At 71.4% G+C, this 56,939-nt stretch carries 47 protein-coding genes and 6 pseudogenes (1 of these 53 running past the window's edge); 29 read left to right on the top strand and 24 right to left on the bottom strand.

Features of this window, described 5'->3' with window-relative positions; all coding sequences use genetic code 11:
• Positions 1–395, bottom strand: the beginning of a protein-coding gene (locus tag ACFYZ4_RS09490; RefSeq protein ID WP_390783472.1) for a hypothetical protein. The gene continues 1,354 nt to the left of window position 1, outside the view; 395 of the gene's 1,749 nt are visible here — the first part of the coding sequence; it begins with the start codon at positions 393–395; the stop codon falls past the left edge of the window.
• A gap of 251 nt (positions 396–646) precedes the next feature.
• On the opposite strand from ACFYZ4_RS09490, the gene ACFYZ4_RS09485 reads away from it, so the two are divergent.
• Together ACFYZ4_RS09485 and ACFYZ4_RS09480 are read left to right on the top strand one after the other, a co-directional pair.
• On the top strand, positions 647–1,231 hold the full coding sequence (locus ACFYZ4_RS09485) for a DinB family protein (protein ID WP_351293173.1): 585 nt from the start codon (positions 647–649) through the stop codon (positions 1,229–1,231).
• Between the two features lie 63 nt (positions 1,232–1,294).
• A complete protein-coding gene (locus ACFYZ4_RS09480) occupies positions 1,295–1,906 on the top strand; it encodes a CbrC family protein (RefSeq protein ID WP_390783471.1) in 612 nt (203 codons plus the stop codon).
• A gap of 254 nt (positions 1,907–2,160) precedes the next feature.
• Here ACFYZ4_RS09480 and ACFYZ4_RS09475 read toward each other — a convergent pair whose 3' ends face one another.
• Positions 2,161–2,970 carry a class I SAM-dependent methyltransferase gene (locus ACFYZ4_RS09475; protein ID WP_384343766.1) on the bottom strand — a complete coding sequence of 270 codons (810 nt, stop codon included), beginning with the start codon at positions 2,968–2,970 and terminating at the stop codon, positions 2,161–2,163.
• Positions 2,971–3,107: 137 nt separating this feature from the next.
• Here ACFYZ4_RS09475 and ACFYZ4_RS09470 point away from each other — a divergent pair.
• From ACFYZ4_RS09470 to ACFYZ4_RS09450, 5 genes and pseudogenes are all read left to right on the top strand, one after another.
• Positions 3,108–3,438, top strand: a pseudogene (locus ACFYZ4_RS09470) (transposase); the annotation flags it as partial.
• A 695-nt stretch (positions 3,439–4,133) separates the two neighbouring features.
• The gene (locus ACFYZ4_RS09465) at positions 4,134–5,813 is read left to right on the top strand and encodes a DUF885 domain-containing protein (protein ID WP_390783470.1); all 1,680 of its coding nucleotides are present in this window, start codon (positions 4,134–4,136) and stop codon (positions 5,811–5,813) included.
• 33 nt (positions 5,814–5,846) lie between these two features.
• Positions 5,847–6,290 carry a hypothetical protein gene (locus tag ACFYZ4_RS09460; protein WP_390783469.1) on the top strand — a complete coding sequence of 148 codons (444 nt, stop codon included), beginning with the start codon at positions 5,847–5,849 and terminating at the stop codon, positions 6,288–6,290.
• Between the two features lie 151 nt (positions 6,291–6,441).
• Positions 6,442–9,009: a molybdopterin cofactor-binding domain-containing protein gene (locus ACFYZ4_RS09455; protein WP_351293139.1), complete on the top strand. Its 2,568-nt coding sequence runs from the start codon at positions 6,442–6,444 to the stop codon at positions 9,007–9,009.
• On the top strand, positions 9,006–9,968 hold the full coding sequence (locus ACFYZ4_RS09450) for an FAD binding domain-containing protein (protein WP_351293137.1): 963 nt from the start codon (positions 9,006–9,008) through the stop codon (positions 9,966–9,968). Before ACFYZ4_RS09455 ends, ACFYZ4_RS09450 begins: the two co-directional genes overlap by 4 nt.
• A 43-nt stretch (positions 9,969–10,011) precedes the next feature.
• On the opposite strand, the gene ACFYZ4_RS09445 is transcribed toward ACFYZ4_RS09450, so the two are convergent.
• The 3 genes from ACFYZ4_RS09445 to ACFYZ4_RS09435 all read right to left on the bottom strand — a co-directional run bounded on the left by ACFYZ4_RS09445 (position 10,012) and on the right by ACFYZ4_RS09435 (position 13,332).
• Complete coding sequence (locus tag ACFYZ4_RS09445) at positions 10,012–11,214, bottom strand: FAD-dependent oxidoreductase (RefSeq protein WP_351293135.1); 1,203 nt, start codon at positions 11,212–11,214, stop codon at positions 10,012–10,014.
• 58 nt (positions 11,215–11,272) lie between these two features.
• On the bottom strand, positions 11,273–12,706 hold the full coding sequence (locus ACFYZ4_RS09440) for a hypothetical protein (RefSeq protein ID WP_351293133.1): 1,434 nt from the start codon (positions 12,704–12,706) through the stop codon (positions 11,273–11,275).
• A 95-nt stretch (positions 12,707–12,801) separates the two neighbouring features.
• Entirely contained in the window at positions 12,802–13,332 is a 531-nt protein-coding gene (locus ACFYZ4_RS09435) for a GNAT family N-acetyltransferase (RefSeq protein ID WP_351293131.1), read from the bottom strand.
• A 342-nt stretch (positions 13,333–13,674) separates the two neighbouring features.
• Here ACFYZ4_RS09435 and ACFYZ4_RS09430 point away from each other — a divergent pair, with 342 nt between their 5' ends.
• The 5 genes from ACFYZ4_RS09430 (at position 13,675) to ACFYZ4_RS09410 (ending at position 18,242) form a co-directional block, all read left to right on the top strand.
• Positions 13,675–14,151 (top strand): DUF1772 domain-containing protein, encoded by a 477-nt coding sequence (locus tag ACFYZ4_RS09430; protein WP_351293129.1) that lies wholly within the window; start codon positions 13,675–13,677, stop codon positions 14,149–14,151.
• A gap of 122 nt (positions 14,152–14,273) precedes the next feature.
• Positions 14,274–15,647, top strand: coding sequence for an acyl-CoA synthetase (locus ACFYZ4_RS09425; protein ID WP_351293127.1), 1,374 nt, complete (start codon positions 14,274–14,276; stop codon positions 15,645–15,647).
• 157 nt (positions 15,648–15,804) lie between these two features.
• Positions 15,805–16,740: a class I SAM-dependent methyltransferase gene (locus tag ACFYZ4_RS09420; protein ID WP_390783468.1), complete on the top strand. Its 936-nt coding sequence runs from the start codon at positions 15,805–15,807 to the stop codon at positions 16,738–16,740.
• Positions 16,737–17,258 carry a hypothetical protein gene (locus tag ACFYZ4_RS09415; RefSeq protein WP_390783467.1) on the top strand — a complete coding sequence of 174 codons (522 nt, stop codon included), beginning with the start codon at positions 16,737–16,739 and terminating at the stop codon, positions 17,256–17,258. Before ACFYZ4_RS09420 ends, ACFYZ4_RS09415 begins: the two co-directional genes overlap by 4 nt.
• A gap of 93 nt (positions 17,259–17,351) precedes the next feature.
• On the top strand, positions 17,352–18,242 hold the full coding sequence (locus ACFYZ4_RS09410) for an isocitrate lyase/phosphoenolpyruvate mutase family protein (protein WP_351293121.1): 891 nt from the start codon (positions 17,352–17,354) through the stop codon (positions 18,240–18,242).
• Here ACFYZ4_RS09410 and ACFYZ4_RS09405 read toward each other — a convergent pair.
• Positions 18,224–18,793, bottom strand: a complete 570-nt coding sequence (locus ACFYZ4_RS09405) for an SMI1/KNR4 family protein (RefSeq protein WP_390783466.1) — start codon at positions 18,791–18,793, stop codon at positions 18,224–18,226. The genes ACFYZ4_RS09410 and ACFYZ4_RS09405 overlap by 19 nt on opposite strands.
• 233 nt (positions 18,794–19,026) lie before the next feature.
• Positions 19,027–19,953, bottom strand: a pseudogene (locus ACFYZ4_RS09400) (AraC family transcriptional regulator); the annotation flags it as partial.
• A 102-nt stretch (positions 19,954–20,055) separates the two neighbouring features.
• Here ACFYZ4_RS09400 and ACFYZ4_RS09395 point away from each other — a divergent pair.
• From ACFYZ4_RS09395 to ACFYZ4_RS09380, 4 genes are all read left to right on the top strand, one after another.
• Entirely contained in the window at positions 20,056–20,994 is a 939-nt protein-coding gene (locus ACFYZ4_RS09395) for an MBL fold metallo-hydrolase (RefSeq protein WP_390783465.1), read from the top strand.
• A 79-nt stretch (positions 20,995–21,073) separates the two neighbouring features.
• Positions 21,074–21,883, top strand: a complete 810-nt coding sequence (locus ACFYZ4_RS09390; protein ID WP_390783464.1) for an ATP-binding protein — start codon at positions 21,074–21,076, stop codon at positions 21,881–21,883.
• Positions 21,817–22,041, top strand: coding sequence for a hypothetical protein (locus ACFYZ4_RS09385; protein WP_390783463.1), 225 nt, complete (start codon positions 21,817–21,819; stop codon positions 22,039–22,041). The genes ACFYZ4_RS09390 and ACFYZ4_RS09385 overlap by 67 nt, the downstream gene beginning before the upstream one ends.
• Positions 22,042–22,160: 119 nt before the next feature.
• Positions 22,161–22,955: a YqjF family protein gene (locus ACFYZ4_RS09380; protein WP_390783462.1), complete on the top strand. Its 795-nt coding sequence runs from the start codon at positions 22,161–22,163 to the stop codon at positions 22,953–22,955.
• 70 nt (positions 22,956–23,025) lie between these two features.
• On the opposite strand, the gene ACFYZ4_RS09375 is transcribed toward ACFYZ4_RS09380, so the two are convergent.
• The 5 genes from ACFYZ4_RS09375 to ACFYZ4_RS09355 form a co-directional block, all read right to left on the bottom strand.
• The gene (locus ACFYZ4_RS09375; RefSeq protein ID WP_351293109.1) at positions 23,026–23,808 is read right to left on the bottom strand and encodes a lysophospholipid acyltransferase family protein; all 783 of its coding nucleotides are present in this window, start codon (positions 23,806–23,808) and stop codon (positions 23,026–23,028) included.
• A 194-nt stretch (positions 23,809–24,002) separates the two neighbouring features.
• A complete protein-coding gene (locus tag ACFYZ4_RS09370; protein ID WP_390783461.1) occupies positions 24,003–25,553 on the bottom strand; it encodes a hypothetical protein in 1,551 nt (516 codons plus the stop codon).
• A 61-nt stretch (positions 25,554–25,614) separates the two neighbouring features.
• The gene (locus ACFYZ4_RS09365; protein WP_390783460.1) at positions 25,615–27,072 is read right to left on the bottom strand and encodes a hypothetical protein; all 1,458 of its coding nucleotides are present in this window, start codon (positions 27,070–27,072) and stop codon (positions 25,615–25,617) included.
• 322 nt (positions 27,073–27,394) lie between these two features.
• Positions 27,395–28,171: a peptidoglycan recognition family protein gene (locus tag ACFYZ4_RS09360; RefSeq protein ID WP_390783459.1), complete on the bottom strand. Its 777-nt coding sequence runs from the start codon at positions 28,169–28,171 to the stop codon at positions 27,395–27,397.
• A 744-nt stretch (positions 28,172–28,915) separates the two neighbouring features.
• A complete protein-coding gene (locus ACFYZ4_RS09355; RefSeq protein ID WP_390783458.1) occupies positions 28,916–29,344 on the bottom strand; it encodes a hypothetical protein in 429 nt (142 codons plus the stop codon).
• A 332-nt stretch (positions 29,345–29,676) separates the two neighbouring features.
• Between ACFYZ4_RS09355 and ACFYZ4_RS09350 the strand changes: the two are divergent.
• Positions 29,677–30,757: pseudogene (locus tag ACFYZ4_RS09350) on the top strand (IS630 family transposase); the annotation flags it as partial.
• Between the two features lie 85 nt (positions 30,758–30,842).
• Here ACFYZ4_RS09350 and ACFYZ4_RS09345 read toward each other — a convergent pair.
• From ACFYZ4_RS09345 to ACFYZ4_RS09330, 4 genes and pseudogenes are all read right to left on the bottom strand, one after another.
• Positions 30,843–31,187 (bottom strand): annotated as a pseudogene (locus ACFYZ4_RS09345) (anti-sigma factor); the annotation flags it as partial.
• A 309-nt stretch (positions 31,188–31,496) separates the two neighbouring features.
• A pseudogene (gene sigK, locus ACFYZ4_RS09340) lies at positions 31,497–32,021 on the bottom strand (ECF RNA polymerase sigma factor SigK).
• 628 nt (positions 32,022–32,649) lie between these two features.
• Entirely contained in the window at positions 32,650–33,006 is a 357-nt protein-coding gene (locus ACFYZ4_RS09335) for a hypothetical protein (protein ID WP_390783457.1), read from the bottom strand.
• 1,157 nt (positions 33,007–34,163) lie between these two features.
• Entirely contained in the window at positions 34,164–35,114 is a 951-nt protein-coding gene (locus ACFYZ4_RS09330) for a hypothetical protein (protein WP_390783456.1), read from the bottom strand.
• Positions 35,115–36,159: 1,045 nt separating this feature from the next.
• Between ACFYZ4_RS09330 and ACFYZ4_RS09325 the strand changes: the two genes are divergently transcribed.
• Positions 36,160–36,603 (top strand): transglycosylase SLT domain-containing protein, encoded by a 444-nt coding sequence (locus ACFYZ4_RS09325; protein ID WP_390783455.1) that lies wholly within the window; start codon positions 36,160–36,162, stop codon positions 36,601–36,603.
• A 103-nt stretch (positions 36,604–36,706) separates the two neighbouring features.
• Here ACFYZ4_RS09325 and ACFYZ4_RS09320 read toward each other — a convergent pair whose 3' ends face one another.
• The 4 genes from ACFYZ4_RS09320 to ACFYZ4_RS09305 all read right to left on the bottom strand — a co-directional run bounded on the left by ACFYZ4_RS09320 (position 36,707) and on the right by ACFYZ4_RS09305 (position 41,220).
• Complete coding sequence (locus tag ACFYZ4_RS09320; protein WP_390783811.1) at positions 36,707–37,648, bottom strand: DUF4344 domain-containing metallopeptidase; 942 nt, start codon at positions 37,646–37,648, stop codon at positions 36,707–36,709.
• Positions 37,649–38,231: 583 nt separating this feature from the next.
• Positions 38,232–38,870, bottom strand: coding sequence for a hypothetical protein (locus tag ACFYZ4_RS09315; RefSeq protein ID WP_390783454.1), 639 nt, complete (start codon positions 38,868–38,870; stop codon positions 38,232–38,234).
• Between the two features lie 329 nt (positions 38,871–39,199).
• The gene (locus ACFYZ4_RS09310) at positions 39,200–40,096 is read right to left on the bottom strand and encodes an NAD-dependent protein deacetylase (protein WP_390783810.1); all 897 of its coding nucleotides are present in this window, start codon (positions 40,094–40,096) and stop codon (positions 39,200–39,202) included.
• A 254-nt stretch (positions 40,097–40,350) separates the two neighbouring features.
• On the bottom strand, positions 40,351–41,220 hold the full coding sequence (locus tag ACFYZ4_RS09305) for a helix-turn-helix transcriptional regulator (RefSeq protein WP_390783453.1): 870 nt from the start codon (positions 41,218–41,220) through the stop codon (positions 40,351–40,353).
• Between the two features lie 117 nt (positions 41,221–41,337).
• Between ACFYZ4_RS09305 and ACFYZ4_RS09300 the strand changes: the two are divergent.
• The 11 genes and pseudogenes from ACFYZ4_RS09300 to ACFYZ4_RS09250 all read left to right on the top strand — a co-directional run.
• Positions 41,338–42,786, top strand: a pseudogene (locus ACFYZ4_RS09300) (MFS transporter); the annotation flags it as partial.
• Positions 42,787–42,943: 157 nt separating this feature from the next.
• Positions 42,944–43,669 carry a hypothetical protein gene (locus ACFYZ4_RS09295; protein WP_390783452.1) on the top strand — a complete coding sequence of 242 codons (726 nt, stop codon included), beginning with the start codon at positions 42,944–42,946 and terminating at the stop codon, positions 43,667–43,669.
• 130 nt (positions 43,670–43,799) lie between these two features.
• Positions 43,800–45,173 (top strand): TerD family protein, encoded by a 1,374-nt coding sequence (locus ACFYZ4_RS09290; RefSeq protein WP_390783451.1) that lies wholly within the window; start codon positions 43,800–43,802, stop codon positions 45,171–45,173.
• Positions 45,174–45,220: 47 nt separating this feature from the next.
• Positions 45,221–45,727: an NUDIX hydrolase gene (locus tag ACFYZ4_RS09285; RefSeq protein WP_390783450.1), complete on the top strand. Its 507-nt coding sequence runs from the start codon at positions 45,221–45,223 to the stop codon at positions 45,725–45,727.
• Positions 45,728–45,933: 206 nt separating this feature from the next.
• Positions 45,934–47,541, top strand: a complete 1,608-nt coding sequence (locus tag ACFYZ4_RS09280; RefSeq protein ID WP_390783449.1) for a phospholipase — start codon at positions 45,934–45,936, stop codon at positions 47,539–47,541.
• A 190-nt stretch (positions 47,542–47,731) separates the two neighbouring features.
• Positions 47,732–48,166, top strand: a complete 435-nt coding sequence (locus ACFYZ4_RS09275; protein ID WP_390783448.1) for a hypothetical protein — start codon at positions 47,732–47,734, stop codon at positions 48,164–48,166.
• Positions 48,167–48,268: 102 nt separating this feature from the next.
• Positions 48,269–49,369: an LLM class flavin-dependent oxidoreductase gene (locus tag ACFYZ4_RS09270; RefSeq protein WP_351300076.1), complete on the top strand. Its 1,101-nt coding sequence runs from the start codon at positions 48,269–48,271 to the stop codon at positions 49,367–49,369.
• Positions 49,366–50,037, top strand: coding sequence for a CE1759 family FMN reductase (locus tag ACFYZ4_RS09265; RefSeq protein ID WP_390783447.1), 672 nt, complete (start codon positions 49,366–49,368; stop codon positions 50,035–50,037). Before ACFYZ4_RS09270 ends, ACFYZ4_RS09265 begins: the two co-directional genes overlap by 4 nt.
• Positions 50,038–50,229: 192 nt before the next feature.
• Complete coding sequence (locus ACFYZ4_RS09260; protein WP_351300082.1) at positions 50,230–50,484, top strand: hypothetical protein; 255 nt, start codon at positions 50,230–50,232, stop codon at positions 50,482–50,484.
• A 255-nt stretch (positions 50,485–50,739) separates the two neighbouring features.
• The gene (locus ACFYZ4_RS09255; protein WP_351300085.1) at positions 50,740–51,267 is read left to right on the top strand and encodes a nuclear transport factor 2 family protein; all 528 of its coding nucleotides are present in this window, start codon (positions 50,740–50,742) and stop codon (positions 51,265–51,267) included.
• 143 nt (positions 51,268–51,410) lie between these two features.
• On the top strand, positions 51,411–51,908 hold the full coding sequence (locus ACFYZ4_RS09250; protein WP_351300088.1) for a DUF1772 domain-containing protein: 498 nt from the start codon (positions 51,411–51,413) through the stop codon (positions 51,906–51,908).
• A 184-nt stretch (positions 51,909–52,092) separates the two neighbouring features.
• On the opposite strand, the gene ACFYZ4_RS09245 is transcribed toward ACFYZ4_RS09250, so the two are convergent.
• The 4 genes from ACFYZ4_RS09245 to ACFYZ4_RS09230 form a co-directional block, all read right to left on the bottom strand.
• Positions 52,093–52,710, bottom strand: a complete 618-nt coding sequence (locus ACFYZ4_RS09245; protein ID WP_351300091.1) for an anthrone oxygenase family protein — start codon at positions 52,708–52,710, stop codon at positions 52,093–52,095.
• Positions 52,711–52,864: 154 nt separating this feature from the next.
• A complete protein-coding gene (ahcY, locus tag ACFYZ4_RS09240; RefSeq protein WP_390783446.1) occupies positions 52,865–54,256 on the bottom strand; it encodes an adenosylhomocysteinase in 1,392 nt (463 codons plus the stop codon).
• A gap of 25 nt (positions 54,257–54,281) precedes the next feature.
• Entirely contained in the window at positions 54,282–55,214 is a 933-nt protein-coding gene (gene metF, locus ACFYZ4_RS09235; RefSeq protein WP_351300097.1) for a methylenetetrahydrofolate reductase [NAD(P)H], read from the bottom strand.
• Between the two features lie 28 nt (positions 55,215–55,242).
• The coding region (locus ACFYZ4_RS09230) for a vitamin B12 dependent-methionine synthase activation domain-containing protein (RefSeq protein ID WP_390783445.1) at positions 55,243–56,939 on the bottom strand (1,697 nt) is incomplete at its 5' end.

The following is a 56,939-nucleotide window of genomic DNA, read 5'->3' as shown; positions in this document are numbered from 1 at the left end:
TGGGCCCGAGCCACGACGCAGCGGGCACAGATCCGCCCCACCAGCCAAGTGGACACGAGGCCGCTCGCCAGCGTCACGGGGACCACCCCGAAGACAGCCATCACATAGGGCGAGATCAGGCTGTAGGAACCGGTGTGCAGCCCGCCGTACCAGGAGAGGTTGTAGACGGCACCCGGGTGGCGTGCGACGAACCCCGCCCATGCTTCCTGCGCCGCGAGATCCCCACCGCCGGTCGCGAGGGCCGTGGCCCACCAGGCGTAGAGCGGGAGCACGGATCCCGTGGCGATCAGCGGCACACGATGACGCCGGTGCCACGGCTCGCGGGCGGGCGTCGCGGCCTCCGGACCGTCCGCTGTGACCGGAAGTGGGAGCGGTGAGAGTTCGACTGAGGCCACGGGCCGGGCTCCGTTCGGCTGCTCTGGAGGCTGCCGGGTCACATGATCGTCGATGCCCCACCCGCTCGTCCGACGGCGCGCCCACCCGGCCCTGACGCGCTGCCTCGGAGGGTGTCTCACGTGGCAAGTCTTCGAGAGCCTCTTGTGGCAGGCCAGGGCGTCGACCATGACCAGGCCTCGGCTCTGCCCGTCGCTACGGACCGCGTACGGGATCTTGAGACCACGAGCAGCCCATGGCAGGCTCATGCCGCATGATCGATGAATTCGCGAAGGACAACCTGCACGGGAGACTGCGGCGGGACCGCGAGGCGCTGCTCTGGAAACTCGACGGCTTGTCCGAATACGACGCCCGCCGGCCTTTGACAGCGACCGGGACCAACCTCCTCGGCCTGGTCAAACACGTGGCCACCGTCGAGGCCAGGTACTTCGGCGAGGTCTTCGACCGCCCTTCCCCGGAACCGCTGCCCCGGTGGCAGGACTCCAACGGCAGCGATCTGTGGGCGACCGAGGACGAGACCCGCGATCAGATCATCGGGTTCTGTCGGCGCACGTGGGAACACTCGGACGCGACGATCAACGAGCTTCCCCTCGACGCCCCCGGCCACGTGCCATGGTGGCCGGAGCCTCATGCCCACACGAACCTGTTCGCCATCATGGTTCATGTCCTCGGCGAGTCCATCCGGCATGCCGGGCACGCCGATATCCTGCGCGAGGGCCTCGACGGCCGGACCGGGTTGCGCGCCGAACACGAGAAGCAGATCGACGAGGAAGCCCGTGCAGCCTACTGCGCGAAGATCGAGCAGGCCGCCAGGTCGGCCGCACCAATCAAGGCTTAGCCTGCCGTTGCACCCCTGATCTTCGCGTGAGGTGATGCTGCGCTACATCGCCGCCTGTGACAGATGATTACCTGCTTCGCGGTGTCCGTTTCTGGTTGGCATGACGGTCCCGTGGCAGAGCCGATCTTTCGATACCACCCTGACCCGCTGGCTACCGGGTCCGCGGTGCGCGCCGACCATGTCTGCAGTGTCTGTGGCAGGCATCGACAGATCCGCTATCAAGGGCCTGTCTACGGTCAACAGCCTGATTCCCTCTGCCTCCACTGCATCCACTCCGGGGCAGCGTCAAGTGCCCTGAGCGTCTCAACCGGAGACGATGAGGACTTCGACATGTCTGCGGTGTTCAGCAATGCCGTTGACGTACCAGACGACGTGCCTCTGTCGATCGTCGAAGAGATCACCCGACGCACTCCCGGCTTCGCCGGTTGGCAGCAGGAGTCCTGGCTGTACCACTGCGGCGACGGCGCGGCCTTTCTCGGCCCTGCCGGACATCACGAGCTTGAGGCCCACCCAGAGGCACTGGCCATGCTCCGTAAAGATCACCGGCATTACGGCTGGGCGCCGCCGGAAACCGAACAGTTCCTGCGGGGACTGGACCGGGCTGGAGAGCCGACTGCCTACTTGTTCCGCTGCTTGCACTGCGACACGAGCCTGGCATCCTGGGACATCGGCTGACGTTGCCGCGGAGCTCTACACTCCGTATTCGGCGCGCGGCAGGGGGCGTTTGCCCGTCGTGATCGTCACGGCTCCGGTGGATGGGCGGGCCGCAAAGGACGTTCAGGTCCAGTTGCCCCAGCCGATCGTGGCGATGTAGGCCCGCCGGATAGCGTTGGCTCGTACTTCCTCGCCTTCCTCGGCATGGCCGCCGACTTGAATTGCTGCAAGAAGCTCGCGAACTTTCCACGTGAGACACCCTCTTAGCTTGTTCTTTAAGGTCTGGCCTCGTATGTCCCGTTCCATGCAGTCAGTTGGAAGAGCCGCGCGGTGTGCATGTAGGGCGCAAGCGCAGTGGTGGCGAGCTCCAATTGCTCAAGGTCAGCGTAGAACGCCGGGTCGTACTTTTGCGCGTCGTCGGTGATGTAGTCACAGAAGCTGCGGATGCCGTAGTGCTGTACGTCGAGACAGCCAAGGCTTTGAAGGAGAGGGGTGATCTCCTCGGCCGTATGAAGCGTCAACGTTGAGTCGAACATCTGGGTCCGGAGCTGATCGGTGCCGAGCGCAGCCAGCGCGGCGGCGGGGTCCATATCGCGAACGGCCAGGTTCAGGGCCGCCGAGTGCCGGTTGATCGCCATCACAGAGAACAGCCCGCCGCGCTTCAGCGGGGTGAGAACCGTGGCGAGGGTTCCCGGTACATCGTCCACGTACTGAAGGAGGTTGTGGCACAGGACCACGTCGAACTCCCCGTCGACGAGATCGGCGGGCAGAGCAGTCGCGTCGGCCTGCACACAGGTGATCAGCTCCGTCAGGCCGGCCGCCGAGGCCCGCTCGGTCGCAGCAGCGAGCATGGCGGGCGCATAGTCGACGATGGTGACGTGGTGCCCGCGGCTGGCGAGGCGCATGGCGTCGCCGCCGTCGCCGCCGGCAACGTCGAGTATGCGCAATGGCCCGCCACCCAGGCCGTCGAGATGACGGGCCAGGTTCGCCTCGGCGATCGTGTAGCGCAGGCGGCCCCAGGGGGCGTCCTGCCATTCCTGCCAGGTGGTCATCGCGGTGTTGAACTTCTCGGGAGCTTCAGGCATCTGGTGACGATAGCTCGAACAATGCCCCGAACGGGTTCACTCACCAGGGAGTTCGGCAGGCGCAGACGGCGGTCTTGGCGCGATCCTGCGTGCTGTCCGGAGCGCGTTTCACCTTGTCGAGACCAGGACCGCCAGGGGTGAGTCTGCTGCAGCACAATGTCCAGCGGGAAGCGTTCGCTTTGGCATCACATTTCCGAGATGACTTCTACGGGTGCCTGTACGCGCGTCGCGACGAGCTGTTCGAGCTGGGGACGCACTGCTCTGCGCGGACGGGCCGGTGACGACCCCGGCGGATCTGACGCTGCTGGCCGAGCATCGCCGCGGGCACCGCGCGCGCTGTACGACGCGCTCAACCGTGGCCGCGTCGACGCCGGGCGGCTGCGGCGGGTCCTGGCGGCACTGCCGCAGCCCTGGGCTGCCGACGGCCGGCTCGTCCTGGCCGTGGATGTGAGTAACTGGCTGCGACCCGCCACCCGCTACGACGTGGGCAAAACCGTCCGACGCCCCGAGAACATCATCGAACGCGACCGGAACAGACCACAAAGAACAAGCTTAGGGGGTAGAAGAAGCGAATCCACCGATTGGGCTCGCCCACCCACATCCAGTCGGTGTGGATGCCGTCGTATGCGCGCTTCAAGGGGCGATGAGGGACGAGTACGTATTCCAGGTCTGCCAGCGCAGATTCCAGCCGGAGGCGATCCGCCGTGGAAACGGTGCCATGGGGGACGGTGTCGGAAATGCGGTCAGGGAATCCGGACGGCGGCGAAATCGACGCGAGATCGCCGTAGTTGCTCAGCCAGACCCTGATGGGTCAACCGTTTTCCGTCCCGTCCTGGGGGACACAGACGATGAAGTAGGCGGCGGCGTCCTGCAGGGTGTCGAGGGGACAAGGGCACCCGAAATCGCGTCCAAGACGCTCGGCCAGGGCTTCTGCCCGCGCCTTGGCCCGTTCGTAGTCGAATCCCTCGGGAAACTCCATGTGCGTGGGGCCCGGCAGCCGGTCGATTTGGTGCAGGAGATCCAGTGCGCACTGATGCGGGGGAGAAGTGGTCCGGGGCGCGTTCTGCCGACCCCGCCGGGCTCCCGGCCCAGGGACGGTGCGATATCGGTCATCCTGCCGGGTGGCGGGACTGGGCGCCGGGCCCAGCGGGCAGGGACTCCGGGTGCTGAAGCAACCGGACGCCCTGCCCCGTCGGATATCCGACGCCTACGTCGACGCCCTGGTCGAGCTCGATCCGATCCTCGGCACCGCCCTGGGGGTGCCCGGCGCCTCGGGCGCGCTCCCCGACTTCTCGCCGGACGGCCGGCAGGCCGTGGCCGACCTGGCGCGCTCGACCCTTGCGCGGCTCGCGGCGGTCGCGCAGGCACCGGGTGCGGACAGCGAGGCGGAGCGGCGGTGCGCGACCCTGCTGACGGAGCGGCTCGAGGCGGAGTCGGCGCAGTTCGATGCCGGTGAGCACCTGCGTGCGGTCGACAACCTCTCCTCCCCGCTGCACCAGGTGCGCAAGGTGTTCTCGCTGATGCCGGTGGCGACGGAAGAGGACTGGCGGCTCATCGCGCGGCGCCTGAACGCGGTGCCCGCCGCCCTGGCCGGCTACCGGGCGTCGCTCGGAGTGGGGGCGGGGCAAGGCCTGCGGGCAGCTCCCCGCCAAGTGGTAGAGAACATCACGCAGTTGGACGAGTGGCTGGGCACCGGTGGCTTCGGTCGGCTGGCCGCAGGTGCCCCCGAGGGCGGCCCGCGCACGGAGGTCGAGGCGGCGGCACGGGTGGCGACGGGAGCGGTCGCCGAGCTGCGCGACTGGTTCGCCCAGGTGTACGCCGGGCTGGTCGACGGCCAGCCGGACGTGGTGGGCGGCGCACGCTACGCCCGGTTCTCCCGCGTGTACACCGGCGCCGAGGTGGATCCGGACGAGGCGTACGCGTACGGCTGGTCGGAGTTCCACCGGCTGCTCGCCGAGATGCGCGTCGAGGCCGGACGGATCCGGCCCGGGGCGGAGGATCCGTGGGAGGTGCTGGCCTGGCTCGACCGCCACGGGCGCGCCGTCACGGGTGTGGAGGAGACGCGGCTGTGGCTGCAGAGGTTCATGGACGAGGCGGTCGAGGCGCTGGACGGGACGTACTTCGACCTGGCCGAGCCCGTCCGGAGGGTGGAGTCCCGGATCGCGCCGCCGGGCGGCGCGGCGGCCCCGTACTACACCCAGCCCTCGGTGGACTTCTCCCGTCCGGGCCGCACCTGGCTGCCGACGCTCGGCCGGACCCGCTTCCCGACGCACCACCTGGTGTCCACCTGGTACCACGAGGGGGTGCCGGGCCACCACCTCCAGCTGGCGCACTGGACGGCCGTCGCCGGATCCCTCTCCCACTACCAGACCAAGGTCGGCAAGATCAGCGCCACCACCGAGGGCTGGGCGCTGTACGCGGAACGCCTCATGGACGAACTCGGCTTCTACACCGAGCCACAGGACCGGCTCGGCCATCTCGACGCCCAGATGATGCGGGCGCTGCGGGTCGTGGTCGACCTCGGCATGCACCTGCGGCTCGACATCCCGGCGCACTCGCCGTTCGCCGCCGGCCGGCGCTGGACCCCGGCCCTGGCCCGGGAGTTCCTCGGCCGCTACTCCGGCCGGCCGCCCGCGTACCTGGACAGCGAGATCGTCCGCTACCTGGGCCGGCCGGCGCAGGCGATCACGTACAAGCTGGGTGAACGGGCCTGGCTACAGGGCCGGGAGACGGCCCGGGCCCGCCAGGGCGCGGCGTTCGAACTCAAGGCGTGGCACATGGCCGCACTGTCGCTCGGCTCCCTGGGGCTGGACGACCTGAGGGAGGAGCTGGGCCGACTCTGAGCATCCGGGCGATCCCAGGCGGATGATCGGACCATGAGCCGTGCACGGGATCTGCGGGCGGAGTTCCGCACCGAGGCCGCGACGGAGTTCTCGTTCCTGGTCGAGGAGTGGGGCTTCACCCATCCTGAGATGACGGAAGACCCGCTCTTCAGCGGTCCGGAGCTGCTCTTCCGAGCCCCCGCGCTGGACGTCGGCGTGAAGCTGTACGACGGGCGGGAGCCCCAGGTCGTGACGAGTCTGGCCGTCGTCGGAACAGACGGCGTCCGGGGCCGATGGGCTGAACTGGACGAGCTCTACGTCGTCGCCGGATGCGGGCCGGCCCAGGACGTTCCCGGCCAGGCCCCGAACCGACGGTCGACCCTCAAACGGCTCGATCAGCACGCGACGGCCTTGCGCCGCCTCATGTCGCTCCGGCCTGCCCCCGAACTCGGCAGGTTGATCATCCGCTCCACCACGCTGCGACGAGAGCAGCGGTGAGGTCCGGCCGTCGCGGGTTGCGGCCCCAGCCGGGCGGCCCCAGCCGGGCGGCCGCCGACCTGCGGCGATCACGGGAGCGGTATATCAAGGAGCGTGAAGGTGAGCGCGAGGCCCGACGGGCGCCCACCCCCACGGCTGAGGAGTACGTCTCGTGGAGTTCGAGGTCAATGGCGCCCGGCGCGCAGTGGACGTGGACGACGACCCGACGGCCGTGGAGGTGGTGCGGGACCGGCTGGGACTGACCGGCACCAAGCTGGTCTGCGCGGGCGGGGTGTGCGGGGCCTGCACGATCCAGGTCGACGGTGAGCCCCGGGTGTCCTGCCTGACGCCGGCGGTCGTGCTCGCCGGCCGACGGGTGACGACGGCGGAGGGTCTGGCGGACCATCCGATGGCGCGTGCCTTCGCCGGCGAGGACGCCCTCCAGTGCGGCTACTGCACCCCGGGGTTCGTCGTCGAGGCGGCGGCGTTCCTCGAGCGGTGGCGGGCCACGCACGGCCGCACCCGTCCGGGGCGCGAGCAGATCGCGGACGCGCTGGCCGGCCACCTGTGCCGCTGCGGCGCGTACGAGGGGATCTTCAGGGCGGTCGCCGCGGCCTGCGCGGGCGACTACGACACGGCGCCGACCGATGGGGAAGCCACGCCGGCGGTTCCGCGCGCCGAGGCGCCGGAGAAGACCGCCGGATCGGCCCGGTACACCACGGACCTGCGCCCCGACGGGCTGCTGGAGGGGGTGATCATCCGCTCGCCGCACGCGCACGCCCACGTACGTTCCCTGGCGGCCGGGGACCTGCCGCTGGTACCGCTGCTGCCTCCCGACGGCGTGGTGCGGTACGTCGGACAGCCGGTGGCGGCGGTCGCGGCGCCGGACCGGGCCTCCGCACGGGCGGCCGCGGCACGGGTCACGGTGGACTACGAGGTGCTGCCGGCGGCCCTGGACGCACGCCAGGCCCGCGCCGGCGAAGGCCCGCTGGTCTACGAGGACAAGGCGGCGCGCAAACGGGCTCCCGGGTCCGGCGAGTCCCCCCAGCTGGTGCCCGCCCGCTGGCGCGGCAACCTGCGGGGCCCGTCCGCCATGAGCAAGCGCCCCGCCACCGCCGTGCGCCGCATCACCGAGGCCCGGAGCCGGAATCCCGAGCGGGTGGTGGAAGGCGTGTTCACCACCGCCGCACAGACCCATACCCCGCTCGAACCGCACGCCTGCCTGGCCCAGTGGGTCGACGGCACCCTCCATCTGGAGGTGTCCACACAATCGATCAAGCGCACCGCCGAACTCGCCGCCGAACGCTTCGGCCTGCCCGTCGAACAGGTGGTCGCGCGGGCCGTCCACGTCGGCGGCGGATTCGGCTGCAAGATGGGCCTGACCTCCGACGTCGTCGCCGCCGTGGAGCTGGCCCGGCTGCACGGCGCCCCGGTACGCGTGGTGCTCGACCGGGACGAGGAGCTCACCGACGGCGGATACCGGCCCGGCACCCGGATCCGCCTGGCGATGGTCGCGGACGCGTCCGGCGACCTGAGTGCGCTGGCCATGGACGCGGACACCGACGGCGGGGTCTCGGTCGGCGGCTCCGTGGCAGCACTGGCCCGGTTCATGTACGGCAAGGCCCCGCGCCGGCTCCGCGACTTCGACACCCTCACCCACCGGCCCCCGGGCGCCCCGTTCCGCGGCCCGGGCGGACCCACCATGTGCTGGGCCCTGGAGCAGGCCGTCGACGAGATGGCCCACCGCCTCGGCCAGGACCCGATCGCCCTGCGCCGCCGCTGGGACGGCAACCCCAAACGGCACGCCCTGTACGACTGGGCCGCCGCGCTTCCTGTGTGGTCGGGCCCCCGCGGCGGCACCGGGCGGTTCCGCCGCGGCGTCGGCATCGCGGCGGCCAATTGGCTCTACTTCCTCGATCCCGTCACCGAGGTCGAACTCACCGTCGAGGACGGGATCGTCGTCGCCCGCTGCGCCGTGCAGGACATGGGGACGGGCTCGCGGACCGTGCTGCGCCGGGCCGTCGCCGAGGCCCTCGGCGTACCGGAGGGCAGGGTGCGCGCCGAAGTAGGCATGAGCGACGCCGTACACGGTCCCACCTCCGGCGGCAGCCGCACCACGCCCTCCATCGTGCCCGCCGCCCTGGACGCCGCCGCCCGGCTGCGCGACGCGCTCGGCGGAGGCGACATCGCCGCCCGCCTCGACGCGGCGCACGGCGTGCGGGTGACCGGCCGGCGCCCCCGCGACCGCCGCGGCTTCGTCACCCCCTTCGCCCTGGGCGGCATCGCCATCGGCCGCGGCTTCACCGGATCGGTGCAGGTCGCCGAGGTCGAGGTGGACACCCGGCTCGGCCGGATCCGCCCGCTGCGCGTCTGGAGCGGCATCGCCGCCGGCCGCATCCACGAGGACCGGCTGGCCCGCAGCCAGTGCGAGGGCGCCGTCGTCCAGGGCATCGGCTACGCCCTCTACGAGGAACGGCGCACCGACCCGGCCACCGGCCGGGTGCTGACCGAGAACCTGGAGGACTACCGCATCCCCGGGATCGGCGACACCCCCGAGATCACCGTCCACTTCCATCAGGAGGGCTTCGAACACGTCCCCGGCGGCGGCGTCGGCCTCGGCGAGATCTCGACCCTGCCCACCGCGGCCTGCCTGGCCAACGCGGTCCACGACGCCACCGGCTGGCGCCCGCACGACATGCCCATCCGCCCCGACCGGCTCCTGGAAGGACTGGCCACGTGAGCACCGAGCCCGCCCTCACCGACCTCTCGGCCGCCGTCCTGGCCCGCGGCGGGGAACTGCGCGCCGGCGGTACCGACACCACGGCCCGGCAGCGCAGCGGCGTCTCTCCCGGACCGTTCACCGACCTCGGCGGCGCCGACCACCTGCGCGGCTGCACACTGCTCCCCGGCGGCGGGCTGCGGATCGGCGCCCTGACCACCCTCGCCGCCCTGGCCGACGATCCGCAGGTGCGCGGCGGCTGGCCGGCCCTCGCGGTGGCGGCCGGGACCGCGGCCACCCCGCAGGTCCGTGCCGCCGGCACCCTGGGCGGCAACCTGCTGCAGCGCAACCGCTGTTGGTACTACCGCAATCCGCACGTCAGCTGCCTCCAGAAGGGCGGCACCGACTGCCCCGCGCGCCAGGGCGACCACCACTTCGGCGTGGTCAGCGGCGACGGACTGTGCGTCGCCCCGCACCCGTCCACCCTCGCGATGGCCCTGCTCACCTACGGCGCCGAGGTCGAGATCCACGGCGAATCCCCGCGCGGCGTCGCCGACTTGTACGGAGACGGCGACAGGCTTTTCCAGGCCGACCACCTTCTGCCGCCGGAGCGCATCCTCACCGCGGTCCACCTGCCCGCGCCCTGGCCCGGCGAACGCGCCGCCTGCCACCGGGCGATCAGCCGGGCCCACGCCGAGTGGCCCCTGGTCGAAGCCACCGCCCGGCTCGCGCTCGACGGTGCCACCATCACGCACGCCGCCGTCGCCGCGGGTGGGGTGGCGCGGGTCCCGTTGCGGCTGAAGGAGGTCGAGGCCGCGCTGATCGGCCGCGAGGCCAACGCCGAGGTCCTCGCGGCGGCCGCCGCGACCGTACTCGCCCGGTGCCGTCCGCTGCCGCAGACCGGGTACAAGACCGAGCTGTTCCGGGGCACCGTCCTGGAAGTCCTGGAACGGGCCGCCGGCTCGGCCGCCGCCGACTAGCGGAGGGCGCCCAGGCCAAGACGTCGGCTCTGGTGCGTTGCCGTCACCGGGGGAGGTGGAAACCGTTGAAGAGGTCGTCCATGCCGCGCAGAGAGAGGCGGGTCGGGGTGGCGCGGATCGCGAGGTCGCGGGCGGCCACGGCGAGGGGGTTGCGGAGGGCGCCCAGGCGGCCGACGCGGCGGGCACGGACGCGGACGGCGTTGGTGCGGTTGCGGCGGGCCGCGGTGTAGGCGGCGAGGGCGGCCGGGACGGGGTCCGTACGGTCGGGGCTGCCCGTGGTGCGGGTGTGTCCGGTGGGGAGCAGGTGGGCGAGGACGGCTGCGTCCTCGATGGCCTGGCAGCCGCCTTGGCCGAGGTTGGGGGTCATGGCGTGGGCGGCGTCGCCCAGCCAGACGATCCGGCCGTGGTGCAGGCGGGGGAGCGGGGCGGCCAGGTCGTAGAGGTCGTTGCAGAGGACGTCGGCGGGCTCGAGGCGCTCGATGCGGTCGAGGAGGGCGGGAATCGGATCGTGCCACGCGCCGAAGAGGTGGCGGAGTTCGGCGCGGGGGTCGGGGGCGGCGGGCCGGGTGCCGGCCGGGACACGGGCGGTGGCGTAGAGGTAGAGGCGGCCGTCGGTGAGCGGCGTGACGCCGAACCGCCGGCCGTGCCCCCAGGTCTCGCTCATGGCCCCGATGCGCAGGTCCGGGGCGTCGACGAGGGTCCGCCAGGCGCACTCGCCGGTGTAGCGCAGGCCGGGATGGGCGGGGAAGTGGGCGCGTCGCAGGAGGCTGTTGATGCCGTCGGCGGCGATGACCAGATCGGCGGTGAGATCCGGTCCGGTCGCGGTACGGACGGTGGGGCGGCCCGTGGCGTCGTCGACGGCGGTCACCGGGGTGCCGTAGCGAAGGGCCTGCGGCGGCAGCGCGGCGGCGAGGGCCGCGGTGAAGGCCGGGCGGGGGACCGCGATCGGCGGTATGCCGTACCGGGCCGCCATGTCCGCGGTGCCGGTCCGGGTGAGCCACCGGCCGTCGAAGCGGCGCAGACCCATCGTTTCGGGTACGGCCGTGCCGGCGGCGTGGGCGGCGTCGATACCGAGGGCGTCCAGTGCGAGCAGGGCGTTGGGGGCGAGGCCGATACCGGCGCCGGTAGTGGGCGGTTGGGGCGCGCGTTCACAAACGGTCACGTGCCAGCCGCGGCGGTGCAGGGCGATGGCGGCGGTCAGGCCGCCGATTCCGGCGCCGACCACGACCACGTGACGTTTCGGCATGGAAGACCACTCCCGTTCGGTTCGGGCACGCACCCGCTGCCGCCGCTCGGCCCTCACCCTACTTTTGTGGAGTGAGGGCGTGTCCATCCGTGGCGAGCTGGTCACGCAACCTGCGGGCCTGTTTGAGGAGTTGGGACGAGCCCGGCCGTTGTGCGAGTGCGGTGACCTCGGGCAGTTCACCGCCCGCTCCCGCATCGCGGGCCGTATCCGCGGCGATGGCCAGCAGCGCGGCGTGGGCCTGGGGGCGGGTGGCGGCCAGCAGGCCGGGGAGCGCGGTGGCCAGGACCGGCCAAAGGGATGGGGCTGCCTGCGGCAGGGCGGCCGCGGCCCGCAGCGACTCGGTCAGCAGGGGCACCTTCAGGGTGCCCAGCTGCACGAGCTCGGCGAGGTCGCGGCCCAGCATCGCTCCGTCCAGCCCGTCCCGCCCGCCCCTCGCGCCGAGTTGGGCCAGCGCCCGTACGGCGGCATCGCGGTCCTCGTCGGGGACGGAGGCGAGCCCGTAGGCGAGGGCCAGGTGCACCGCGGGCCCCGCCGGCCCCTCGGCCGCGGCCAGCGCGGTAAGGAACGCGGGGGCTCCGCGGCCGTTCTGGTCGGCGGCCGACGCGACACCGGTCAGCAGCCGGGCCGCGGCGATCTCCGGATGCCAGGGCAGGGCCGCGACCGTGTGCGCGTCCCGCCCGTCCGGCAGCGACGCGTGCGCACAGCCGATGTGCGGCTCGAACGTCCGGAACAGCGACCAGAAACGCCGCGGGAACGCACCGCGGCCCTCGATCGCCTCGTGCCCGACCAGGATCCTGCGACCGATCCGCGCCCCCCGGCGCCTGCTGTACGGCTCGGGCGCGCCGGCTTCGCGCTCGCGCTGTCGGCCGGGGTGCGGCAGACCGCCCTGGCGCAGCCAGGCGGCCACCCGGGGCGCCTCCTCCAGTTCCAGCTTCTCCGCGGCGGACACCACATCGGGATCGGCCGGACCGCCGCCGCAGCGCAGCAGGGCCTGTCCGAGATCGGCTGGACCGGGCCGGACGCCGAGGCGTGCGTATGCGGCAAGGCGGGCGACCAGGTGGTGCGGTTCCACCGCGCCGCTCGCCCTGCTCGGCACGGACAGCAGGAACGGGAGGTGGTCACCGGCCCGCAACCGTGCGCCCGTCTCGACGATGCGTGCCCCCGTGACGTAGTCGAGCGCCACGTGCTGGCACAGCTCCAGCCAGCCCGCCCCGGCACTCTCCCAGCGCTCGGCGGCCTGTACGGGGCCCACCGCGGCGCCGACGATGCCGGCGAGCTGCCGCACGCGGGGGTGCGACGCCACCGTGGACTCGCGCGGAACGGACCCGAGGACGGCGGCCAGTGTCTCGCGGTCCCGGTGGCTCTGGCTGACAACGGCGTTGAGTACGCGCTCGAACGCGGCCACGCCCGGGTCGTGGCGCCCGTTCAGTAGGGCCGCGACCTCCTCGGCGAGCTCGCCCGGCGACGGTGCGGCCCATTCCCCCTCGATCATGTGACGCAGGCTAGCCCCTGCCACTGACAAGGCCCTGCCGCGCGGCCTGTCCGGGGTGCCCCGGAGCCTGGTCGCGACCGGTTTCCAAGGAGTGTCTACGGAGTGTTGGCAGGGGTGTCGGCGCGGGTGTCCGCGGGAGTGTTCAGGGCGAGTACGGCGACGCGTTGGTCGCCGGCGTACTCGCCGGTGGGGCGGAAACCGAGCCCGAGGTAGAAGGGTTCGGGGCTGCCCTGGCCGGTGTGCCAGCTGACGTAGGCCTCGTTGGTGCCGCGGGCGCGGATCTCCTCGCAGGCCGCATGGATGGCGAAGCGGCCGTAGCCCTTGCCCTGGTGGCCGGCGTGGATGTTCAGCCGCCAGATGCCGCTGCGGTGGTCGGTGGGGTCGATGGCCGGGTCCCAGGCGATGTCGAGGAAGGCCATGATGAAGCCGACGACCTCCTCGCCGTCGACGATGGCGCGCGGCCAGGCGGCGGTGTGGACGTACGCCTCGGCGAGGGACTTGACCACGGGGGAGACCAGGTGGGTCTGGTCGGGGCGCACCTGTATCGCGCAGACGGCGTCGAAGTTCTCGGCGGTGACGGGTTCGAGGCGCAGCGGGCGGGCTGTTGGGGTGATCGCGGCGGACATGGCACCAGCCTAGGGGGTGTCCACGCACTGCCGTTCGCCTCGTCCCGCCTGTGCGTCGTACTGACCGTGGACCGTGTGGTCTTTGGGGAGAACGTGTCGTGGCGACTAAAGATTCGCTCAAAGGTCGGCTGGAATCAGGTAGGTGACCGGGCGCGTGGTGTCAGGATCGGGCGCATTCGTGCTCAGCCAGGACGTAGCGCACCCACGCACCCACGCACCTACGCACCCGCCGACCGATGGAAACGAGGACGCTCTCTCATGAGTACAAGCCCGCCGCCGGTCACGCCGCCCCCACCCCCTCCCGCCCAGCCTGGAGGCGGGGGCCGGTTCGCCCTGGTCCTGTTGACCGTTTCCACGGTGCTGGTGGGGTTGATGGCAGGGCTGTTCTTCGCGTTCGACGTTTCGATCATGCCGGGGCTGGCGGCCGGGGACGAACGGACCTACGTCACCGCGATGCGGGCCTTCAACGCGGCCATCGACGGCAACCCGCTCTTCGGCATGGCGTTCGTATTGGCGTTGCTGGTGGCCGTGGCCTCGGCCGTGCTCGAGTTCCGCGCCGGCCGGCGGACCACCGCCTTGTGGGTGGGGGCGGCCGCCGCGGCCTATCTCGTGGTACTGGTGCTGACGTTCGCGGTGAACATTCCCCTCAACAACGAGCTCGCGCGCGGGGGTGACGTCGCGCAGATGACCGACTTCGCGATCGTGGAGAGGTTCAAGTCGACCTGGGTCGCCACGAACATCCTCCGTACGGTGCTGTGCACGGCCGCCTTGGCCGCTCTGGCCCGTGCTCTGGTTCTGCACGGCCGCGCCACCCGCTGAGTACCCGGCGGCCGGTCCCCGAACGGTCAAGTCCCGCTGATCACACGGTTCGGTCGGCCGTGCCGTCCCACGTAGGCTGACCGGACCAGCTGCACCACCCATCGCCGATCGGAGTCGCCGCCATGCTGACCGCTCTCACCGGTGCCTACGGGGACCGTGCGGACGCCGTCACCGTCGCCGGCCGTACCGCCTCCTACGAGGAGATCCTCGGCGCGGCCCGCGCGGTCGCCGCCGACCTCTCCGGCACCCATCCGCCCGCGTTCGCCGTGACCGCGACCGCCTCCCTGGAAACGGTCGCCGCCGTGGTCGGCGGACTCCTCGCCGGCGTCCCCTGCGTACCGCTGCCGCCCGACGCGGGTCCGGCCGAGCGCGGGCACATCCTGCGCGATTCGGGGGCCCGCCTCATCGAGGTCGACTTCGCCCGCCGCTCCACCGCCACCCCCACCCCGGCGCCGTCGTCCGCGGTGCGGGGACCGGACGACCCGGCGCTGATCCTCTACACCTCCGGTACCACCGGCGCCCCCAAGGGTGTGGTCCTCAGCACCGCCGCGATCACCGCCGATCTCGATGCCCTGGCCGAGGCCTGGCAGTGGAGCGCCGCCGACACCCTCGTGCACGGACTGCCCCTGTTCCACGTCCACGGCCTCGTCCTCGGGGTCCTGGGTGCCCTGCGCACCGGCAGCCGTCTCGTGCACACCGGCCGCCCCACCCCCCAGGCCTACGCCGCGGCCGACGGCAGTCTGTACTTCGGCGTGCCCACCGTCTGGTCCCGTATCGCCGCCGATCCGCAGGCCGCTGCCGCCCTGTCGGGAGCCCGGCTGCTGGTGTCGGGCAGTGCGGCGCTGCCCGCGCCGGTCTTCCGTGACCTGGAGCGGCTGAGCGGGCACCGCATCGTCGAGCGGTACGGGATGACCGAGACCCTGATCACCGTCAGCGGCCGGGCGGGCGGCCGCCTGAGTCCCGGTACGGTCGGCACGCCTCTCCCCGGCATCTCCACCCGTATCGCCGCGGAGGACGGGGCCGAGATCGGTGAACTCCAGCTCACCGGACCCACCCTGTTCTCCGGCTACCTGGGACGGCCCGAGGCCACTGCCGCCTCCTTCACCGAGGACGGCTGGTTCCGTACCGGCGACATCGCCGCCGTCGACGACAGTGACGGCGTGCACCGCATCGTGGGCCGCGCCTCCACCGACATGATCAAGTCGGGCGGGTACCGGATCGGCGCGGGTGAGATCGAGAACGCCCTCCTGGACCACCCCCGCGTCAGTGAGGCAGCCGTGGTCGGCGTCCCGGACCCGGACCTCGGCCAGCGCATCGTCGCCTTCGTCGTCGCCCAGCAGGTCACCGGCGCCGAGCTCACCGACTTCGTCGCGGCCCACCTCTCGGTGCACAAACGCCCGCGCGAGGTCCGTTTCGTCGCCGCCATCCCGCGCAACGCCATGGGCAAGCCACAGAAGCGGCTCCTGCTGAGCGAGGACGGAAAACTCCGGCCCTGACCTACCCGCCCGCTCCCACCCGACCCCACCCCACCCCACCCCACCCCACGCTTGGGTCGCCGCGATCCCGGATGGTGCGGTGGGGTGGGGTCGGGTGGGCGGATGGGAAGGTGGGCGGCTGGTGGGGCGGGGTGGGGGAGCCGTAGGGTTCCGCCTCGTGCACCGACTTGAGATATCCGATCTGATCACGGCGGTGGATCCCCGCACCGGCCACCGGCTTCCCGTCCGGCGGGACGAGGTGATCCGCCGGCTGCGCGACAACGGTGACGAACGCGCCGCCAAGATCGTCGCAGGGCTGCCCGCCGGCGCGGACGGCGTCCTGGACCCGCAGGCCGTGGACCGTCTCCTCATCAGCGTGCACACCGAGCTCCAGCGGCTGAGCGAGGAGCTCCGGATCGGCGAACGCCTGATGGACCTGCTCGGCCCGCTCTTCGACGCGATCCGGGCAACCGGCGGTGAGAGCGGCCCGTACCGGCTGGTCGATGTCGGCTGTGGCCTCGGGTACCTCATCCGCTGGCTGGCGGCCACCAACGCGCTGGGCGCGGACGTGGAGCTGGTCGGCGTCGACCTCGATGCCGCCCTGGTCGGCGAAGCGGAGCAGCTCGCCCGCGCGGAGGAGCTGGACTGCCGATTCGTCCACGGCAACGCCTTCGACCTGCCGCAGGCGGCGACCGTCTACGTCTCCACCGGAGTGCTGCACCACTTCCGCGGGCCCGCCCTGGCCGAGTTCTTCCAGGCCCAGGCCGCCTCACCGGCGCAGGCCTTCTGCCACTTCGACATCGCCGCGACCGGCCTCGCACCGATCGGTGCCTGGATCTTCCACCGTGCCCGGATGCGCCACCCGCTCGGCCGCCACGACGGGGTCGTCTCCGCAGAGCGGGCACACAGCGACGAGACACTCCTGTCCGCCGCTGCCGCGCCCGGTATCCGGCCGCTGCTGTACGAGCCGCGGGGCGCGGCGAACCCATTCTGCACCACACTGCGCCCCGTCATCGGAGTGCGCCCGCATCTGGAGGCGCCCCTGCGCCGGGCCCTCGGGCGGTCGGAACGCCGGCTGGTCGGCCCCGAGCACCTCGCCGAGGCCGCCCGATGATGTCCGCCGCCGTACCGGTCGCACTCCTCTTCCTGGGTCTGCTCGACGCGACGTTCAGCGGCTTCCGCGCCTACGCCGGCCGCGATGCCCGCATCCGCAAACACCGGGCCACCGCCCGCGCCGCTCTACGCGGGCTGGGGGTCGGCGCCGTCCTGCTGCCCGCCCCCGTACTGACCGCGAGCATCGTGCTGTGGTCGGCACCTGACCGGGCCCGGACCTACGACACCCTGAGCGCCGGAGGCCTCGGCTACCTGCTCCCGCTGACCGCCTACGCCACCGCGGTGCTGCTCTCCCTCGCCGCCTACTTCCTCCTGCCGTTCCGCGCCAGCACCCTCGCGATGGTCATCGGCCTGGGCCCCCTGACCCTGCTACGGCCGCTCGCCCTGGCCGCCGCCTGCGCCGGCGCGGTCCTGGGCGGGGGCGGATGGCCCGCGCTGCTGATCGGCACGGTCGCGGGCGCGGCCGTACTGTGCGTGGAACCCGTGGTACACCGGCGCTGGTACCAGCACGTGGTGTGACACCCGGCGGGGCCCCCGCTCCCCTCGGCAGGCGGCGGCGTTTTCTGCCTCGCGATGGCCCCGTAGGCCAGGGTTTCCTGCGAGGATCGGGGGATGGACGCCGCCTCTGCCACCCCCTCCTCCGATTCGTCCACAGCAGCCCGGTACCAGCGGGCTGTTGCCTTCCGGGCCCTGCACGAGGGACCGGAACCGTTCGTCGTGGCCAACCCGTGGGATGCGGGCAGCGCCCGCATCCTGACCGGTTTCGGATTCCCGGCCCTCGCCACCACCGGCGCCGGCCTTGCCCACAGCCTCGGCCGCCCCGACGGCGCGGGCGCCCTCAGCCGCGCCGAGGTCCTCGACAACGCGCGCAGCATCGTCGAGGCCACCCACCTGCCTGTGACGGCCGACCTGGAGAGCGGCTTCGGCGCCACGCCCCAGGACGTTGCCGACACCATCCGGGCCGCCGCCGCCATCGGCCTGGTCGGTGCCTCGATCGAGGACTCCACCGGACGGGAACAGGACCCGTTGCGGCCCCTGTCCGAAGCCGTGGAGCGGGTGGCCGCCGCCGTCGAGGCCGCCGAGCAGCTCGACTTCCCTTTCACCGTCACCGCCCGCGCGGAGAACTTCTTCAGCAACCGGCCCGACCTCGACGACACGATCACCCGCCTGAAGGCCTATCAGGAAGCGGGCGCCCACGTTCTGTACGCCCCGGCCCTGCCCGACGCCCAAGCGATCCGCGCCGTCTGCTCCTCGCTGACCCGCCCGGTGAACGTCCTGATGGGCGGCGCCCTGAACCTGTCCGTCGCAGACCTCGGCGCCCTCGGCGTACGCCGCATCAGCACCGGTTCGGCCCTGTCCCGGGCCGCACTGGGCGCCCTGATGGGAGCCGCCCGCGAGATCACCGAGTCGGGCACATTCACCTTCGGCGCCCAGGCCCTGCCGTACGCCGACGCGAATGCCCTCCTAGTAGAGCCGTCGTGTGCTCAGAAGGCTTCGACGTGAGGCCGTACCGACGGCAGCCCCCACGGTTCCAAGGCTCCGCTGATCAGGTCGGCGAGGAACTGAACCGCGCCTCCGGAGTAGTGCCACCAGCCACCGTTGCGTGAGGCCACGGTGACGGTCCACTCGTCGGGGCCGGACCCTGCGGTGTTCCACAGGAAGTAGTCGCCCTGGTTGGACGTGGCCCAGGGCAGCAGGCCCCCGGGAGCAGGAAAGGGGTGCAGAGGAACGGAAAGCTCTGCGTCCGCACACCACTCGGCGAGGATCTCAAGATCTTCGGGGTCCTCTGACCACGCCTGCTCCTGCCCGGGGTTCGGGAAGCCGACGCACAGAAAGTCCCCGAAGGCCAACGACAGGTAGCTGTCGGCAAGCAGCTTGTAGTCGGAGGGCAGCTTGGTGGCCAGGCATTCCTCGACCCGAGACCAATCGATGCCGGCCGGAGCCGTACGTCGAAGGAGGGCGAGGCCGGGGACGGCCTGCTCCAAACCCGCGACCGCCGAGGCCGGATCGGTCAGTCGCTGACGAGGTGCCTGAGTGCCGATGAGCGCGTCCATCGAGACAGCGTGCCAGAGCACGAAGTACGGCACTTCGTCGGGGCCGGAGCCGGGGTGGGCCCCGCTCCGCTACGGTCTGATCCCGTCGACTACACCCGGCTGCGCCACCCAGCCCAGCCTCAGCTCCCGACCCCGGCCCCAGCCCCGACGCCGGCCCCCGCCCCGGCCCTCGCCCCGACGCCGGATCCCGGCCCCCCGGCCACCGTCTCCGGGCCCGCTTCCGGCCGGGCCTGGGCACGGTAGCGACCGGGTGTGGTGCCGAACTCCCGGCTGAACGCGTGCGAGAGCGCGTACGGGCTGCCGTACCCGACCCGCCGCGCCACCGTGGCCAGCGGATCCTCGCCCTCGCGCAGCGCCGCCGCGGCCAGGTTCAGCCGCCACCACGTCAGGTACGCCATCGGGGGCCGGCCCACCAGAGAGGTGAAACGCCGGGCCAGAGTGGGCCGGGACACCCCGGCCTGCGCCGCCAGCCGCTCGTTGCTCCACGGCGCCGCCGGGTCCGCGTGCAGAGCCCGCAGCGCGGCGGCCGCCACCGGATCACCCAGCACCGCCGGCCAGGTCCCGGTCCCGCCCTCGGCCACCCACGACCGGATCATGTAGACGAGCAGCAGGTCGAGCAGACCGGTCACCGCGATGCCGGCGCCGGGCCGCTGCTCGCCCAGCTCACGGCCCAGCAGGTCGATGGCGGCCCGCAGTTCGGGCCGCGCCCCCACCCGCGAGGGCAGGTGCACGACCTGCGGCAGCTCCGCCAGCAGCGGATGCACCCGGCTGCGGTCGAGCCTGTACTTGCCACACAGCATCTCCACCACCGCCCCATCACCGGCCCCAGCCCCAACCACCTGACCCCGTACGTTCGCTGCCGCGTGTACCCCGTCCCACTCTCCGAACGGCACCGCCCCCTCGACCTCCCGCGCACCGGCCGGGCGATCGGCAATCACATGGCCCGTGCCGTACGGCAGCAGCACCGCGTCCCCCGCCTCCAGCGACAGCGGCGCACCACCCCCGTCGGCCAGAAGCCAGCAGCTCCCCTCCAGCACGACGTGGAACCCGGCACCGTCGTACGCATCCAGCCGCGTGCACCAAGTCCCGTTCACCCGCACCCGCTGCGACGAAGGCCGCCCGATCCGTACGGTCGAGATCGCATCGCTCACCACATCCATCCGGCCACGCTATCGGGCCGCCGCCCACATGAGACGCCCGCGTATCGGTGTGAGCCGGGCGGGCATTGAGGAGCTCACCGGCGGTTTCATAGGCTCCAGGACATGACGAATGAGAGCAGACAGTCGATATGGGTGGGCGACGTCGAGGTCATCCGGGTCCGCGAGTGGCAGGGGTTCTTCACCTCCCCCCACGCCCTCGTACCGGACGCCGCCGACGTATGGCAGGACAACGAGGACTGGCTGGCGCCGGACCACTGGCAGCCGGAGCAGGACCAGGCGGTGATGGCCCTGCAGACCTGGGTGCTGCGCAGCGCCGGACAGACCATCCTGATCGACACCGGCGTCGGCAACGGCCGCGAACGCCCGAACGCACCCCATTTCCACCACTGGAAGACCGACTTCCTGGGCGCCCTGGCCAAGGCCGGAGTCCACCCGGACGACGTCGACATCGTCGTCAACACCCACCTCCACGCCGATCACGTCGGCTGGAACACGCGCGACGTCGACGGAGAGTGGGTTCCGACCTTCCCCCGCGCCCGCTACCTCCTCCCCGCGGCGGACGATTTCCACTTCGGGCCGGCCAACTCCCATGGGAGGGACCGCAATCCGGACGACCGCCTCGTCTACGAGGACAGCATCGCGCCCGTCCACCGGACCGGCCAGGCCGTGCTGTGGGACGGTACCCACCGCATCGACGAACACCTCACCCTGGAGTCGGCCCCCGGCCACACTCCTGGCTCCAGCGTCCTGCGCCTGGCCTCCCAAGGCGAACGGGCCGTCTTCGTCGGCGACCTCCTGCACAGCCCGGTTCAGCTCGTCCAGCCGTCCTGCAACAGCTGCTTCTGCATGGACCCCGTACAGGCGGCGGCCAGCCGCCTGCGCGTCCTACAACGAGCCGCAGCCGAGCGGGAACTGGTCGTCCCCGCCCACTTCGCCGGCCCCGGCGCCCTCAACATCCGCGCAGCTACCAACGCAGACGCAGACTCCGGCACCTATACCCCCGCCGGCTGGGCCCCTTGGCCCGCCTCCCACGACACGTGATGATCGCAAGCTACGCATGGTGTTCTGCGGAGATCCGCCTAGGCTGGACAGGTCTGCCGGAACCAACGGAGGGGGCCTCGTGAGTGAGGAAGCCGTCAGGTACGACGGGAGCCACATCCAGGTGCTGGAGGGGTTGGAAGCCATCCGGAAGCGGCCCGGGATGTACGTCGGCTCGACCGGCGAACGCGGCCTCCACCAGCTGGTCTACGAGGTCGCCGGCCGGGCGGTCAACGAAGTCCTGGCCGGCCGCGCGGGTTCCGTCGAAGTCGCCCTCATGTCCGACGGCGGCGTACGCGTCACCGACGACGGGCCGGGCATCCCCGTCGAGGCCGCCGGGAATGTCGGCGCTGGTCCTGACCTCGAAGCCCTGCTGACGCGCCCGTACGCCGGGGCGGAACCCGGCGGCCGCCACGCCGTGCCCATGAGCCTGTTCGGTACCGGGCTCTGTGCTACCAACGCCCTGTCGAGCCGCCTGACGACCGAGGTGCGGCGCGCGGGGGTCCGCTGGGTCCAGGAATACGTACGCGGTGTCGCACTCACCCCGCCCACCATCGCAGGCCCGGCAACCGGAACCGGGACCACCATCGCGTTCTGGCCCGACGTCGGCATTTTCGGCACGGAGACCCAGTGCTCGTATGCCGTGCTGGCGGACCATTTCCGGCAACTGGCCTTCCTGAACCGGTGTATGGACATCACGCTGACCGACGAGCGCACCCCGGGCCTGTCCCGGCCGGTGCGCTTTCATTCCCCGGGCGGGGCGCGAGACTTCGTCGCCTTCCTCGACGAGAAACGGGGCGCACCAGCCACACCGTTCACACCCACGTGGAGGGTTTCCGTGACGGGGTGGCGGCCGCGGTCAACGCGTACGCGCGGCAGCGCCGGCTGCTGACACCCGCCGACCCCGACTTCGGCGCCGACCGGATCGGCGAGGGCCTGACGGCGGTCGTCTCGGTGAAACTGGACCACCCCGAGTTCCACGGCGCCACGAACGGGAGGCTGGGTGGGGCTGTGGTGCGGGTCTGCGTAGCGCAGGCTGGCTGTCCGTGACCGCCTCGGCGCATGGATGGACCGCCGGGCCGGTCCATAAAGCCATCCGCCCAGGCGTCCGCCGATCCGCCCGTTCCGTCTCCTTCTGTGTCCGTGATGGTCTGCGGGATACTGGCGTGGTGTCGTACACGTCGCCCGCCGTACCGTCCGGACCGGAGCCTCCCGAACCGGTGTCGGCTGATCCGCCCTACCGTGCGGGCCGGCCTTTGCTCACGCAGTCGTGGCTTGATCTGGCGTTTCTGCACTGGGCCGCAGATCCCGCCGATGTCGCCCCGCTACTGCCTGTCGGCACCGAACCGGACGTGCTGGACGGGGTCACCTATGTCGGCCTGGTCGCGTTCCGGATGGACCGGATCGGTTGGTTCGGCCTGCCCGGGATCCCGTATCTGGGTTCGTTCCCGGAGACCAATGTTCGTCTCTACTCGGTGGACGCCCGCGGCCGGCGTGGTGTGGTCTTCCGTTCCCTGGACGCGTCCCGTCTGCTTCCGGTCGCCATGGCGCGAGCCGTCTTTCGTCTCCCGTATGTGTGGTCGCGGATGACGGTCCGTCATGAGGGCTCGACGCTCACCTACGCCAGCAGTCGGCGGGGTCCCGGACGACGGCAGGGCGGGCACTGCGCGATCACGGTGCGGACCGGTGAAGCGATCGTGGAGCCGACTCCTCTGGAGCACTTCCTGACGGCCCGTTGGGGTATGCACAGTGACTTCTTCGGCCGGCTGCTGTATCTGCCGAACACGCATCCTCGTTGGCCGTTGTACCGTGCGGAGCTCCTGTCCTGTGACGAGGATCTGGTGGCCGCGGCGGGTCTGCCTGCGCCGGTGGGTCCGCCTGTGAGTGTGCTGTATTCCCCGGGAGTCCCCGTGCGTTTCACCCGCCCGCCGCGCTCCCTTGCCGGTACCAGCGCCACCACCTGACCCCCACCCACCCGACGGCCGCTGGTGGGCCGGCGGGCCGGTGGGGCGGGTCGGGCTCGGGGTGCGCCTCTCAGTCGAAGAGGTTCTCGCGGTTGGCGAGTTCGTGGTCCAGTAGCTCCTGGACGGCGTTTCGGGTGGTGTTGCTGAGGGTGCGGGCGGCGTCTCGGCGAGCGGTCAGGCTTTCGGGACGGGGTGGTGCGGGGATCGGTTGCCCGATGGTGATGGTCCAGTTGGACGGTAGCGGGAAGGGTGTGGTGAGCGGGAAGTACGGTACGCCGAGCAGTCGGGCCAGGGTGGGGACTTCGCCGAGTTTGGGGCAGGCCTCTTCCGCGCCCACGATCCCGACGGGTACCACCGGGGCACCGGCGCGGATGGCGGCGACCGCGAAGCCGGGGCTGAAGGACCGGAGCCGGTACCGCTCGGTGAAGGGTTTCTCCAGGCCGGCGATGCCTTCCGGGTACACGCCGACGAGTTGTCCCGCGTTGAGGTGCTCGACGCCGGCCGTCGGGCCGATCGGCAGCGCGCCGTTGCGGCGGGCGTGTCGTCCCAGGATGGGGGTGCGGAAGACGAACGGAGCGGCGAGGAAGCGTACGCGCCGGTCCAGGGCCCTGCCGAGGACCTTGTCGAGGACGAACGCGTCGAGGCCCCAGGCGCCGGAGTGGTTGACGGCGATCACGGCGGGGCCGTTGGCCGGGATGTTTTCCAGACCGAGTGCCACCACCCGGAAGTAGTCGTCGACGAGCCAGTCCAGGAGGCGGTCCCACGCCACTTCGCCGGCTTCGCCGAGCAGCCTTCTGGCGGAGCCGAGTTCGGCCCCGGTCGCCCTGATCATCTCGACCACGCTGTCCCGCACGCCGGGACCTCACTCTCGCATCGCATGCCGGCCGACTCGCGGCCGGCGAGTCGGTGTGTGCGTCGGTTCAACGGCCGTGAGCCCTGTTGATCACGGCCTGTCGGGATGCAACCGCCTGAAGTCCTCCGTTCGAGGGCCTACGGGCCGGCAGGAGCGGGCCCCGCGTGTGCGGGTTGGCTGCGGGTCAGCCGAGGTCAGTCCGCCAGCCACCGCGCGGCACGTCGTACGTCGTCGGCCGCCCGGGTACACCGCTCCGCGTGCGCGAGGAGGGCCATGCGGAACCGCTCGCCGGTCTCGCTGCCGTTCCAGCCCGTGTCGGCCGCGCATGCGCAGAGGCTCTCGGCATGCCCCTCCAGCCGGTCCGCGTCGGCCAGCCCGCGCGCTCCGTACGCGGCGAGCGGCGCGGTCATGGCCGTGACCATGGTCATGGCCACGGTCCGGGAATCGGCGGCGTCCGGCACGGGGTCCACCGCGAACCGTGCGCCGGGAAGCACCGCCCGCCCCCCGCCGGCGACCTGCCCGCCGATCCCGCTGGTCCCGCCGTTCCTGGTGGTGACTTGGCGGAGGACCTCGCGGCCGACGTCCGCGGCGAATCGTGCGGCGGGGCAGCCGGATGGGTTGCCGCACAGCGCCCATGCCGGATCCGCGGGCTCGCCGGGGCTGCGCGGACCCAACAGTGCTGCGTCGTACAGGATTTCTTCCCCGGCTCCGATCGCCAGGCCCTGCGCGGCGAACGGCGCGCGTACCGGGTACACCAAGGCGGACAGCATGCGGTGCTGTTCCAGCGCCCGGTCCATTGCGTGGTCGATTGCCTCCTCGGTGGGCGGTGCCGTCCCCGTGACGCCCGCACGCGTTCCGCAGGCATCCGCGGCCGCGGCCGCGGCCGTGTTCGCGTCTGTGGTGAGCAGGGTCAGGGCCTTCAGCGTGGATGGGCCGGTGGCCGCGGACACCAGGGCCAATGCGTGTGCGAGGGCCGGTACGAGGGCCGGGTGCGGGTCCGCCCCGCTCTGGCCTTCGGCTGCGAGCCGGCCTGCCAGGCAGTCGGGGTCGAGGTCGGCCAGGTACGGTGCCATCCGCCGTCGCAGGGCCGCCGCCCGTGCCTCGTACGCATGCCCGCCTGCGGCGTCCGCGGCCGTCGAGAGCATCGCGCTCAGCAGGGTGTCCTCGGTGGCGGCGGCTCCCAGGACGACGTGCCGGCTCAGGCGCCGCATGCCGGCTTCCCAGCGGTCCCGGTCCGGGGTGCCGTCCTCCCGTACGGCCCCGGCCAGCGTGACGAGGTGCTCGGCGACCTGGTCGCCCAACCCGCCCAGCCCGCCCGGGCCGCCTCGCGCCGTTGCCTCCCACACCCCCGCCCCGATCTCCGTCGCGCCCGGCGGCGTCGCGTGCGGGGACAGCCCGCGCCGGCGGCCGTCTGCCGTGAGAGCGCAGGGGGCGCCCAGGGCCCCGGCGGCGTCGCCGCAGGTGAGCAGGGTCTGGGCATCCGCCCGGGTCAGGGGGACGAGGAAGGATCCGAAAGGGGTGCGCAGCGGTACCGGCCGCCCCGCGCGGCTGTTCCTCAGATGGGCCATGAGCCGGTCAGTCAACCCGTCGCGGGTCAGTGCGTCCAGGCCGAGCGTGCGCGCGGGCAGGTCTGCCCATGGGATCCGCCGGGCCACCAGTGCGGCGCTGAACAGCAGGTTCTCCAGGGGCCAGGCCGTCTCGGGCCGTGCCGCCGCCGTCGTGGCCGTACCGTCGGCGTGGGTCATCGGTCACTCTCCCTCAAGGTCACAGGCTCGCTGGCCACTCATCGCTTGCACTCGGTACTTGTCACTTGTCGCGGAGCATGTACGGCTGGTTTCCGATGATTTCGCCGTCGTAGGAACCGATCAGTTCGTTGACCCGGTGCCGGTGGTGGGCCATTTCCCCGCGCAAGGTGTCGGAGTACGCCTGGGGCGCGTGCGAGAGCGGGTAGTCGTAGGACTCGTCGAGCCAGCTGAGTTCGACCCAGCCGGCGGGGACGTCGTTGGGGGAGGCGGGTCCGCGGCCGTCGAGCATGGGAATCACGTCGTGTTTGTTGACCAGGCTGATCACCTGGGTGGTGTGATCGGCGGGGCGTTTGTTGTCGATGGGGGAGCCGAGGGTGACGACGTGGGTGATGCGGTGGGTGGAGGCCAGCTCGACGTCCATCGCCAGGTTCATCGCCGTCAGTCCGCCCAGGCTGTGCCCGACGAACATCACTTCCGCCCCGGCCGGTACTCCCGCCCGCTGCAGCAGTTTCCGTGCCGCGCGCGTGTACGTGGTGTCGGAGCGCAGGCAGCCGTCGAACGCGCCGATCAGGTCCTGCGGGGTGCTGTTGCTCGGCAGCCCGAAGCTCGTGCCGGGCAGCAACAGCACGTACCTGACATGGCCGTCGGTGCACTCGACGCGCCGCAGCAGGACCAGTCCGTGGTTGCCGAGCGCGCCGATGTCGTTGATGTAGCTGACGATGTCGTTGCGGGATGTCGTCAGGACCTTGGCGAGGATCGCATCGGGTTCGGTGCGTTCCGCCCGCCCGGGGCCGGGGTTGAGGAGGGCGAGCAGCGAACTCGGCAGTCCGAGGAAGGGATCCGTGACCGGTACCCCGCCGGCGAGCGTCACCCAGGAGAAGCCGTCGTTGACCGGGTTCTCGTCGAGGAGCCCCAACAGGGCCAGCAACTCCATGATGACCGGGCTGACGGTGGTCAGGGCGCGTGTCACGCCCAGCCGCTCGACCAACGCGTGCAGGGCCCGCAGTGCCTCCCACCGGTTGCCCTCCACCATGGCGTCGGTGAGCCGTCTCGCCGGTGCCGAGCCGAGGTTGGGGTGCTCGACGACCGCTGCCTCGATCCGCAGCGCGAAGGCGTCCACGGCCATGGACACCGCGGCCGGGCGGCGGTGGGTCACGCTCCCCGCCATCCGGGCCAGCTCCCCGAGGAGCCCGCCGTTCGGGCCGAATCCGAGGCCCGAGGGACTGGTCAGCGCCTTGGCACATGCCGCAGCCGTGCCGAGGGCCCATCCGGGCTGGCGCAGGGCGGCCAGAGGGAACCGCCAGCTGCTGAGCGCCCCGGTCAGTTCCGCGCCGGCCCGCTTCGCGGTGAGGGCCGCGTCGGCGAGTAGCACGGACGCCGCAACCAGGAGCTGCGCGTCGGGCCCTTCCGCCACGGGCCCACCGCCGACCCTGCCGACGGCCCCGTCCCCGTCAACGTGCCCGGTCCCGGCCTGCCCCGGAATGAGCCGGGCCGTTTCGTCGGCCGACTGATCCGCCATGGTCTGAGGCGTCACGGTCCTCCCTCTCGTCCCTGTGCGGTGTTGTCCGCGCCGGCCCCCGTTCTGCGCCACGCATGCTGGCACTGAAAGTGATCCACTGCGCGCACGCGTCGGCCCGCCGGGTGGGTGGGTTCCGCCTGGTGGGCCGGTGCCGAGGGGCTTGCTGCCCTGCAATCCGTGTGGTGATGGGCGCGTGCGGCTGCTCCGCGTTCGGCCGTGCGGATGTCGCTGGTCCGGAGGATGAGTCACGGACCGCCGTGTTGACGTGGCGGTGTCGAGGCGCGGCGGTATTCGGGCGGCCATGCGGTGTGTGGGTGGTTGGCTAGGGGAGCAGGCTTGCTGGGAGGTATTCGGTGTAGGCCGTGCTCGGTTGGTTGGAGGCGTCTCGGACCAGGTCCCACAGCGGGTCGGATTCGGTTTGTGTTTCTGGGGCCGGTAGGGGGGTGCCGAGGCGGGTGGCGACGTCTTTGCGGAGGGTGGGGAGGAGGGCGTAGAGGCGGTCGCCGGGGCAGGAGGTGGCGTTGAAGTCGCGGTGGCCGTAGATCTCGGTGGCGGGCAGGTCGTACTGGTCGCAGATGTGGGCGCACAGGTCGGCCAGCATCGCGTACTGCGCTGTGGGCGGGGCTTGTGAGGTGTAGGTGCCTTCGTTTTCGATGCCGATGGACAGGGTGTTCTGTCCGATGCAGTGTGCGGCGCGGACTTGGCGGGTGCCGGTGTGTAGCTCGTTGAGGCTGTTGTGGCGGCCTTCGAGGATGAAGGCCCCGCGGCTGATGGTGAAGTGTTGGCCGGTGTCGATCCAGCCTTGTGCGTCCATGTGGTAGGTCTGGATGGCGCGGGCCAGGGCGTAGGCGCGTTGTCGGGAGTAGTCCGTCACGTTCGCCGTCGCGGTGTGGTGGATGATGATCCGTTCGGGGCGGTTGGCGAGGACGACGACGGGTTCGGAGGGGGGCCGGGCACCCCAGGTGACGCAGCCGATGATGTTCGGGCCGGCGGCCGAGTGTGCGGGCGTGGCTGTGGCCAGGGGCAGCGCGGTCGTGGCGGCCAAGGTGATGGCGTGGGTGAGGATCGAGCGGCGGGTGTGGAGTGTGGAGGGGGTCATGTGGTGCCCGTTTCGGTGGGAGGTTGCCCATTGAAGGGACCTGGGCCGCGCGGGCTGTGCAGACACACCGGGCCGGCGACGGACTGGCCCCGGCCGGTCCTGGTGTGCGGGAGGCGGGGCGTGTCGCGGGGTGAGGGCCTGCCGTAGGGAGTCCTGTCGGGGTCTCGAGCGGCGGGGTGTGCCGGTGGTGTGTGCGGGGCCGGCACGCGGAGTCCTGCCGGGGCGGTGCGTGTCGTGGGTGTGCGGGACGGTGTAGGAAGTCCTGCCGGAGCCTCACGTGGCGTGGCCGTGCGTGCCGCCAGGCTGTGCCGCGGGGTGTGTGGGGGTTTGTGTCGGGGGCTTGTGAACCGTGTGTGTGGGGCGGGTCTGCTCCGTGGGGGCTGTGTAGGCACACGGTGCTGCCGACGGGCTGGTCCTGGCCGGTTTTGGCGTGCAGGAGTGCGGGGACGGTGCAGGGAGTCCTGCCGGAGCCTCGCGTGGCCTGGCGGGGCGGCTGTCGGGGTGTGTCGTGGTGTGTGCGGGACGGGCTACGAGCCTTGCCGGGCCCTCGGGCTGGGGAGCGTGTTGTTAGGGCGTCGTGCGGCGGGGTGTGCCACCTGTGTGTGGTGGGTGTGGGTCTACTCGCGGGTTGGTTACCGTCGGGCTTTTGTGTCCGAGTGAGCGGTTGCCGTGGTTTTCCGCCGGGTGGAGGGGTGTGGGGCTCCGGGTGGGTGCCTGGAGCCCCGTGGTGGTTGTGTGGGGTGGTTACCACTTGTTGTGGCAGTTCCAGTGTCCGGGGATCCAGTGGGTGTTGTGGTGGCCGGGGATCCACTGGTTTTGGGACTGGGGGTGGCTGTGCCAGCCGGGGTGCCAGTGGCCTCGGTGGTCGTAGTGGCCGGGGTGCCAGGTGGTGTGGTGCCACTTCTTTTCGTAGTGGCCCTTGGTCCAGGTCTTGCCCCAGTGTCCCTTGGTCCATGAGCAGTGTGCGTGACGGCTGGACCGGTGGTCGTTGCCGTCCCGGTGGTCGTGCCGGTCCCGGTCCCCGCTGTTGACCACCGATGCCGCCGCCGATGCTGATGCCGGCGTTGAAGCGGCGGTGGCTGTGCCGGTGGCTGCGAGTGTGGCACCGCCCGAGAGCAGGCCGGCCAGGGCCGCGCCCGCGAGAAGGTTGCGGGCGTGTATGGAAACGGTCATGGGTCTCACCTCTTTCTGTCTTCTGCTTCACGAAATGGAGCCGATTGTCGGTGCCTGCTCGCGCAGGGCGCCTCGTGAAGGGATTCGGCACAGCCCCCCGGAGGGATTGGAATACCATCAAAACGGCACATACCGAGGAGGCCGGGTGAGTGGGCAGGTGGGTGGGTGGTCCGTGTGGTTGGGCCGGTTCTTGCGGACCTTGCTCGCCCCGGCTGCCGTTGTAGGTGCCCCCAGCCCGCGCCGCTCCCGCAGCTGCCGTTGGGGGGTGTCCCCAGGCCCGGGCCGTTCCCCCGGCTAGTGACCTGAGTCTGAGGTTTGTCGTTGGTTTGGGTATGGGTCGTCCGGGTCCAAAGGTTCTGCCGTTGTCAATGACTGATGCCCAGCGGGCTGTGCTGGAGGGCTGGTTGCGTCGTCGTACGACGGCCCAGGCTTTGGCTCAGCGGTCGCGGATCGTGCGGAGGGGCATTCGGTGATGGTGGTGTCGTGGCGGTTGGGGATCGCGCCGGACACGGTCCGCACCGGGCGGCGGCGTTTCCTGGAGCACGGCTTGGACGGGCTGGGCGACGAGCCGCGGCCGGGTGTCCTGAGGAAGATCACCGACGCGGATGTCGAGCGGGTGATCGTCAAGAGGCTGGAGGAGACGCCGAGGAACGCGATGCACTGGTCGACGAGGTCGATGGCCGCGGCGACCGGGATGTCTCAGCCGACGGTCTCGAAGATCTGGCGGGCGTTCGCGCTGGCGCCGCATCGGTCGCAGACGTTCAAGCTGTCGACGGATCCGCTGTTCATCGACAAGGCCCGTGACGTGGTCGGTCTCTACCTCGACCCGCAGGAAAAGGCTCTGGGTCCTCTGCGTGGACGAGAAGTCGCAGATCCAGGCCCTGGACACCGGTCCCAGCCGGTCCTACCGATGATGCCCGGCGTTCCTGAACGGCGTAGTGACGACTACATCCGCGCCGGCACCACCACCCTCTTCGCAGACCTGGAGGTCGCGACAGGCAAGGTGATCGGATCACTGCACCGCAGTCACCGGCCGCCGAGTTCAAGAAGTTCCTGACCAAGGTCGACAAGGAAGTCCCGGCGGATCTTCAGGTGCATCTGATCCTCGACAACCATGCGACCCACAAGACCCCGGACATCAAGCGGTGGCTACTGGCTCACCCGCGGTTCCACCTGCACTTCACGCCCACCAGTGCGTCGTGGCTGAACCTGGTGGAGCGATGGTTCGCCGAGCTCACCCAGAAGAAGCTCAAGCGTGGAGTCCACCGCTCCGTCCAGGCCCTTGAACGTGACATCCGGGCCTGGCTGGCCGACTGGAACGACCAGCCAGGACCCTTCGTCTGGACGAAGACCGCCGATGAGATCCTCGACAAAGTCGCCGCCTACTGCCACCGAATCTCTGACTCAGGTCACTGGGTGGGGAGGGTGAGGTGTATGAGGGGGTGGTGGTGGGTTGGGGGGAGCCGCCGGTGGGTTCGAGGGTGAGGCCGACGGAGTGGGTGTTGTGGGGGTTTTCTTGCATGAGGAGGGCGCCGTCGTGGTGGACGAGGCCGGCGGGGTGTTTGGTGCCGTGGTTGGCGAACCAGAGTTGGTAGGTCTTGCCGGTGGGTGGGGTGGCTAGGCCGCCGCTGGTGAAGACGGCTTGGTTGTGTTGGGCGGAGGTGGTGACGGTGGTGTCGGCTCCGGTGGTGGTGTGTCCGTGGACGGTGCGGGCGTCGGGGGCGGTGATGACGGCGGCGAGTTGCTGGGCTTGACGGGTGCTCTGGCGGGCTTGTGCGCGGGCTTGTTCGGCTTGTTGGTGCTGGTGTGCGGCGAGTGAGGCGAAGACGGCGGTGGCGGCGATACAGGCCGCGACGGCGAACGCCCCGGCCTTGCGTCTGAGCGTGGCGGTGAGCCGGGCCGGTGGTGTGGGTGGGACGTGTGGGGGAGTGGGGGAGGGTTTCGATTGCCTGCAGGACGGCCTGTCTCATCGGGGCGGGTGCGGGCAGCACGGTGGCGGCGGCCAGCAGGGCCGCTGTGGCCGTGAATTCGCGGGTCTCCTGGGCACAGGCCTCGCACTGCGCCGGGTGTGTGGTGAAGGTATGGAGTTCCTTGCCGGTGAGTGCGTCGAGTGCGTAGGCACCGGTGAGCGTGTGGAGGTGTTCGTGATGTGTCACTCGCCTGCTCCCATGCAGTCACGCAGCCGGATCAGTGCGTCACGCATCCGGGTTTTGACGGTGGCCAGCGGGGACTCCAGTCGTTCGGCGACGGCGCGGTAGGTCAGGCCCTGGTGGTAGGCGAGGGTCACGGCTTGGCGTTGGAGTTCGGTCAGGGTTTCCAGGCAGCGGCGTACCCGTTCGCTTTCCAGATGGGACTCGACTTCCTCGGCGACCTGATCGAAGGGTGTCGGATGGTCGCGTAGGGCGGTGGCGTGCTCGCGATCGGAGGAGGCCTGGGCGGAGCGAACGCGGTCGACCGCCCTGCGGTGCGCGATGGTTTGCCACCCACGTTTTCACGGTGCCCTGCTCGGGCCGGTAGCGGGCCGCCTGACGCCACAAGTTGATCATCACTTCCTGGGCCACCTCCTGTGACTGGGCCCGGTCCCGGACGACTTTGACGACGATCCCGACACGGTGGCGACGACCGCGTCGTACAGGACGGTGAAGGCGTCCCGGTCGCCGTGGCCGACCCGCGCCATCACCTCTTCCAGTCGCGGTCCGCCCGCGTCCGCACTCCGAGACCGCGGGGGCTGCGTCACCGCCACCCCACCGCGCGCCGCCGGTTGCCCGCCAGCGGCCCGGCGCCGCGCCGGCCGCGCCTGCCCTCGTGCCTCTATGCCATCGACAGCTCTTTCGCCGAGAGGAGGACCGCACCTCCGTTCCGGGGCCGGCCATGGTGCTCCGCAGGTCTCACCCCTTCTTCGTAGCGGGCCTGTGTGTGGATTGCCCCGATCGGCAACGTAGCGGCCCACCCATCATCCGATCGAGCGAAACCGGCTTCCACCGCCCAGCCGCTACCAGCCCCACCACGGCCGCCACGGCCGCCGGCCCCACCACGCCCGCCAGGGGGCGCTGGGGCGCCAAGCCCGCCACGGTCACCAGGCCCGCGGAGGGAACCGAGGCGCCGAGGGCGCCAAGCCCGCCGGGGGTGCCGAAGGTGCCAAGCCCGCCACGGCGACCACGCCCACCGAGCCCACCACGCCCACCGAGGGCGCCACGCTCAGCGGGGGCGCAGCGCCGACCACGCCCACTACGGGCGCCGGGGGTGCCACGCCCGCCACGCTCACCGAGGCCGCCGGGCCCGCCACGGGTGCTGCCCGGGCGGTTTCATCTGCCGTGGAGGAAGAACCGTGCCGGTACGAACGCCTCGTGGCCGGTCGTAAAGTGCACCCGGACCCCGGACTCCGTCCATGTGACGGAGGTGATCCCTTTCGCCGCTACGGCGGTGTCGATGTCCACCCAGTGTCCGTAGGACAGGCCGGGGTCCCGGCCGATCACCATCTTGTAGGAGTGTCGCCCGGACAGGGTGTGCCGGTGGACCAGCCCCAGGAAGTGCGGCGAGCCGTCCTCGTAAGCCACCGCCGCGGGGGCACTGTCGCGGTATGTCACCTCCGCCCGCGGCCACCACACCACCGTCAGGAACACGGCGGTCAGCACCACCCCGGCCACACCGCCTAGCAGCACCCTGGCGACTGCGCCAGCCCTGCGCGACCGCACGGTGCGCCAGGGCCGGGTGGCAACGAACATGCCGATGGTGTCCCTCCAAGGCCGATGCCGCTCCGCACCGCCCGCCGGCCGGAGACCACTCTGTGGGAAGGGACGCGAAACCGGGCCGATCGGTTGTGGCGACCCCACCCCCTGGCCGGCGGTGCGCAGCGGGTCTACCCGATACCGATCCCACTCCCGCTGCTGCCGATCCCGATCCCGATACCGGTGCCAGGTGTCGAGGTCGTGTCGGACCGGCGCGCGGTGTGCGTCCGATACGACGTCAGACCCGCGCCGTGTCCTGGACGATGACCTCGTCGACCTGGGCATCGGCCCGGCTGCGCGACGGTGTGCCCGATGGCCCGGGCCGTCATGGCGGAGGCGTCGGTACCGGCCGCATCGAGCGCGTGATGTGCCGCATCCTTGCTGTCCGGTGTTGCCACCGCGGCGCGTGAGCTCGGTGACCCAGATGGTCCGGGCGGTTGGGCTGGTCTGGGCGGTTCGTGGGTCGAGGGTGGTGGGGTGTCTTTGGGTGGTGGGCGGTTGCTTCACCAATACCGTGTCTCTGTGGTCGGGGGGTGTGGCCTGCGTGCGGGGTCGGCTGGGGACATGGGCCCCGGCTTTTCTGGGCTTTCTGTGGGTGTGCCGTCTCGTGGGACCGTGGAGGGGGCTGGTCTTTCTGGTATTGGGGTGTCTGGTTTCGGGTGTGGGGAGGTTGCCGGGCCCGTGCCTTGTGCTGTGTTTTCGGGGGTGTGGTGGGTGGTTGTCGAGGGGAGTCTGGCCCGTTCCCTGTTCCCTGTTCCCTGTTCCCTGTTCCCCGTTCTCCGTTTCCTGGTCTGTGGCGTCGGGGTGTGTGGTGTTCGTGCTGCTGTCTGTGTGGCGGGCTGCGCGCAGGGCCCGCAGGGGTGGGGTTTTTTGCCGGTGGTGGGTGGAACGTGGTGTGTTACGGGTTCATGTGTGGTTCCGTGTGTTCCCACCACCGGCTGGTTGTGGACCTCGTGGCCGGGTTTAGGGGTGTTCACCCTGATGGGTGACTTCGGTCGGGGTCTCGGTCTCTGTCCTGTCGGGTCCGGTTGGCCGGGGTGGGATTTCCTGGGCCTGTTCGTGGCCCGGCCGGCCGGCCGGGCTGTTTGGAGTTAGGGCAGTTCGGGTTGGGGGAGGCTGGTGCCGGGGGTGGTGGGGGAGTCGGTGGGGGTGTAGTAGACGGATCGTCCTTGCTTGGAGCGTTCGAGGATGCCGCGGGCGACGCCCTGCTCGAGGGTGTTGCGGATGACTGTTGCCTGTACCTTGCGTTCGGGGTGGGCGGTGCTGAGGGCGTCGGTCACTTCGGCTGCGGACCGGGGTTCCGTCTGTCCGGCGATGGTGGCGGTGACGAGGTCGAGCCAGGAGGGGCCGCCGGTTTCCTTCTTCGTCACGGTTCCCTCGGTTGTCTTGCGGGCACGCGGGGCCTTGGCGGTCGTGGTCTCCTTGGGCTCCGCGGCCTTCTTCGCACCCCGGGCCGCACTGCGCGCGGCGGGCACCGCGGCACTCTTCGCACCGGCCTTCGCCCCGGACGTGGCACCAGGCTTCGCCCCGGCCTTCGCCTCAGGCTTCGCCCCCGACGTGGCACCGGCCGGGGTAGCGGTCTTCGCGCCGGACGGGGTACCAGGCTTCGCACCGGACGCGGTACCGGCCGGGGTAGCGGTCTTCGCCCCGGACGTGGCACCGGCCGGGGTAGCGGTCTTCGCGCCGGACGGGGTACCAGGCTTCGCCCCGGCCTTCGCTTCAGGCTTCGCGCCGGACGCGGTACCGGTCTTCGCGTTGGGCTTGGTGGTGGGCTTGGTGGCTTGTGTCGGTGTGGGCTTCAGTGGGACGCCCAGGGCTTCCTGCATCTTGAGCAGGACCTTTTCGCCTTCTTCCAGCTGGCCGATTTCCTGTTGCAGCCGTTGCAGTTCGGTTCGTGCCTGTTCCTGTGCCGCCTGGTTCGCCGACAGGTCGCCGGCGATCTGCTGGGCGTAATCGTCCTGGACGCGTGTGACGTTGGTGGCTGTGGTCATGGGTTCCTCAATCTCTGCCGTGAGGGACATGTGTGACGCGATGGTACGCACCCACTTGTACCCGTGACCCCGGATCACGCACCAGGCATCCACCAACACCGGTCCCACCGACGGCCGCGCCGACGTTGTGCTATGCGGCGGTCAACTCACACACCCCGACACACAGTCGAGCCGCCACACCGCCACCAGGCCCCCCACACCCGCCCCTTGGCACACGCCCGCCCGACACCCCAGCCGGACCCGAGAAACCCGAGGAACCCGACCCGAGGAACCCGACCCGAGGAACCCGACCCGAGAAACCCGACCCGAGAAACCCGAGCCGAGAAACCCGAGAGACCCGAGAGACCCGAGCCTGAGAGACCCGAGAAGCCCGGGCCGAGAAGCCCGGGCCGAGAAGCCCGGGCCGAGAAGCCCGGGCCGAGGAGCCCGAGGAGCGTGGAAGCTCGAGAGGTGGTGGGTCGTGGCCACACCTTCCGGCCGCAGCTTCCGGTCGCACCGGTCGTCGCCGAAGCGGTGAGGCGCACGGTGGTGTGGTTCCTTGCCCCGGGGGTGCGGAGCCCGGGCCCGCAGCGCCCTCGAAGGGCGCCGCGGCAGGCGCCGGGCGGCACCCTTCACCTCCCCCTTCACTTCACCCCTTCACCTCATCCTTCACTCCACCCTTCGCTCCACCCCTTCGCTCCATTCCTTCCTGCGCCTTTCATCCCACCCGCCACCCATTTCCTTCGTTTTCTAGGCAATCCCGACATTTCACCCGGTTTCTTGGAGGGGTGTGTGTGGTGACGCGGGGTGAGATTTGGGGGTTTCGGGGGTGAGCCGCCCCATAGGGTCCACGTCACATACGAAGGGGGCTAGTAGTGTCCCGGAGGCCCGGGCGTGGCCCCTCATACCGTCCTCCACCTGCACGGACCCTGTACGGGCACTCCTTCGCCTGGTGTGGGGGTGTCGGGTGTCGGCTGCGAGGCGGGCTAGTAAGCGGGGGCGTTGCCAGGGGGTCGGGTGGTCGGTAGAACTGGATGAGTCGCCGGGCGGCACGGGTGTTTCACCCGCCGCCGACGAACCCCTCTCCACCGCGTGAGTGGCTCACGCATGCTCCGGCATGCCGCGACCGCCCTTGTCCCCTGTGGAAGGTTCCTCCGTGTCCAACGCTGTCATCCGCCGTATCGCCGCTTCGAAGAAGACCCTCGTGGGTTCCGTCCTCGCCCTGGGCGTCGCCGGTTCCATGCTTGCCGCGGTTCCCGCGCAGGCTGCCCCGACGAGTGCCAAGGCGATCGCCCAGCAGATGATCAAGGACCCGGCCCAGTTCGCCGCCTTCGACAAGATCATCTCGCATGAGAGTGGCTGGGACTACACCGCCACCAACGCCTCCTCCGGCGCGTACGGTCTGGCCCAGGCCCTGCCCGCGTCGAAGATGGCCTCCGCGGGCGCCGACTGGAAGACCAACCCGGCCACCCAGATCAAGTGGGGCCTGGACTACATGAACGAGCGCTACGGCAGCCCCGTCGGCGCCTGGAACTTCTGGTCCGCCAACCACTGGTACTAAACCACCAGCACCCAGCAGACCCCGCGCAGCAGACGCGGCAGATCCATCGAAGACGCCCGGCCGAACCCTTCCTTTCGGCCGGGCGTCTTCGCGTATGACCGGGCTACTTCAGATACGGCTGGAGGAGCCTGGTCCACGACCTCTCGATCTGCTCGTACTCGTGCCGGCAGCCCTCGGCCCGAAGCTGCGGCAGCACACCGTCCGGGTTGCCCACGGCGATGACCACCGACGCGAACGCACCGGGGTTCGACCCGTACAGCCAGCAGATCTCGTTGTAGAAGCGCTGCGCGCTGAGTGAGTGCTCGTCGGAGAACATGCCGGAGAGGTCTCCGGCCTCCTGCGCGTCGGCCAGCGCACCCCACGCGTTGATGGTGCTCACCGCGTAGTCGATGTGCTGTTCGCCGCCGGTGGCCAGCAGCAGCGTGGCGAGCTGGTCGACGGCGTCCTCCTCCTTGCCGGTGATCGGCAGGTCGTACATGTCGACCAGGCCGTGACCGAGCTCGTGCAGGAGCACACCGTTGGAGAACCCGATGACGCCGTCGTCCGCGGCCTTGGCCCGGGCCTGCGCGCTGCCGGCCTCCCGGGCGGCCTGCTCCTGGAAGACGGGCCTCGTCTCCTCGACGAGCTCGTAGCAGTACGTGATGTCCCTCGCCCGCGGGTCCCAGGAAGCGTTGGCCCCGCCGCAGCTCTTCGCGACCACGGGCACGTCGTAGGCGAGCGCGATCCGCTCGTTGGCGAACGCGGCAACCCGCTCCAGCACCTCGTTGTCCTGCAGGAACCTCTGGGTCCGCCGGTCCGCGGCCGTCCTGCCGTCCTCATACCTCGGGACCAGCCTCCCACGACCCGCCGCAGAGGACGCAGAGGACGCAGAGGACGCAGAGGGCGGGGATGGCGGGGAGGGTGCAGGGGGTGGGGAGGCTGCGGCGGCCGGGGGCCGCACCGCGTCCGGTGTCCTCGCGCCGGCGCTGCCGTCGCCGGCGGAGGAGCAGCCCGCGGCTGCGACGGCCACCGCCACGGTCGCGACCGCGGCGGCCACCGGCCACATCCTGGCTGCTCCCACCGCTGTCACCCCTCGGCGCGGTACGTCCTGGCTCACAGCCTGCTGCCGCACCGCCGGCCCGGCCCGCGCATGTCCGCCAGCCGGGTGAAACCCCACCACCCGCCGCACACCACCCAGGCACCAGGCTCCCACCCGGCCTACACCGCCCGGCGTCAGCCCGCCGCTGCCCGTGCACCGCCTGGGGCCAGGCTCCCGCCTGCCCGTGCACCGCCCAGGATCCAGGTCGCCGCCGGCCGTACACCGCTCCGGGATCAGGCCGCCGCCCGGCCGTGCACCGCCCAGGATTCAGGTCGCCGCCGGCCGCGCACCGCGCCCGGGATCAGGTTGCCGCCCGGCTGCACGCCGCCCCGGCATCAGCCCGCCGTCCGGCCGCACAGGGCTCCGCCGCCCGGCTGCACACCGCTCCGGCATCAGGCAGCCGTACAGCGCCCAGGTCCAGGCTGCCGCCCGGCCGTACACCGCCCGGCATCAGCCCGCCGTCCGGCCGCACGCCGCTCCGGCATCAGGCTGCCGCCGGCTGTGCACCGCCCGGGGCCAGGCCGTCGCCGGCTCCCGGCTGCGTCGTGGGTCAGTCGGTGTCTGCGGGCGGTGTTCCCGCGTGCACCGCCCCCGGCGGGGACAGGTCCGCCCCGGCGCCCTTCCTCGACCTGTTCCGGTCGAAGGACCACGTACACGCACCCACCAGCACGGCCGCCCCGGCCCCGTACAGGGGCAGCCACAACGTCGTCGTCGACAGGCAGTCCGCGACGGCCTTGCCGCGCTGCTGCTCCTGCGCGTACGCCAGAGCGGCGGTGTCACGGCCGGCCAGGTCCGCCACCGCCGCCCGGGTCCGCAGGACCTCGTAGCGGCCCAGCGCCTGGCATCCGCTTCGCGTGCCCGGCATCGGGAACAGCCACTCCCAGCGCTGCAGCATGGGGGCGATCGCGATCGCCACGCACAGGCCGACGACCAGCGGGTACGCGACCAGGACACGCATGTACGGCGACCGCGGGCCGGGCGCCCACGCGGTCCGTCCCTGGAAGGCGAACACCACCGAGAAGAGCGTCACCCCGATGAAGGTGGCGAACCACTGCCAGGAACCCTGCGCGAGTGCGAACGTCAGCACGGCGGCGAGCCCGATCCCGATGACCCCGGCCTGACCGGCGGGGTCACGGCCCGTCCCGGCGGGCGCGGGCCTTGGCAGCCCTTGAGGGCTGGGATCGTCCACGGGCCCCTCTCCCGGGGGCGGAGGCATCGCCCACCAGCATCCGCGCCGCCACACCGCACGCTCCGCCGCCATGCCGCACACCCCCGAACAGCACCCGGACAGCGGCCCGGACCGTACTCGGACTGCGCCCGGACCGCGCGCCCGGCGGTACTCGAACGGGTACCTGGACTGCCCCCGAACCGCGCCCGGACAGGTACCCGGACCGCGCCCGGATGGGTACTCGGACGGGTACCGGGACAGTGGCCTGGACTGTGCCCGGACCGTACTCGGACTGCGCGCCCGGACGGTACCCGGACCGCGCCCGGGCGGGTGCCGGGATGGCCTTGCCTTCAGTCCTCGGTGCCGTCGACGGGGATGTCCAGCCGTTCGGTCAGGGTGGTGAGGGTGGTTCCCAGGGGGAGCGCGACCCGGGTGACGGCGTGTTCGTCGCCTCGGGTGGGGTCCCGGTTGACGATCAGTACGGGTGTGCCCGCGCGGGCTGCCTGGCGGACGAACCGCAGGCCGGACATCACCGTCAGCGAGGAGCCAAGGACCAGCAGAGAGGTCGCCCCGGCGACCAGCTCGCGGCACTGCTCGACCCGCCGCGCAGGCACGGCCTCGCCGAAGAACACCACGTCCGGTTTGAGGATGCCGCCACACCCCGAGCAGGGCACCACACGGAAAGCGGCGGCCTGTTCGTCGGTGAGGTCGGCGTCACCGTCCGGGTTCAGCCGCGCGGCCACCGGCGCGAAGCCCGCGTTGGCCTCCCGCAGCCGCCGCGCCAGTCCACGGCGCGAGCCGCACGCACCGCAGGAAAGGCAGACGACCCGCTCCAGGCCCCCGTGCAGTTCCACCACGTCCCGGCTGCCGGCCGCCTGGTGCAGACCGTCGACGTTCTGGGTGATCACCCCCGCGAGCAGCCCGCGGTCTGCGAACGCCGCCACGGCCCGGTGCCCGGCATTGGGCCTGGCCCGGCCGAAGGTCCCCCAGCCCAGGTGACTGCGCGCCCAGTACCGGCGCCGGGCCCGGGCACTGGCGGTGAACTCCTGATAGGTCATCGGGGTGTGCCGGCTCAGGCTCCCGCCCTGGCCGCGGTAGTCGGGGATGCCCGACTCCGTGGACAGGCCCGCCCCGCTGAGGACCAGCACCCCGCCGGCCCGCAGCACATCGGCGAGCGGCCCCACATCCGTGGTGCCGGGCGGCAGGTCCCCGGCCGGGGTCCAGCTCAGCGTGGGACGCATACGCATGCGCATGCAGCCAGCGTACGCACAGCCCCCACACCGACAGCACCCACACCCACACCCACACCCACACCGATACCGGCACCGCCGTACGCACAGCCCCCACACCAACCGCCCCCGCACCGGCAGCGCCCCGCACCGACAGAGCCCCCCACACCGACCGCCCCCACCGGCAGCGCCCCGCACCGGCAACGCCCCCGCACCGGCAGTGTCCCCGCCCTCGCCCCCGTCGCCCGGTTCCGGGAGGGACCCCTCGTTGTTCAGGCCTCCACCACAACCCGGTCCCGGGCCCCGGCCAGTGCCTCCAACTGTTCCAACCGCTGTGCGGACTCCCCGTCCAGCGGCACGTACGACACGAGCCGCGGCCCCGCTGTCGGCCCGAGCCGCAACGTGGTGTGCTCCACGTGCAGCAGGCCCACGTGCGCGTTGCGGAGGTGCTTCGCCTTCGGGGTTCTGCCCGAGCACCTCGTGGCGCGCCCACACCTCCCGGAACTCCGTCGACGCCCCTCCGGACGCGCCGGCAGCGCGTTCCACGCGGGCTCCGTCAGATGCCCGGCCATCGCCGCCCGGAACTTCGCCGCCATCACAGCGAGCGTCGCCGGGAGATCGACCACGGCGGCCCGGAACCGCGGATCGGTGAACGCCGGCCACACGCAGTTGCGGTCCTGCGCCCGCGGGCCGTCCATGTCCCCGAACAGCCGCCCGTACGTCGCGTTGTAGGCGAGGATGTCGTACCGGCTGTTCCGGACACACGCCGGAATCGGGCCCAGCCGCTCCGGCACGGCCCGCACCGCCGGCGTCACACTCGGACAGAGCGCCGGCGGCGCCGGATCCGGACTGCCGGCCAGCGCGAACAGGTGCGCCCGCTCACTCACATCGAGCAGCAGCAGCGGCGCCCGCGTCAGAGCGTCCGGTACCTGCCCCGACACCTGGATGTCACGCGCCTGCTCCAGCCACGTGTACCAGGTCACCCCCACCGACGACAGATGCGCGGCCTCCTCGCGCCGCAGCCCCGGGGTCCGCCGCCGCGGCCCGCGCACCAGCCCGACCCGCTCGGGCGCGATCCGCTCACGCCGGCTGCGCAGGAACTCCGCCAACTCGTGCCGGCGTACGTCACTTCCGGTGGCCACCGTGGTCGTATCCCCAGCCTGCCGCACCGCTCATCCTGTTGCCGGGTACTCCCGGTACCCGGACAAGGACACTCTGGTACCCGCCCGCCCGCCCGCCCGCGGGGCGAGTGTCACAGGGTGACCGCCACCCCCTGCCCACCCCCGCCGCGCCGCCCACCCCCGTGGCCGGCCGCCGGCCCCCATCTGGACGGTCCGGGCCTGTTCACGGTCCTGCTGGGGCCGCTCTGCCCCTGATCGACTTCTTCATCGTCAACGTCGCGCTGCCCTCCATCGAAGCCGATCTCGCCGCCGGCCCCGCCCTGCTGGAACTGACCGTCGGCGGATACGGCGTCGCCTACGCCGTCCTGCTGGTCCTCGGCGGACGCCTCGGTGACAGCCGAGGGCGCCGCCGCCTCTTCCTCGCCGCATGGCCGCCTTCGGCCTCACCTCCCTCGCCTGCGGCCTCGCCCCGACGCCGCCGCACGGATCGCCCAGGGCGCCGCCTGCGCCCTGATGCTGCCGCAGGTCCTCGCCACCATCCAGGCCGCCACCCAAGGCCCGCGCCGGGCCCGCGCCATGAGCCTGTACGGGGCCACCGCGGGCCTGTCCATGGTCGCCGGGCAGATCCTCGGCGGCGTCCTGGTCGCAGCCGACCTCGCCGGATGCGGCCGGCGCGCGGTGTTCCCGGTCAACGTGCCCGTCGTCATCCCGGGCCTGCCGCCTGCCGCCTGCCGCCTGCCGCCCGCCCGTACCGTCCCCGACGCCCGCGCCGCCCGGCCCGCGGCCCTCGACGTCCCCGGCACCCTCCTGTTCGCCCTGTCCCCGGTCTGCCTGCCGCTACCGCTGACCGAGGGCCACGCCGCCGGCCGGCCCCAGTGGACGTGGATCCGTCTCGGCGTCTTCCCCCCCCGGCCGCCACCGCCTTCCACCTCAGCCAACGCCGGGCCGAACGCCGCGGCCACACCCCGCTCCTCCCGCCGAGCCTGCTGCGCCTTCCCTCGCTGCGCCGCGGCCTGTTCCTGCTGCTGCCCTTCTCGGCCGGCTTCAGCGGCTTCACGTCCGTCCTCGCCCAGGTCCTGCAGCAGGGCCTGGGCACGGGCCCGGTGACGGCGGGCCCGGCCTTGGCGCCGACGGCCGTGGCCTTCCTCGCCGCCTCCCCGGCCGGGCCGCGCCTCGTCGCCCGCTTCGGCAGCCGCACCGTCACCGCCGGCGGTCTCCTCCAGGCGGCCGGCATCGCCGCCCTGGCGGCCACCCTCCACCACGGGTGGCCCGACCTCGGGCCGGCCGCACCGGCCCCCGGCGTGTTCCTCGCCGGCCTCGGCCAGGGCCTCCAACTGCCCGTGCTGATGCGCCTGATGCTCTCGGACGTGCCCGCCGACCGTGCCGGTGTGGGCAGCGGCGTCATGATCACCGCCCAGCTCTGCCCTCGCCCTCGGCGTCGCCACCCTCGGCAGCCCCTTCCTCGCCCTGGCACCCACCGCCGGCACCCGAGCCGCGGTCTGCGCCACCCTCCTCGTCCAGCTCGCCCTCCTCGTCCAGCTCGCCCTGACCGTCCTGACCGTCCTGCTCAGCCTCCGCCTTCCCCGGATGCGCCGACCCGACGGGAAGCCGGTACCCGCCGGGGCGCGAGAGGTGAAAGGGTGGCCAGGCCGCGGGGGAGCACGGCCCGGGCCCCGGACGTTGGATCATCGAAGGGAGCGATGCCTTGCACCCACCGCACCACCCGAGCGATCAGGAGGACCCGATGAGCGCGGCCGACGAGGGACGGCAGTGGCCGGACGAGGTCAGTGTCGACAACGCGAGGACGACGCTGGGGCAGCTCCTCGCGCGAACGGGAGTCCCCTTCGGCGACGCGCGGCAACTGATCGGCCTCCTGGAAGCGGGCGCCCTGGCCCTCGCGCACCAGGAACTCGGCGGCGACCGCAATATCCCCGGCGACAAGGGCGAGGCCTACGCGGCGGGCTGGCAGGACGGCGCCGCCGCCCTCCTGGACGACCTCGGCGCCCTCACCGAGCGGACCCTGAGCGACGTGGTGGGAGCGGACGGGCCGGCCCCCTCCGGGGAGCGCCGCCGGGCGGGGCGGATGGAAGTGGAGCGGGCCCGGGTGGCGGTCTCCCCCCTGTACCTGTCGCTCACCGCCCTCTCGGAGCTGGACCCGGAGGTGACCGACGAGGTCCTCGCCGCCGTCCTCGCCACGATGAGCCCCCGGCAGCGGGCCGGCTACACCGGCCGGCTGACCGCGTTCGCCACCACCCACCGGACCCGCCTGGAGCGCCTGTTCGCCGCCTACGGACCGGGCAGCGCCATCACGGTGCACGGCCGCTACTCGCTCCTGCACTCCGTCACGAGCATCGCCGTACTGGAACGGCTGGTCACCTCGCCGCGGGAACTGCGCGAGGAGTGGGACGCCGCCGCCCTGCCACCCGCCTGGCTGGACGGGCTCACCACCGCCTGGAACACCCCCACCTGACCCCCCACCACCGGCAAGAGACCAGCCCACACCACGCCAAGACGAGGCCCCGAAGACGCCCGAAGGAGCCCGGGGGCACCCCCAAGAGGAATGATCGCCTCCCTCACACACATCCCGCATGATGTCCGCCATGAGCCACATAGCCAAGGGGGCCAACTCCTACGTCCCCACCGTCGCCCTCCGCGTCGCCGTGCGCCATGAACCGCACCCCGCGGCACCGCAGGTCGAAGCCGCCGCCCTGCTCCTGGACGCCGACGGCCGGGCACGCGGGGGCACCGACGTGGTCTTCCAGGGCCGGCCACTGCACCCCTCGGCCGCCGTACGGCACGCACGCGACGCCCACGACGCCTGCGCCCAGTGGCTCGAACTCGATCTGCCGCACATCGAGCCGGAGATCGAACGCGTCCTCGTCCTCTGCTCGACGGACGCCGGCACGGTCGGGGCCCTGACGCAGCCGACCGTGGAGGCGTTCGCACCCAACGGCGTCTCGGTCGTCCGCTACACGGTCACCGACGCCACGACCGAGACCGCGTTCGTCTTCGGCGAGTTCTACCGCCGCGCGGGCGGCTGGAAGTTCCGCGCGGTGGGCCAGGGCTACGCCTGCGGACTGGCGGGCCTCACCTCGGACTACGGCATCGAGGTAACAGCCGCACCCACACCCACACCCGCCCCCACGCCGGCCACACCCACACCCGTACCGGCCACGCTCCCTCCGGCTCCGGCTCCGGTTTCGCCGTCGCCGGGCCCCGTTCTGCTCGCGGGGGTGTCCAAGACCAGTGACCCGCCCCCCTTCCCGCCGTCCCCGCCCGTATCCGCCGGCGGCCCGGCCCCCCTCGCACCGGCCCCCCTCGCACCGGCCGCCGCCCTCGCATCGGCCTTCCTCGTACCGGACCCCCCTCATTCCGCCGGCGCGTGGACGTTCGGGCCGCTCTTCGAGCCTTACGCCATCGAGGGCAGGGGGCGGCAGGTCGTCACCGCGGACCGCATCCCGCCCGGTCCCGTCCTGGTCGAGATGAGCCACGAAGGCGAGGACTACCTCTGCGTGGAACGCCTGAACCGCCACAACAAGGACGACCAACTCGTCTTCAACTCCACGCTGAAGGACTTCCGCGGCCGCGCGGCCGTCGAACCGGAGGGAGGCCGCCCGCTGCGCCTGCGCATCCAGGCGTCGAACCGCTGGACACTGACCTTCAGACCGCTCGCGGACGCCCGCAGGCTCGAGTTCGGGCGCGAGCTGACCGGCCGCGGTCCCGAAGCGCTGCTCTACACAGGGCCGGTGGCCGACCTCAAGGTCAGGCTCCGTGACGAGAGCGGCGGCAGTCTCTGCTGCATGTACGGGTACGAGGTCGCCGGTCACACGGGCATCGCCGAGGCCCCCGAGAGCCTCCTGGTCAACGAGGCCGGCCGCGGCGCCCGGGTGAGCACCCCGCTCCCCGCGGGGCCCCTCCTGCTCCGCTTCATCGACGCCGAGGGCTCGTGGCGCATGAAGCTGCGCACCGTCTGAGCGGGAAGCACCCCCGGCCCGGGCGCGCCCGGCCTACGCTGGCGGGCATGCCCACCGACCACCGGCCGTTCACCGTCGACGACGGCGTCGAGGTACCCGATCCCGCACCGGGCGAGGTCTGGACCGTCGGCGCCGTCATCCTCAACCACAGGGGCGAGGCCTTCGCCCAGAAGCGGAGCCCGGACCGGCGGCTCTTCCCCGACTGCTGGGACGTCGTGGGCGGCCACGTCGAGGCCGGGGAAACGGTCCTGGAAGCCCTCGCACGCGAGGTCGGGGAGGAGACCGGCTGGCGCCTGACCCGCGTACGGCGCTTCCTTGGTGCCACGACCTGGACGGGGGACGACGGCGGGGGACTGCGGCACGAGGCGGACTATCTCGTCGAGGTCGACGGCGACCTGGACCACCCGGCACTGGAGCGGACCGAACACTGCGCCCACGCCTGGTTCACCCGCGGGAGCCTTGACCGCCTCAAGGAGAACCGCAGGCCGGGGGAGTTCCTCATCCACGACCTCATCGCCCGCGCCCTCGAAGACCCCCCGCACCACCCCTCGTAACAACACCGGGTGGGGGGGAAGGGGGGAAGGGGGGGAAGGGGGGAGGGGTGAGGGGGGGAGGGGGGAGGGGGGCTTCGGGTGGCCGGAACTCGCCCAGGGCGGGTGAACAGAGGGCTACGTACTGGTAACTTACGCGAGTTGATCAAGGTCGGGGGCGTGGCCGGCCATGCTCCCAACCGGAGCCACCCCCCAGTCAAGGAACCACATTGGCACGCACCGTCGCTGCGGCGGCCCTCGTCTCCACCTCGGCCCTCGCACTCGGCTTCTCCCTCCTGGCCGCCCCCGCCCCCGCGTTCGCCGCGGACGCGCCCACCCCGCACCTGGACTCGGTCGAGCAGACCCTGCGTCAGGTCTCGCCCGGTCTGGAGGGCTCGGTGTGGGAGCGCACCGCCGGCAACCGGCTCGGCTCCTCCACTCCCGGCGGCGCCGACTGGCTGCTGCAGACCCCCGGCTGCTGGGGCGACGCCACGTGCGCGCAGCGGCCCGGATCGCGCCGTCTCCTGGAGAAGATGCGCCAGGACATCGCCGGCGCCCACCAGACGGTGGACATATCCACGCTGGCGCCCTTCCCCAACGGCGGCTACCAGGAGGCGATCGTCGCGGGCCTGAAGGAGGCCGCCCAGAAGGGCAACCGGCTCAAGGTGCGCATCATGGTGGGCGCGGCCCCCGTCTACCACTCCACGGTGATCCCCTCGTCCTACCGGGACGAGCTGATCGCGAAGCTGGGCCCGGCCGCCGCGGGCAGCATCACCCTCAACGTGGCCTCGATGACCACCTCGAAGACCGCGTTCTCCTGGAACCACTCCAAGCTGGTCGTCGTGGACGGCACTTCGGTGATCACCGGCGGCATCAACAGCTGGAAGGACGACTACCTGGAGACCGCCCACCCGGTCAGCGACGTCGACCTCGCGCTGTCGGGGCCCGCCGCGGGCTCCGCGGGCCGCTACCTGGACACCCTGTGGGACTGGACCTGCCGCAACAAGAGCAGCTGGACCTCGGTCTGGTTCGCCGCCTCGCCCGGCGCGGACTGCATGCCCTCCCTGCCCCGGCCCGCCTCCCCCCAGGACGGGGGAGACGTACCCGCGCTCGCCGTCGGCGGCCTCGGCGTCGGCATCCGCCAGAGCGACCCCACCTCCTCCTTCCGCCCCCTTTTGCCCACGGCCGGCGACACCAGGTGCGGCATCGCAGTGGCGGACCGGACCAACGCCGACCGGGACTACGACACCGTCAACCCGGAGGAGAGCGCCCTGCGCGCCCTGGTCTCCAGCGCGACCTCGCACATCGAGATCTCCCAGCAGGACGTCCACGCCACCTGCCCGCCCCTGCCCCGCTACGACGTACGCCTCTACGACGCCCTCGCCGCCAAGCTCGTCTCCGGGGTGAAGGTCCGCATCGTGGTGAGCGACCCGGCCAACCGCGGCACCATCGGCAGCGGCGGCTACTCGCAGATCAAGTCGCTCTCCGAGGTGAGCGACGCCCTGCGCGGCCGCCTGACCGCCCTGACCGGTGACGGCGCCCGCGCGCGCACCGCGCTGTGCGAGAACCTCCAGCTGGCCACCTTCCGCGCCTCCGACCAGCCGACCTGGGCGGACGGCAAGCCGTACGCCCAGCACCACAAGCTCGTCGCGGTCGACGGATCGGCCTTCTACATCGGCTCCAAGAACCTGTACCCGTCCTGGCTGCAGGACTTCGGATACATCGTCGAGAGCCCGGCCGCGGCCGCACAGCTCAAGAGCGACCTCCTGGACCCGCAGTGGCGCTACTCCCAGGCCACCGCGACCCACGACTACACCCGAGGCCTCTGCCAGAGCTGACCCCCACCCACCCCACCCCGCCCCGCCCCACCCCGCCCCGCCACGTCCGCCCCGCCGCGTCCGGCCGGCCGGGGCGCGGAGGGCTCCGGCGGATCCTCGGGGGTGCGGTGGGGCGGGTTTCGGTGTTGGGGCTGCCGGGGGCGGTGGTTCCTGGCAGCATCGGCGGGACCGTACGTACCCGGGGGGTTCCATGCGTTCACGTGTCCGCTTACTCACCGCCGTCACCGCCGTGGTGCTGCTCGCCGGGTGCAGTTCGAGCCCCGCCGAGAAGCTGGAGGACTGGTGGTCCTCGGGAGGCGACGACCGGGTCAAAGGGCTTTCCGACACCTCGGGCCGCGTCGGCGAGGTCTACGGGCGCCCGCTGGACACCTACGGGCCCGCCTGCCAGGAGCTGCTCGCCGAGGTCGCGAAGGCCAAGAAGCTCGGCACACCCCCGAGCGAGAACGCCCAGGGGTTCTGGAAGGAGGCCCTGACCGCCTTCGAGCACGGAGGGGGCGAGTGCGTGGCCGGGGCCGGCCAGAACGACCAGCCCCGGGCCGGCGAGGGCGTCCGCGAGGTGCAGAAGGGCCTCAGCCGGCTCGCGGCCGCCGTCTCCATGATCAGGGGCGACCTCAAGGCCAAGTGACGAAGGCGCCCCAGGTGACGCCGGCGTCCCGCCGGGAATAGCCCGGCCGTGCTCCCCGTTCCCAGTATCGTTGAATCGTCAACAATCCTGGGAAGGGGAGTCATGCAGTTCGGGATCTTCACCGTCGGTGACGTCACCGCCGATCCGACGACCGGACGCGTGCCCGGCGAGCACGAACGCATCAAGGCGATGCTCGCCATCGCGCAGAAGGCCGAGGAGGTCGGCCTCGACGTCTTCGCCACCGGCGAGCACCACAACCCGCCGTTCGTCCCCTCCTCGCCCACCACGATGCTCGGCTACATCGCCGCCCGCACCGAGAACCTCATCCTGTCCACCTCCACGACACTGATCACCACGAACGACCCGGTGAAGATCGCCGAGGACTTCGCGATGCTCCAGCACGTCGCGGACGGCCGCGTCGACGTCATGATGGGCCGCGGCAACACCGGCCCGGTCTACCCCTGGTTCGGCAAGGACATCCGCGACGGCATCGACCTCGCCGTCGAGAACTACGCCCTGCTGCGCCGCCTGTGGGACGAGGACACCGTCACCTGGAAGGGCAAGTTCCGCACCCCGCTGCAGTCCTTCACCTCCACCCCCCGCCCCCTGGACGGCGTCGCGCCCTTCGTATGGCACGGCTCCATCCGCTCACCGGAAATCGCCGAACAGGCCGCCTACTACGGCGACGGCTTCTTCCACAACAACATCTTCTGGCCCCCCTCCCACACCCGGCAGATGATCGACCTCTACCGCCGGCGCTACGCCCACTACGGACACGGCACCCCCGAACAGGCCATCGTCGGGCTCGGCGGCCAGGTCTTCATGCGCAAGAACTCCCAGGACGCGATACGCGAGTTCCGCCCCTACTTCGACAACGCACCCGTCTACGGCCACGGCCCCTCCCTGGAGGAATTCACCTCCCAGACCCCGCTCACCGTCGGCTCCCCCCAGCAGGTCATCGAACGCACCCTGTCCTTCCGCGACCACGCCGGCGACTACCAGCGCCAGCTCTTCCTGATGGACCACGCGGGCCTGCCCCTGAAGACCGTCCTGGAACAGCTCGACCTCCTCGGCGAAGAAGTCGTACCGGTCCTGCGCAAGGAATTCGCGAACCTGCGCCCCGCCGCCGTACCGGACGCACCGACCCACCCCGCCCGCGTGGCAGCAGCCCGAAACACCCCGAAGGAGAACGCGCAGGCATGAAACTCGTCGTCGTATCGGCCGGACTGAGCTCGCCCTCCTCGACGCGGCTGCTCGCCGACCGGCTCACGGCCGCGACCCTGCGGCACACGGACGCCGAGCCCGAGGTGATCGAGCTGAGGGACCTGGCCACCCAGATCGCCCAGCACCTCGTCACCGGGTTCCCGCCCGCCCACCTGGCCGCCGCACTCGACGCGGTCGCGGCCGCGGACGGCCTGATCGCCGTCACACCGGTCTTCGCGGCCTCCTACAGCGGCCTGTTCAAGTCGTTCTTCGACCTCATCGACCAGGACGCCCTCACCGGCAAACCCGTCCTCCTCGGCGCCACCGGCGGCACCCCCCGGCACTCCCTGGTCACCGAACACGCCCTGCGCCCGCTCTTCACCCACCTGCGCGCACTCGTCCTGCCGACCGCCGTCTACGCGGCCTCGCAGGACTGGGGCCAGGAAGGGCTGGCACAGCGGATCTCCCGGGCGGGCGCCGAACTGGCCCGCTTCACGACACCCACCGCCGCCCACGGCAAGGCCGAGGACACCGCCCACGCCACCGACCACGCCACCGCCCACGGCACCGTCCGTGCCACGGCCGGGGCGATCACCTCGGTGGACCCGGCGGACGGCCTCGCGGTGGTGCCGTTCGCACAGAGGCTGGCCGCGCTGAACGCCGAATAGCCACGCCCCGGCCGCCCGGACCACACCCGGCGCACGGTCGCACGACAGGGAGTGCGAGGGGGCGCGAAGTGTCGAAACGATACTGCCGCGGGCATTGGAGTGAACCACCGTTCCCGCCGGCACCCCTTGACGGTTGGACCGGCCGACGCGCACATCGACAGGCGCGCCGTTCCGCACATCTTTAGGGGAGTCATGCGTATTCGTTCTGCTGTCACCGCCTCCGTCCTGGCCGCCGGCATCCTGCTGGGCGGGGCCGGTGCCGCCCTGGCCAACGACGGGGTCGACATCGACTACTTCTCCGGCGGTCACGCGGCCTCCTCGTCGAACTGCTCCACGCTCGCCGCGGTGCCCCAGAGCCGTCCCGGCTACACCGGCCCCACCTACGCCTCGAACTGTGTCACCGACAGCGAGAAGGAGTGGGTGAAGGGCGCCCACCTGGGCGCCTGACCTAGGCAGCCCACCCGCGGGGGCGGACCGACAGCCACGTCGGCCCGCCCCCGCGGCACGTCCACCCCCGCCCCGGACGGGCCGACGGAAGACCCCGTGGACACGGGTGGACAGCGCTGGGCAGTCAACGCCCCCGCAAACACTGGAGAGTGGACAGCACCCGCAGGGAGGCTGTGTGCCGTGAACGTCGCCCGCCCGCATTTCGCACCCGCACCCGGCAGCGCGACACCGCCCCTCTCCCAAGGAGTACCCGCCATGGCATCCCGACCGCTGCGCACCCTCACCGTGCTGACCTGCGCCGCAGCCCTGAGCGCCACCGCCATCACCACCGCCCACGCCGCACAGGACACCAACCGGCGCACACCGGGCATCGTCACCGCCTGGGCCCGGGCCTGGAACGGCACCGACCCCGCCGCCCTGGGCGCCCTGTTCACCGCCGACGGCACCTACACCGACGAAGCCGTGGCCGTCACCTTCCGCGGACCGGGGGAGATCGCCGGATGGAAGGCCCGCGCCGACACCCTCATCGCAGGCGTCCACGTCACCGTCCGCACCACCCGCCTCGACGGGCACCGCGTCACCGTCCGGGCCCTCTACTCCGGCCACCTCAAAGGCGCGCCCAAGCCCTTCGCCGTGCCGATGACCACCGTCCTCGACCTCGACGCGCACCACTGCCGGATCACCTCCGACCAGGACCACTACAGCCTGGCCACCGTCCTGGCCCAGTCCGGCCTGCCCGCCGACTGGACCCCGCCCGCAGCCCAGGACGGCGCCGCCGCTTGAGATCCACTCGAAGGCCGCTCGAACCACCCACCGCCGGGGCCCACCGCGCCCGTATGATCCCCATGACTTGACGATTCGATGACCCGTTCCCGAAGAATCGATGACCGAGAGACTCCGCGGACGGACGAACAGGGGGACGCACGATGGAGACCGCACGCCTGGCCTCGCTCATCGCCGCCACGCTCACCACGGGGCTGGTCAGTGGCCTCTTCTACGGTTTCTCCGTCTCCGTGATGCCGGGTCTCAAGCGCACCGACGACCGTACGGTCATCGAGGTCATGCAGCGCATCAACGTGGCCATCCTGAACGGCTGGTTCGTCCTCGGCTACATCGGGGCGTTCCTGTTCACCGCCCTGGCCCTGGCCCTGCACGTCCCGTCCGACGGACGGGACGTGCTGCCCCCGCTGATCGCGGCCCTGGTCTGCTACATCGTCTCGATGGGCGTCACCAACAAGGTGAACATCCCGCTGAACAACATGCTGGAGAAGGCCGGCCCGCCCGCCCGCATCCCCGACCCCGCCGCCGTCCGCCGCGCCTTCGAGGGCCCCTGGGCCCGGGCCAACGTGTGGCGGACCCTGCTGTGCACGGCCTCCGTGGGCTTCCTGTCCTGGGCCCTGTACCTGCACGGCCAGACCGGCTGACCCCCAGCCGGCTGACCCCCAGACCGGCCGGCTTACAGCCGGCCGCCCACAGGCTGCCCCCCTGGCAGCCGTTCCCCGGCCGGCCGTCCCCCCGGCCGGCCAGGGAACGGGACACACGAAGTCCCCCGGTCGGGTGGCCGGGGGACTTCGTGGTGGTGCTGTGGGGGGAGGTTCAGGCCGCGGTTCAGCGGGTGGCGCGGCCGTACAGGACCAGGGCACGGGCCAGGGCCGTCAGGGCCGCCGTGCACAGCAGGGTGCGGACGATGTTGGTGGAGACCCAGGTGCTTTTGAACTTCTCCACGATCGAGAAGTCCGAAAGCTTCGAGGCGTCACCCGCGTCGGCCAGTTCGTTGTTCAGCGGAATGTTCACGGAGAAGGTGATCATCAGGACGACGAGGTAGACGACGGCAGCCGCGCCGACCCAGACCGCCACGGTGCGGCGGCCGTTTCGGAACTCGACGATCGCCGAGGCCGCCGAGAGGAGCAGGGCCAGCACGAAGGCCATGCCGAAGATGCCGTTGCCGTCGATCGCCGAGTTGAAGTTCTGCATCGCGGTGACGTAGGTGCGCTCGTCGCCCGCCGCCAGACCCGGCATCACCGAGACGTCGAAGGCGAAGAAGAGGCCGGCCATCAGGCCCATCAGGATCGTGGAGACCAACAGGAGGGCGGTGGCCACCTTGCCGCGTTCGGCGGGTGCCGGGACGGGGGGCTGGGGCTGGGTGTAGGGGCCGGGCTGGGGCGCGTACGGGCTCGGGCCTCCGGCGGGGTAATGCTGGGGGCTGCCGGCCGGATTGGGGTTCATGGGACATCCTCGTCTGGGGTGGTGGGAGCACTGCTCTCCCTCGGCACGGACGTCCGATCGTGACATTCCCGGGGACACCCGGCCATGGGCTTTCCACCGGCTCTCGAGCGAACCTCAAGAGCCGGTGGCTCGATCTGTTCGGTAGCCGGTTCGGTCAGTAGCGGTAGTGGTCCGGCTTGTACGGGCCATCGACGTTCACGCCGATGTACGCGGCCTGCTCCGGGCGGAGCGTGGTCAGGCGCACGCCGAGGGCGTCGAGGTGGAGGCGGGCGACCTTCTCGTCGAGGTGCTTGGGGAGCACGTACACGTCGGTCGGGTACTCCTCGGGCTTGGTGAAGAGCTCGATCTGGGCCAGGGTCTGGTCCGCGAAGGAGTTCGACATCACGAACGACGGGTGCCCGGTCGCGTTGCCCAGGTTCAGCAGACGGCCCTCGGACAGCACGATCAGGACCTTGCCGTCGGCGAATGTCCACGTGTGGACCTGGGGCTTGACCTCGTCCTTGACGATGCCGTCGATCTTCGCGAGACCGGCCATGTCGATCTCGTTGTCGAAGTGGCCGATGTTGCCCACGATGGCCTGGTGCTTCATCTTGGCCATGTCGGCGGCCATGATGATGTCCTTGTTGCCGGTGGTGGTGATGAAGATGTCGGCCGTCTCGACGACATCGTCCAGGGTCGCGACCTGGTAGCCGTCCATCGCCGCCTGCAGCGCGCAGATCGGGTCGATCTCGGTGACGATGACCCGCGCACCCTGGCCGCGCAGCGACTCCGCACTGCCCTTGCCGACGTCGCCGTAACCGAAGACCACGGCCGTCTTGCCGCCGATGAGGACGTCGGTGGCACGGTTGATGCCGTCGATCAGCGAGTGGCGGCAGCCGTACTTGTTGTCGAACTTCGACTTCGTCACGGCGTCGTTCACGTTGATCGCCGGGAACAGCAGGGCGCCGGCCTGGTGCATCTCGTAGAGGCGGTGCACCCCGGTGGTGGTCTCCTCCGACACGCCGCGGATCTCGGATGCCAGCGCCGTCCAGTCGATGGACGTCTTCGCCAACAGGCCCAGCACCAGCGCCATTTCCTCGTTGTCCGCGGTGGACGGGTCCGGAACGGCGCCCGCCTTCTGGTACTCGACACCCTTGTGGACCAGGAGCGTGGCGTCACCGCCGTCGTCGAGGATCATGTTCGGGCCCGCGTGGCCGGGCCACGTCAACGCCTGCTCCGTGCACCACCAGTACTCCTCAAGCGTCTCGCCCTTCCAGGCGAAGACCGGGATGCCGGCGGCGGCCACGGCCGCGGCCGCGTGGTCCTGCGTCGAGTAGATGTTGCAGGACACCCAGCGCACCTGCGCCCCGAGCGCCACCAGCGTCTCGATCAGGACGGCCGTCTGCACGGTCATGTGCAGGGAGCCGGTGATCCTCGCCCCGGCCAGGGGCTGCGAGGGGGCGTACTCCCTGCGGATCGACATCAGACCGGGCATCTCGTGCTCGGCGAGGGTGATCTCCTTGCGGCCGAATTCCGCGAGCGAGAGATCTGCGACCTTGAAGTCCATGGGGTCTACTCCGTGATGGTGGTGGCTAGTTCTGGCTGAGGTTCAGGTTCTGATGGATCTCTAGAGTCGCGGTGGACTTGTTGAGAGTGATGTAGTGCAGGCCCGGCGCACCCTCGGCGAGCAGACGCTCGGCCATCGCCGTCGCGTACTCCACCCCGATCCGGTGGCCGGCCGCCGGATCGTCCTTCACGGCCTCCAGCCGCCGGGCGAGCGCCGCCGGGAAGCGGGCGTCACTCAGCTCCGCGAACCGCCGGATCTGGCGAAAATCGGTCGCCGGCATGATCTCCGGAATGACCGGTGTCAGACAGCCGACGGCACAGAGCCGGTCGCGCAGCCGCAGGTAGTCCTCGGCATGGAAGAACATCTGCGTGATGGCGTAGTCGGCGCCCGCCCGGCACTTGGCGGCGAAATGCCGGATGTCCTCACTCCAGCCGGGCGAACGCGGATGCCGCTCCGGGAAGGCCGCGACACCCACCGTGAAATCACCCAACTGCCGGATGAGAGTCACCAGTTCGTGGGCATGGGTCAGGCCGGCCGGATGCGGGGTCCACTGCCCCTTCGGGTCACCGGGCGGGTCACCGCGCAGGGCGAGCACATCGCGGATGCCCGCGTCGGCGTACTGGCCGATGATGTGCCGCAGCTCGGCGACCGAGTGCCCCACCGCGGTCAGATGCGCCACCGGCCGCAGGGTGGTCTGCGCCGCGATGCGCTTGGTGACCTCCACGGTGCGGTCACGGGAGGAACCGCCGGCCCCGTAGGTGACCGAGACGAAGGACGGCGCGAACGGCTCGATCCGGCGGATCGCCGCCCACAGGGTGCGCTCCCCGGCATCGGTCTTCGGCGGGAAGAACTCGAACGAGAAAGTCCGCCGGCCCTGGGACAGCAGCTCGCGGACACCGGGGGCGGAGGGGGCACAGGTGCGGGGACGGTCGGTGGTGGCGGCCAGAGCAGCCGGCATGTCGGACTCCTTTCCAACTCGTCGGGATTCAACGTGCGTTGAAGTACGTCGCCTCGGGGTGATGGATCACGATCGCGTCCGTGGACTGCTCCGGGTGGAGCTGGAACTCCTCCGACAGCAGCACACCGATCCGCTCCGGCTGCAGAAGGTCGGCGATCTTCGCCCGGTCCTCCAGGTCGGGGCAGGCGGGATACCCCAACGAGTAGCGGCAGCCCTGGTACTCGGTGCGGAACATCCCGTCCATGGAGCCCGGATCCGATCCGGCGATGCCCAGCTCGCCACGGACCCGCGCGTGCCAGTACTCGGCCATGGCCTCGGCGAGCTGCACGGAGAGGCCGTGCAGCTCCATGTACTCGCGGTAGGCGTCCGCGGCGAAGAGCCGGGCCGTCTCCTCGCCGATCCTGGAGCCGACGGTGACGACCTGCAGGCCCACCACGTCGGTGTCCCCGGAGTCCTCGGAGCGGAAGAAGTCGGCCAGGCACAGCCGGCGGCCGCGGCCCTGGCGGGGGAAGGTGAAACGGGTCCGCTCGGACCCGTTCTCGTCGAGGATGATCAAATCCTCGTCCTTGGAGACACACCGGAAGTAGCCGTGCACGACGGCCGCTTCGAGCAGTCCGTCGGTGTGCAGCCGATCCAGCCAGCCACGCAGCCTCGGCCGGCCGTCCGTCTCGATCGTCTCGGTGTCCTTCAGCCCCCACTGGCCCTTGAACAGGGCCGTCTCATCCAGCCAGGACGCGTACTCCTTCAGCGGAATGCCCTTGACGACGCGGGTGCCCCAGAACGGCGGAGCGGGGACCGGATGGTCGACGGCGACATCGGAGCGGCCTCCCGGCTCGGCCACCGCCACCGCCAGCGGCGTATCGCGCCTGGCGACACGGCGCTGCTTCAACGGCGGCAATACGACACCGGGAACACCGCGTTTCACCCCCATCAGCGCGTCCATGAGGCGCAGGCCTTCGAAGGCGTCGCGGGCGTAGCGGACTTCGCCTTCGTAGATTTCGTGGAGGTCTTGTTCGACGTAGGCGCGGGTGAGGGCGGCGCCGCCGAGGATGACGGGGTAGTCGGCGGCCAGCTTGCGCTGGTTGAGCTCCTCCAGGTTCTCCTTCATGATCACGGTGGACTTCACGAGGAGACCGGACATGCCGATGACGTCGGCCTTGTGTTCCTGGGCGGCTTCCAGGATCGCGGAGACCGGCTGCTTGATGCCGATGTTGACGACGTTGTAGCCGTTGTTGGTGAGGATGATGTCGACGAGGTTCTTGCCGATGTCGTGGACATCCCCGCGGACGGTCGCCAGGACGATGGTGCCCTTGCCCTCGTCGTCGGTCTTCTCCATGTGCGGCTCCAGGTAGGCGACCGCCGTCTTCATGACCTCCGCCGACTGCAGGACGAACGGGAGCTGCATCTGCCCGGAGCCGAACAGCTCACCGACGACCTTCATGCCCTCCAGCAGGGTGTCGTTGACGATCTCCAGCGCCGGCCGGGTTGTGAGGGCCTCGGCGAGGTCGCTCTCCAGACCGTTCTTCTCCCCGTCGATGATCCGCCGCTGCAACCGCTCGTCCAACGGGAGGGCGAGGAGTTCCTCGGCCCGGCCGGCCTTCAGCGACTTGGTGTTGACGCCCTCGAACAGCGCCATCAGCTTCTGCAGCGGGTCGTAGTCGCCCTCACGACGGTCGTAGATCAGATCGAGGGCGGTGGTCACCTGCTCCTCGTCGAACCGGGCGA

It is taken from the genome of Streptomyces sp. NPDC001513 (assembly GCF_042894695.1).
In the GTDB taxonomy this organism is placed as follows: domain Bacteria; phylum Actinomycetota; class Actinomycetes; order Streptomycetales; family Streptomycetaceae; genus Streptomyces.
Note: the sequence above shows the minus strand (reverse complement) of the source record. Positions and strands in the feature narration are given on the sequence as shown.

What these genes read in the sequence shown, in the direction of transcription:
- ACFYZ4_RS09360 (WP_390783459.1), bottom strand. Translation starts at nt 28,171, where the DNA reads ATGACCCCCTCCACACTCCACACCCGCCGCTCGATCCTCACCCACGCC.
- ACFYZ4_RS09410 (WP_351293121.1), top strand. Translation starts at nt 17,352, where the DNA reads ATGGACGCCGCCTCTGCCACCCCCTCCTCCGATTCGTCCACAGCAGCC.
- ACFYZ4_RS09370 (WP_390783461.1), bottom strand. Translation starts at nt 25,553, where the DNA reads ATGACCCACGCCGACGGTACGGCCACGACGGCGGCGGCACGGCCCGAG.
- ACFYZ4_RS09440 (WP_351293133.1), bottom strand. Translation starts at nt 12,706, where the DNA reads ATGATCGAGGGGGAATGGGCCGCACCGTCGCCGGGCGAGCTCGCCGAG.
- ACFYZ4_RS09310 (WP_390783810.1), bottom strand. Translation starts at nt 40,096, where the DNA reads ATGCGTATGCGTCCCACGCTGAGCTGGACCCCGGCCGGGGACCTGCCG.
- ACFYZ4_RS09275 (WP_390783448.1), top strand. Translation starts at nt 47,732, where the DNA reads ATGCGTTCACGTGTCCGCTTACTCACCGCCGTCACCGCCGTGGTGCTG.
- ACFYZ4_RS09365 (WP_390783460.1), bottom strand. Translation starts at nt 27,072, where the DNA reads ATGGCGGATCAGTCGGCCGACGAAACGGCCCGGCTCATTCCGGGGCAG.
- metF (WP_351300097.1), bottom strand. Translation starts at nt 55,214, where the DNA reads ATGCCGGCTGCTCTGGCCGCCACCACCGACCGTCCCCGCACCTGTGCC.
- ACFYZ4_RS09480 (WP_390783471.1), top strand. Translation starts at nt 1,295, where the DNA reads ATGATTACCTGCTTCGCGGTGTCCGTTTCTGGTTGGCATGACGGTCCC.
- ACFYZ4_RS09405 (WP_390783466.1), bottom strand. Translation starts at nt 18,793, where the DNA reads ATGGACGCGCTCATCGGCACTCAGGCACCTCGTCAGCGACTGACCGAT.
- ACFYZ4_RS09355 (WP_390783458.1), bottom strand. Translation starts at nt 29,344, where the DNA reads ATGACCGTTTCCATACACGCCCGCAACCTTCTCGCGGGCGCGGCCCTG.
- ACFYZ4_RS09445 (WP_351293135.1), bottom strand. Translation starts at nt 11,214, where the DNA reads ATGCCGAAACGTCACGTGGTCGTGGTCGGCGCCGGAATCGGCGGCCTG.
- ACFYZ4_RS09250 (WP_351300088.1), top strand. Translation starts at nt 51,411, where the DNA reads ATGGAGACCGCACGCCTGGCCTCGCTCATCGCCGCCACGCTCACCACG.
- ACFYZ4_RS09270 (WP_351300076.1), top strand. Translation starts at nt 48,269, where the DNA reads ATGCAGTTCGGGATCTTCACCGTCGGTGACGTCACCGCCGATCCGACG.
- ACFYZ4_RS09260 (WP_351300082.1), top strand. Translation starts at nt 50,230, where the DNA reads ATGCGTATTCGTTCTGCTGTCACCGCCTCCGTCCTGGCCGCCGGCATC.
- ACFYZ4_RS09245 (WP_351300091.1), bottom strand. Translation starts at nt 52,710, where the DNA reads ATGAACCCCAATCCGGCCGGCAGCCCCCAGCATTACCCCGCCGGAGGC.
- ACFYZ4_RS09460 (WP_390783469.1), top strand. Translation starts at nt 5,847, where the DNA reads ATGAGCCGTGCACGGGATCTGCGGGCGGAGTTCCGCACCGAGGCCGCG.
- ACFYZ4_RS09435 (WP_351293131.1), bottom strand. Translation starts at nt 13,332, where the DNA reads ATGTCCGCCGCGATCACCCCAACAGCCCGCCCGCTGCGCCTCGAACCC.
- ahcY (WP_390783446.1), bottom strand. Translation starts at nt 54,256, where the DNA reads ATGGACTTCAAGGTCGCAGATCTCTCGCTCGCGGAATTCGGCCGCAAG.
- ACFYZ4_RS09290 (WP_390783451.1), top strand. Translation starts at nt 43,800, where the DNA reads ATGAGCCACATAGCCAAGGGGGCCAACTCCTACGTCCCCACCGTCGCC.
- ACFYZ4_RS09265 (WP_390783447.1), top strand. Translation starts at nt 49,366, where the DNA reads ATGAAACTCGTCGTCGTATCGGCCGGACTGAGCTCGCCCTCCTCGACG.
- ACFYZ4_RS09415 (WP_390783467.1), top strand. Translation starts at nt 16,737, where the DNA reads ATGATGTCCGCCGCCGTACCGGTCGCACTCCTCTTCCTGGGTCTGCTC.
- ACFYZ4_RS09255 (WP_351300085.1), top strand. Translation starts at nt 50,740, where the DNA reads ATGGCATCCCGACCGCTGCGCACCCTCACCGTGCTGACCTGCGCCGCA.
- ACFYZ4_RS09295 (WP_390783452.1), top strand. Translation starts at nt 42,944, where the DNA reads ATGAGCGCGGCCGACGAGGGACGGCAGTGGCCGGACGAGGTCAGTGTC.
- ACFYZ4_RS09475 (WP_384343766.1), bottom strand. Translation starts at nt 2,970, where the DNA reads ATGCCTGAAGCTCCCGAGAAGTTCAACACCGCGATGACCACCTGGCAG.
- ACFYZ4_RS09325 (WP_390783455.1), top strand. Translation starts at nt 36,160, where the DNA reads ATGCCGCGACCGCCCTTGTCCCCTGTGGAAGGTTCCTCCGTGTCCAAC.
- ACFYZ4_RS09425 (WP_351293127.1), top strand. Translation starts at nt 14,274, where the DNA reads ATGCTGACCGCTCTCACCGGTGCCTACGGGGACCGTGCGGACGCCGTC.
- ACFYZ4_RS09285 (WP_390783450.1), top strand. Translation starts at nt 45,221, where the DNA reads ATGCCCACCGACCACCGGCCGTTCACCGTCGACGACGGCGTCGAGGTA.
- ACFYZ4_RS09320 (WP_390783811.1), bottom strand. Translation starts at nt 37,648, where the DNA reads ATGTGGCCGGTGGCCGCCGCGGTCGCGACCGTGGCGGTGGCCGTCGCA.
- ACFYZ4_RS09485 (WP_351293173.1), top strand. Translation starts at nt 647, where the DNA reads ATGATCGATGAATTCGCGAAGGACAACCTGCACGGGAGACTGCGGCGG.
- ACFYZ4_RS09395 (WP_390783465.1), top strand. Translation starts at nt 20,056, where the DNA reads ATGACGAATGAGAGCAGACAGTCGATATGGGTGGGCGACGTCGAGGTC.